Annotated in this window: 57 protein-coding genes, 2 pseudogenes and 1 riboswitch (1 of these 60 only partly in view); of the genes and pseudogenes, 31 read left to right on the top strand and 28 right to left on the bottom strand. The window is 69.3% G+C overall.

The window, feature by feature from the left end; translation table 11 throughout:
• Positions 1–436, bottom strand: the beginning of a protein-coding gene (locus RM423_RS13480) for an alpha/beta fold hydrolase (protein ID WP_311423554.1). Its footprint begins 518 nt before the window's first position; only the first 436 of its 954 coding nucleotides appear in the window; the start codon lies at positions 434–436; its stop codon lies beyond the left edge, outside the window.
• 127 nt (positions 437–563) lie between these two features.
• Here RM423_RS13480 and RM423_RS13475 point away from each other — a divergent pair, with 127 nt between their 5' ends.
• The 3 genes from RM423_RS13475 to RM423_RS13465 all read left to right on the top strand — a co-directional run bounded on the left by RM423_RS13475 (position 564) and on the right by RM423_RS13465 (position 2,403).
• Positions 564–848, top strand: coding sequence for a DUF427 domain-containing protein (locus RM423_RS13475; RefSeq protein ID WP_396327714.1), 285 nt, complete (start codon positions 564–566; stop codon positions 846–848).
• 123 nt (positions 849–971) lie between these two features.
• Positions 972–1,748 (top strand): VOC family protein, encoded by a 777-nt coding sequence (locus tag RM423_RS13470; RefSeq protein WP_311423552.1) that lies wholly within the window; start codon positions 972–974, stop codon positions 1,746–1,748.
• 82 nt (positions 1,749–1,830) lie between these two features.
• Positions 1,831–2,403: a YbaK/EbsC family protein gene (locus RM423_RS13465; RefSeq protein WP_311423551.1), complete on the top strand. Its 573-nt coding sequence runs from the start codon at positions 1,831–1,833 to the stop codon at positions 2,401–2,403.
• Positions 2,404–2,482: 79 nt separating this feature from the next.
• On the opposite strand, the gene hisN is transcribed toward RM423_RS13465, so the two are convergent.
• A complete protein-coding gene (gene hisN, locus RM423_RS13460) occupies positions 2,483–3,244 on the bottom strand; it encodes a histidinol-phosphatase (RefSeq protein WP_396327713.1) in 762 nt (253 codons plus the stop codon).
• 122 nt (positions 3,245–3,366) lie between these two features.
• Here hisN and RM423_RS13455 point away from each other — a divergent pair, with 122 nt between their 5' ends.
• The gene (locus RM423_RS13455) at positions 3,367–3,702 is read left to right on the top strand and encodes a DUF2087 domain-containing protein (RefSeq protein ID WP_311423549.1); all 336 of its coding nucleotides are present in this window, start codon (positions 3,367–3,369) and stop codon (positions 3,700–3,702) included.
• Positions 3,699–4,883 carry an aminotransferase class I/II-fold pyridoxal phosphate-dependent enzyme gene (locus RM423_RS13450; protein ID WP_311423548.1) on the top strand — a complete coding sequence of 395 codons (1,185 nt, stop codon included), beginning with the start codon at positions 3,699–3,701 and terminating at the stop codon, positions 4,881–4,883. Before RM423_RS13455 ends, RM423_RS13450 begins: the two co-directional genes overlap by 4 nt.
• Before the next feature lie 32 nt (positions 4,884–4,915).
• Here the strand turns inward: RM423_RS13450 and rsgA are convergent, their stop codons facing one another.
• A complete protein-coding gene (gene rsgA / locus RM423_RS13445; protein WP_311423547.1) occupies positions 4,916–5,938 on the bottom strand; it encodes a ribosome small subunit-dependent GTPase A in 1,023 nt (340 codons plus the stop codon).
• Positions 5,939–6,140: 202 nt separating this feature from the next.
• On the opposite strand from rsgA, the gene RM423_RS13440 reads away from it, so the two are divergent.
• Genes RM423_RS13440 through RM423_RS13430 form a run of 3 tightly spaced genes read left to right on the top strand, consistent with a single transcriptional unit; the run spans position 6,141 to position 9,424 of the window.
• Positions 6,141–6,917, top strand: a complete 777-nt coding sequence (locus RM423_RS13440) for an SOS response-associated peptidase (RefSeq protein WP_311423546.1) — start codon at positions 6,141–6,143, stop codon at positions 6,915–6,917.
• A gap of 47 nt (positions 6,918–6,964) precedes the next feature.
• Positions 6,965–7,645 carry an alpha/beta hydrolase family protein gene (locus RM423_RS13435; RefSeq protein ID WP_311423545.1) on the top strand — a complete coding sequence of 227 codons (681 nt, stop codon included), beginning with the start codon at positions 6,965–6,967 and terminating at the stop codon, positions 7,643–7,645.
• A 33-nt stretch (positions 7,646–7,678) separates the two neighbouring features.
• On the top strand, positions 7,679–9,424 hold the full coding sequence (locus RM423_RS13430; protein WP_311423544.1) for an AMP-binding protein: 1,746 nt from the start codon (positions 7,679–7,681) through the stop codon (positions 9,422–9,424).
• Here RM423_RS13430 and ybaK read toward each other — a convergent pair.
• Positions 9,417–9,893 carry a Cys-tRNA(Pro) deacylase gene (gene ybaK, locus RM423_RS13425; protein WP_311423543.1) on the bottom strand — a complete coding sequence of 159 codons (477 nt, stop codon included), beginning with the start codon at positions 9,891–9,893 and terminating at the stop codon, positions 9,417–9,419. The genes RM423_RS13430 and ybaK overlap by 8 nt on opposite strands.
• Positions 9,894–9,984: 91 nt before the next feature.
• Between ybaK and RM423_RS13420 the strand changes: the two genes are divergently transcribed.
• The 4 genes from RM423_RS13420 (at position 9,985) to RM423_RS13405 (ending at position 12,332) form a co-directional block, all read left to right on the top strand.
• Positions 9,985–10,191 (top strand): RNA-binding S4 domain-containing protein, encoded by a 207-nt coding sequence (locus RM423_RS13420; RefSeq protein WP_311423542.1) that lies wholly within the window; start codon positions 9,985–9,987, stop codon positions 10,189–10,191.
• A gap of 74 nt (positions 10,192–10,265) precedes the next feature.
• Positions 10,266–11,012 carry a sigma-70 family RNA polymerase sigma factor gene (locus RM423_RS13415; RefSeq protein ID WP_311423541.1) on the top strand — a complete coding sequence of 249 codons (747 nt, stop codon included), beginning with the start codon at positions 10,266–10,268 and terminating at the stop codon, positions 11,010–11,012.
• On the top strand, positions 11,009–11,293 hold the full coding sequence (rsrA, locus tag RM423_RS13410; RefSeq protein ID WP_311423540.1) for a mycothiol system anti-sigma-R factor: 285 nt from the start codon (positions 11,009–11,011) through the stop codon (positions 11,291–11,293). The genes RM423_RS13415 and rsrA overlap by 4 nt, the downstream gene beginning before the upstream one ends.
• Before the next feature lie 10 nt (positions 11,294–11,303).
• Positions 11,304–12,332, top strand: a complete 1,029-nt coding sequence (locus RM423_RS13405; RefSeq protein ID WP_311423539.1) for a nitronate monooxygenase — start codon at positions 11,304–11,306, stop codon at positions 12,330–12,332.
• Between the two features lie 85 nt (positions 12,333–12,417).
• Here RM423_RS13405 and mctP read toward each other — a convergent pair whose 3' ends face one another.
• The 3 genes from mctP to RM423_RS13390 all read right to left on the bottom strand — a co-directional run bounded on the left by mctP (position 12,418) and on the right by RM423_RS13390 (position 15,188).
• The gene (gene mctP / locus RM423_RS13400) at positions 12,418–14,103 is read right to left on the bottom strand and encodes a monocarboxylate uptake permease MctP (RefSeq protein WP_311423538.1); all 1,686 of its coding nucleotides are present in this window, start codon (positions 14,101–14,103) and stop codon (positions 12,418–12,420) included.
• Positions 14,100–14,336, bottom strand: a complete 237-nt coding sequence (locus tag RM423_RS13395) for a DUF3311 domain-containing protein (protein ID WP_311423537.1) — start codon at positions 14,334–14,336, stop codon at positions 14,100–14,102. The genes mctP and RM423_RS13395 overlap by 4 nt, the downstream gene beginning before the upstream one ends.
• A gap of 120 nt (positions 14,337–14,456) precedes the next feature.
• Positions 14,457–15,188 carry a GntR family transcriptional regulator gene (locus RM423_RS13390; protein ID WP_311423536.1) on the bottom strand — a complete coding sequence of 244 codons (732 nt, stop codon included), beginning with the start codon at positions 15,186–15,188 and terminating at the stop codon, positions 14,457–14,459.
• 177 nt (positions 15,189–15,365) lie between these two features.
• Between RM423_RS13390 and RM423_RS13385 the strand changes: the two genes are divergently transcribed.
• The 3 genes from RM423_RS13385 to RM423_RS13375 are packed head-to-tail and all read left to right on the top strand — an operon-like array spanning position 15,366 to position 18,862.
• A complete protein-coding gene (locus RM423_RS13385; RefSeq protein ID WP_396327712.1) occupies positions 15,366–16,406 on the top strand; it encodes an SIS domain-containing protein in 1,041 nt (346 codons plus the stop codon).
• Positions 16,403–17,332 carry an N-acetylmuramic acid 6-phosphate etherase gene (locus tag RM423_RS13380; RefSeq protein ID WP_311423534.1) on the top strand — a complete coding sequence of 310 codons (930 nt, stop codon included), beginning with the start codon at positions 16,403–16,405 and terminating at the stop codon, positions 17,330–17,332. The genes RM423_RS13385 and RM423_RS13380 overlap by 4 nt, the downstream gene beginning before the upstream one ends.
• Before the next feature lie 24 nt (positions 17,333–17,356).
• Complete coding sequence (locus RM423_RS13375; RefSeq protein ID WP_311423533.1) at positions 17,357–18,862, top strand: sensor histidine kinase; 1,506 nt, start codon at positions 17,357–17,359, stop codon at positions 18,860–18,862.
• Between the two features lie 61 nt (positions 18,863–18,923).
• Here the strand turns inward: RM423_RS13375 and RM423_RS13370 are convergent, their stop codons facing one another.
• Together RM423_RS13370 and RM423_RS13365 are read right to left on the bottom strand one after the other, a co-directional pair.
• Positions 18,924–19,175: a WhiB family transcriptional regulator gene (locus tag RM423_RS13370; protein WP_311423532.1), complete on the bottom strand. Its 252-nt coding sequence runs from the start codon at positions 19,173–19,175 to the stop codon at positions 18,924–18,926.
• A gap of 389 nt (positions 19,176–19,564) precedes the next feature.
• Positions 19,565–20,539, bottom strand: a complete 975-nt coding sequence (locus RM423_RS13365; RefSeq protein ID WP_311423531.1) for a diacylglycerol/lipid kinase family protein — start codon at positions 20,537–20,539, stop codon at positions 19,565–19,567.
• A gap of 102 nt (positions 20,540–20,641) precedes the next feature.
• Here RM423_RS13365 and RM423_RS13360 point away from each other — a divergent pair, with 102 nt between their 5' ends.
• A complete protein-coding gene (locus RM423_RS13360) occupies positions 20,642–21,073 on the top strand; it encodes a hypothetical protein (RefSeq protein WP_311423530.1) in 432 nt (143 codons plus the stop codon).
• A 98-nt stretch (positions 21,074–21,171) separates the two neighbouring features.
• Here the strand turns inward: RM423_RS13360 and RM423_RS13355 are convergent, their stop codons facing one another.
• Positions 21,172–21,861, bottom strand: a complete 690-nt coding sequence (locus tag RM423_RS13355) for a histidine phosphatase family protein (RefSeq protein ID WP_311423529.1) — start codon at positions 21,859–21,861, stop codon at positions 21,172–21,174.
• Between the two features lie 104 nt (positions 21,862–21,965).
• Complete coding sequence (sodN, locus tag RM423_RS13350; RefSeq protein WP_311423528.1) at positions 21,966–22,364, bottom strand: superoxide dismutase, Ni; 399 nt, start codon at positions 22,362–22,364, stop codon at positions 21,966–21,968.
• A gap of 100 nt (positions 22,365–22,464) precedes the next feature.
• Between sodN and RM423_RS13345 the strand changes: the two genes are divergently transcribed.
• On the top strand, positions 22,465–22,842 hold the full coding sequence (locus RM423_RS13345) for a S24 family peptidase (RefSeq protein WP_311423527.1): 378 nt from the start codon (positions 22,465–22,467) through the stop codon (positions 22,840–22,842).
• A 78-nt stretch (positions 22,843–22,920) separates the two neighbouring features.
• On the opposite strand, the gene yczR is transcribed toward RM423_RS13345, so the two are convergent.
• Positions 22,921–24,417 (bottom strand): MocR-like transcription factor YczR, encoded by a 1,497-nt coding sequence (yczR, locus tag RM423_RS13340; protein ID WP_311423526.1) that lies wholly within the window; start codon positions 24,415–24,417, stop codon positions 22,921–22,923.
• A gap of 114 nt (positions 24,418–24,531) precedes the next feature.
• On the opposite strand from yczR, the gene yczE reads away from it, so the two are divergent.
• The gene (gene yczE, locus RM423_RS13335) at positions 24,532–25,254 is read left to right on the top strand and encodes a membrane protein YczE (protein ID WP_311423525.1); all 723 of its coding nucleotides are present in this window, start codon (positions 24,532–24,534) and stop codon (positions 25,252–25,254) included.
• Between the two features lie 15 nt (positions 25,255–25,269).
• On the opposite strand, the gene RM423_RS13330 is transcribed toward yczE, so the two are convergent.
• From RM423_RS13330 to RM423_RS13300, 7 genes are all read right to left on the bottom strand, one after another.
• Positions 25,270–25,446, bottom strand: a complete 177-nt coding sequence (locus tag RM423_RS13330) for a DUF6104 family protein (protein WP_311423524.1) — start codon at positions 25,444–25,446, stop codon at positions 25,270–25,272.
• Positions 25,447–25,472: 26 nt separating this feature from the next.
• The gene (locus RM423_RS13325; RefSeq protein WP_311423523.1) at positions 25,473–26,477 is read right to left on the bottom strand and encodes a Gfo/Idh/MocA family protein; all 1,005 of its coding nucleotides are present in this window, start codon (positions 26,475–26,477) and stop codon (positions 25,473–25,475) included.
• 55 nt (positions 26,478–26,532) lie between these two features.
• Entirely contained in the window at positions 26,533–30,375 is a 3,843-nt protein-coding gene (locus tag RM423_RS13320) for a multifunctional oxoglutarate decarboxylase/oxoglutarate dehydrogenase thiamine pyrophosphate-binding subunit/dihydrolipoyllysine-residue succinyltransferase subunit (protein WP_311423522.1), read from the bottom strand.
• A gap of 178 nt (positions 30,376–30,553) precedes the next feature.
• Positions 30,554–31,315 carry a hypothetical protein gene (locus tag RM423_RS13315; RefSeq protein WP_311423521.1) on the bottom strand — a complete coding sequence of 254 codons (762 nt, stop codon included), beginning with the start codon at positions 31,313–31,315 and terminating at the stop codon, positions 30,554–30,556.
• A complete protein-coding gene (locus tag RM423_RS13310) occupies positions 31,312–32,310 on the bottom strand; it encodes an ABC transporter ATP-binding protein (RefSeq protein WP_311423520.1) in 999 nt (332 codons plus the stop codon). Before RM423_RS13310 ends, RM423_RS13315 begins: the two co-directional genes overlap by 4 nt.
• Before the next feature lie 207 nt (positions 32,311–32,517).
• Positions 32,518–33,321: a trehalose-phosphatase gene (otsB, locus tag RM423_RS13305; RefSeq protein WP_311423519.1), complete on the bottom strand. Its 804-nt coding sequence runs from the start codon at positions 33,319–33,321 to the stop codon at positions 32,518–32,520.
• Complete coding sequence (locus tag RM423_RS13300) at positions 33,311–34,405, bottom strand: ROK family protein (protein WP_311423518.1); 1,095 nt, start codon at positions 34,403–34,405, stop codon at positions 33,311–33,313. The genes otsB and RM423_RS13300 overlap by 11 nt, the downstream gene beginning before the upstream one ends.
• Positions 34,406–34,610: 205 nt before the next feature.
• Between RM423_RS13300 and RM423_RS13295 the strand changes: the two genes are divergently transcribed.
• The 5 genes from RM423_RS13295 (at position 34,611) to RM423_RS13275 (ending at position 39,076) form a co-directional block, all read left to right on the top strand.
• On the top strand, positions 34,611–35,894 hold the full coding sequence (locus RM423_RS13295) for an extracellular solute-binding protein (protein WP_311423517.1): 1,284 nt from the start codon (positions 34,611–34,613) through the stop codon (positions 35,892–35,894).
• Between the two features lie 2 nt (positions 35,895–35,896).
• Complete coding sequence (locus RM423_RS13290) at positions 35,897–36,913, top strand: carbohydrate ABC transporter permease (protein WP_311423516.1); 1,017 nt, start codon at positions 35,897–35,899, stop codon at positions 36,911–36,913.
• Complete coding sequence (locus RM423_RS13285; RefSeq protein ID WP_311423515.1) at positions 36,913–37,815, top strand: carbohydrate ABC transporter permease; 903 nt, start codon at positions 36,913–36,915, stop codon at positions 37,813–37,815. Before RM423_RS13290 ends, RM423_RS13285 begins: the two co-directional genes overlap by 1 nt.
• Positions 37,816–37,827: 12 nt before the next feature.
• Positions 37,828–38,613 carry a DeoR/GlpR family DNA-binding transcription regulator gene (locus tag RM423_RS13280; RefSeq protein WP_311423514.1) on the top strand — a complete coding sequence of 262 codons (786 nt, stop codon included), beginning with the start codon at positions 37,828–37,830 and terminating at the stop codon, positions 38,611–38,613.
• A 64-nt stretch (positions 38,614–38,677) separates the two neighbouring features.
• Positions 38,678–39,076 (top strand): pyridoxamine 5'-phosphate oxidase family protein, encoded by a 399-nt coding sequence (locus RM423_RS13275; RefSeq protein ID WP_311423513.1) that lies wholly within the window; start codon positions 38,678–38,680, stop codon positions 39,074–39,076.
• 49 nt (positions 39,077–39,125) lie between these two features.
• On the opposite strand, the gene RM423_RS13270 is transcribed toward RM423_RS13275, so the two are convergent.
• The gene (locus tag RM423_RS13270; protein ID WP_311423512.1) at positions 39,126–39,515 is read right to left on the bottom strand and encodes a rhodanese-like domain-containing protein; all 390 of its coding nucleotides are present in this window, start codon (positions 39,513–39,515) and stop codon (positions 39,126–39,128) included.
• 20 nt (positions 39,516–39,535) lie between these two features.
• Positions 39,536–40,612 (bottom strand): cobalt-precorrin-5B (C(1))-methyltransferase, encoded by a 1,077-nt coding sequence (locus RM423_RS13265; RefSeq protein WP_311423511.1) that lies wholly within the window; start codon positions 40,610–40,612, stop codon positions 39,536–39,538.
• 36 nt (positions 40,613–40,648) lie between these two features.
• On the opposite strand from RM423_RS13265, the gene RM423_RS13260 reads away from it, so the two are divergent.
• Positions 40,649–41,401, top strand: a complete 753-nt coding sequence (locus RM423_RS13260; RefSeq protein WP_311423510.1) for a cobalt-precorrin-6A reductase — start codon at positions 40,649–40,651, stop codon at positions 41,399–41,401.
• Between the two features lie 38 nt (positions 41,402–41,439).
• Here RM423_RS13260 and RM423_RS13255 read toward each other — a convergent pair whose 3' ends face one another.
• The 3 genes from RM423_RS13255 to cobG are packed head-to-tail and all read right to left on the bottom strand — an operon-like array spanning position 41,440 to position 44,914.
• Positions 41,440–43,005, bottom strand: coding sequence for a precorrin-2 C(20)-methyltransferase (locus RM423_RS13255; protein WP_311423509.1), 1,566 nt, complete (start codon positions 43,003–43,005; stop codon positions 41,440–41,442).
• Positions 43,002–43,628 (bottom strand): precorrin-8X methylmutase, encoded by a 627-nt coding sequence (locus RM423_RS13250; RefSeq protein ID WP_311423508.1) that lies wholly within the window; start codon positions 43,626–43,628, stop codon positions 43,002–43,004. Before RM423_RS13250 ends, RM423_RS13255 begins: the two co-directional genes overlap by 4 nt.
• Complete coding sequence (gene cobG / locus RM423_RS13245) at positions 43,625–44,914, bottom strand: precorrin-3B synthase (RefSeq protein WP_311423507.1); 1,290 nt, start codon at positions 44,912–44,914, stop codon at positions 43,625–43,627. Before cobG ends, RM423_RS13250 begins: the two co-directional genes overlap by 4 nt.
• A 98-nt stretch (positions 44,915–45,012) precedes the next feature.
• On the opposite strand from cobG, the gene RM423_RS13240 reads away from it, so the two are divergent.
• From RM423_RS13240 to cobN, 3 genes are all read left to right on the top strand, one after another.
• The gene (locus tag RM423_RS13240; RefSeq protein WP_311423506.1) at positions 45,013–45,126 is read left to right on the top strand and encodes a type II toxin-antitoxin system prevent-host-death family antitoxin; all 114 of its coding nucleotides are present in this window, start codon (positions 45,013–45,015) and stop codon (positions 45,124–45,126) included.
• Positions 45,120–45,284, top strand: coding sequence for a hypothetical protein (locus tag RM423_RS13235; RefSeq protein ID WP_311423505.1), 165 nt, complete (start codon positions 45,120–45,122; stop codon positions 45,282–45,284). Before RM423_RS13240 ends, RM423_RS13235 begins: the two co-directional genes overlap by 7 nt.
• A 1-nt stretch (position 45,285) precedes the next feature.
• A riboswitch (cobalamin riboswitch) is annotated at positions 45,286–45,395 on the top strand.
• Positions 45,396–45,427: 32 nt separating this feature from the next.
• Positions 45,428–49,051 (top strand): cobaltochelatase subunit CobN, encoded by a 3,624-nt coding sequence (gene cobN, locus RM423_RS13230; protein WP_311423504.1) that lies wholly within the window; start codon positions 45,428–45,430, stop codon positions 49,049–49,051.
• Here cobN and RM423_RS13225 read toward each other — a convergent pair.
• Positions 49,048–50,364, bottom strand: a complete 1,317-nt coding sequence (locus RM423_RS13225; protein WP_311423503.1) for a family 4 glycosyl hydrolase — start codon at positions 50,362–50,364, stop codon at positions 49,048–49,050. The two genes, cobN and RM423_RS13225, sit on opposite strands and share 4 nt — an antisense overlap.
• A 100-nt stretch (positions 50,365–50,464) precedes the next feature.
• Here RM423_RS13225 and RM423_RS13220 point away from each other — a divergent pair, with 100 nt between their 5' ends.
• The 4 genes and pseudogenes from RM423_RS13220 (at position 50,465) to RM423_RS25620 (ending at position 53,154) form a co-directional block, all read left to right on the top strand.
• On the top strand, positions 50,465–51,487 hold the full coding sequence (locus RM423_RS13220) for a PfkB family carbohydrate kinase (RefSeq protein ID WP_396327711.1): 1,023 nt from the start codon (positions 50,465–50,467) through the stop codon (positions 51,485–51,487).
• Positions 51,488–51,632: 145 nt separating this feature from the next.
• Entirely contained in the window at positions 51,633–51,959 is a 327-nt protein-coding gene (locus RM423_RS13215; RefSeq protein ID WP_311423501.1) for an ABC transporter substrate-binding protein, read from the top strand.
• On the top strand, positions 51,908–52,231 hold the full coding sequence (locus RM423_RS13210; protein ID WP_311423500.1) for a hypothetical protein: 324 nt from the start codon (positions 51,908–51,910) through the stop codon (positions 52,229–52,231). Before RM423_RS13215 ends, RM423_RS13210 begins: the two co-directional genes overlap by 52 nt.
• A 69-nt stretch (positions 52,232–52,300) precedes the next feature.
• A pseudogene (locus RM423_RS25620) lies at positions 52,301–53,154 on the top strand (carbohydrate ABC transporter permease).
• 183 nt (positions 53,155–53,337) lie between these two features.
• Here RM423_RS25620 and RM423_RS25615 read toward each other — a convergent pair.
• From RM423_RS25615 to RM423_RS26260, 3 genes and pseudogenes are all read right to left on the bottom strand, one after another.
• On the bottom strand, positions 53,338–53,619 hold the full coding sequence (locus RM423_RS25615; RefSeq protein ID WP_396327710.1) for a septum formation family protein: 282 nt from the start codon (positions 53,617–53,619) through the stop codon (positions 53,338–53,340).
• Positions 53,597–53,893, bottom strand: a complete 297-nt coding sequence (locus tag RM423_RS13190) for a hypothetical protein (protein WP_311423496.1) — start codon at positions 53,891–53,893, stop codon at positions 53,597–53,599. The genes RM423_RS25615 and RM423_RS13190 overlap by 23 nt, the downstream gene beginning before the upstream one ends.
• A 156-nt stretch (positions 53,894–54,049) precedes the next feature.
• A pseudogene (locus RM423_RS26260) lies at positions 54,050–54,136 on the bottom strand (SCO2583/SCO2584 N-terminal domain-containing protein); the annotation flags it as partial.
• Between the last annotated feature and the right edge of the window lie 500 nt (positions 54,137–54,636).

Raw genomic sequence — 54,636 nt, 5'->3', positions numbered from 1 at the left:
CCGGCACCAGCAGCGCGACCCGCAGCGCGGACTGGGACCCGGTCGAGTGTCCGACCAGGACGACATCGGTCCGTCCGGTGACCTGCAGCCACCGTGCGGTCGCCACGGCGACCCCGTCCAGCGACGGGGCACAGGAGCGAGCCCGGCGATGGTGCCAGCCAGGCAGGTCCAGGATCGTGGCGCGGGTCCACGCGGCGCTCTGGCGAGCCCACGGGGCCAGGTAGCCGGGGGAGCCCATGCCAGGGATGAACACCAGCTCGGGCGCGGCGGTCCGCTCCCCGGTCGACAGCGACCGCACCTCACGCCCGTCGACGTGCACCGTGGCAATCTCAAGGCCGTACGGCTCGTGGCGCAGCTGTCGGTGCTGCCGCCAGCTCAGCCGCCGCTCGGCCGAGGGTGGCTGCGGGTGCAGCATGGGCAGCGGTGGCGTGGACACCGGCAGAACCTTACGTCGGCCTGCCGACAGGACATTCCGGTCGGCCTGCCGACAGGACATTCCGGTCGGCCTGCCGGCACAGCATTCCGGTCGGCGTGCTCAGCGTGGCATTCTGGATGGTATGAGCATGCAAGCAGTGTGGAACGGGACGGTCATCGCCGAGAGTGACGACACCGTCGTGGTGGAGAACAACCATTACTTTCCGCTGGATTCGGTGCGCGAGGGCGTGCTGGTCGAGTCCGACCTGACGAGCGTCTGCCCGTGGAAGGGCACCGCGTCGTACTACTCGGTGAAGGTCGACGGCGCGGTCAACGAGGACGCGGCCTGGTATTACCCGGAACCCAAGCCGGCTGCCGCCGAGATCGCCGATCGGGTGGCGTTCTGGCGGGGTGTGGAGGTGCGCGGGAGCTGAGCTCTCTGCGGCCGAGCAGCTGGTGGCCGTTGGCTGGAACTGGGCAGAGGTTGGCTAGGACTTGTCAGTGGTGAGTGGAAGCCTGTGCGAGGTAGGCAATCCTCCTCTCGAAAGGCAGCAACCATGTCCACTCGCGACACTGCTTGGGCTCCCGGAACCCCCTGTTGGGTGGACGTCGCCGTCGGCGACGTCGACTCCGCGAGGCTCTTCTACGAGGGCCTGTTCGACTGGTCCGTGGAATCTGGGCCGCCCGAGTTCGGCGGATACTCCAACGCCTTCAAGAAGGGCCGGTACGCAGCCGGGATCACCCCGCAGATGACGGCCGGCGAGCCCGCCGCCTGGACCACCTATTTCGCCGTCGCCGACATCGACGGCGTCGCCGCGAAGGTCACCGCCAGCGGTGGGAATGTCGTGGCGGACCCGATGGACGTCGCGGACCTCGGAAAGATGGCGCTGGCCACCGATCCGGCAGGCGCGATGTTCGGGCTGTGGCAGGCCGGCAAGCACACTGGTTACACCATCGCCAACGAGCCCGGCACGGTGATCTGGACCGAGAACATGAGCACCGACTGGGTTGTCAACAAGGGGTTTTACCAGAAGGTCTTCGGCTGGGACTACGACGACATGTCCGACGAGACGTTCAAGTACGCGACGTTTCAGGTCGAGGGCCGGGTGGCCGGTGGCCTCGGCGAGATAGCGGAATCCGCTGATGCGACCGGCGCGCACTGGTCGGTCTACTTCGCCGTCGAGGACACCGACCAGGCAGTCGATCAGGCTGTCCGCCTCGGTGGCAGCGTGATCCGGCCTCCCTGGGACACCCCGCAGGGACGGATGGCCATTGTGACCGACACCCAGGGAGCCTCCTTCGCCATGATGTCGGCACCGGCGGAGGGTTACTGACTGGGTCACCACCCGGCGAGCGTTACTGAGCCGTCGTGACCGGCGGTGCCGGGCTGCCAGGCGGCCTGGCAGAGTGCGAGGCATGAGCGATGAAGCAGCGGCGTGCAGCTCTCAGCCGTCCCGGTCGGATCAGCTGTCCTGGTCGAATGCCCTATCCCGGCCGGACCTGCTAGCGGCGCCGGTCGCGCGGTTCCTCGGTTCGTGGCCGTCGGCGGCGCAGGTCAGCGTCTGCGAGATCGATCCCGACCTGGCTGACACCGCCCAGTTCTGCGAGCGGTACGGAGTCGGCATGAACGAGTCCGCCAACTGCGTCGTGCTCGCAGGCAAGCGGGACGGCCAGGTCCGCTACGCCGCCTGCGTGGTCCTGGCGACGGACCGAGCCGACGTCAACGGCGCGGTGCGGCGGATTCTCGACGTGCGCAAAGCCTCGTTCGCCGCGATGGATGACGCCGTCTCGCTGACCTCGATGGAGTACGGCGGGATCACTCCGGTCGGACTGCCCGCGGACTGGCGCATTCTCATCGCGCAGGAGGTGGTCAAGGCCGGAGCGGTGGTCGTCGGCAGCGGCGTCCGCCGGTCCAAGCTGCTGCTCGACGGCCGGCTGCTGGCCGAGCTGCCGAATGCCGAGGTCGTGCCCGACCTGACCCACCGCTGAGACGATATGGCCTGCCGCTGGCGCGATGTGACCGCCGCTGACGCAATCAGACGCGCCCATGGCTGACCTCACCGGCTCGTCAGTCGCCGATCGCCGCGAGCAGCGCCGAGTGCAGGACCCCGTTGGAGACCGCGGCGTTCCCCTGCTGCACCCCGTCCACGCCATTCAGCCCGGTGAACCGTCCACCGGCCTCGGTCACGATCGGTTCCAGCGCGGCCATGTCCCAGAGAGACAACTCTGGCTCGGCCGCCAGGTCGACCGCTCCCTCGGCGACGAGCATGTAGGACCAGAAGTCGCCGTACCCCCGGGTCCGCCACACCTGCTCGGTGAGTTGCAGAAAGGCGTCGAGGCGGCCGCGGTCGGCCCAGCCATTCAGCGAGGCGTACGACAGGCTGGCGTCGGCCAGCGTGTCGACCTGAGACACCCGCAGCGCCCGGGGCTCGCCGCCTGCCGCCTGCCCGAACGCCCCGTGCCCCCGAGCGGCCCACCAGCGGTGGCCCAGCGCCGGGGCGCTGACGACGCCGAGCACCGGCTGGTCGTCCACGAGCAGGGCGATGAGGGTCGCCCAGACCGGTACGCCCCGGACGAAGTTGCTGGTGCCATCGATGGGATCCACCACCCAGCGGCGCGGCCCCTTCCCGGTGATTCCGAACTCCTCGCCGAAGAACGCGTCACCGGGACGCTCGGCTGCCAGCCGCTCCCGGATCGCGCGCTCGACCGCCTGGTCCGCGTCGGTCACCAGCGTCAGGTCGGGCTTGCTCCCTACGACCAGGTCCCGCGCCCGGAACCGCTCTGTCGTGATGGTGTCCGACAGGCGCGCCAGCTCCAGGGCGAGGGCCAGATCAGCGGCGGGGTCGGTCGCAACGTCAGTGGCGGGGTCCGTCGCAACGTCAGTGGCCGGCTCAGAGTGCTCGGAGTGAAAAGGCTTGTCGGTGCTCACGTCCAGCACGCTATCGTCGTCGGATGGCTGATGTGCACACCGCGCAGGAGCGGGCCAAGACGCTCGCCGATCCGACATCCTTCGCGGCGGTGCCGGACCCTGCAACGCGCAAGGTGCTCACCTCCATCCTTTCGAGTGGATGGCTGCCGGTCATCCCGCGCACCGGAGTGAAGCGGAGCCTGCTGCTCGACCATCTGGTGGCGGCGTTCGAGCCGGGGGTGCGGTACTCCGAGCCAGCGATCAACGACACCGTGCGCGCCTGGAACCCCGACGTGGCGGCGTTGCGAAGGTACCTGGTCGAGGAAGGCCTGCTGGCCCGCGACCACGGCGAGTATTGGCGATGCGGAGGGTCGGTGTGAACGCCGCGATGACGCCCGCCATCAGCTCCGCGGGTGCGTCGGCGCGTTCGGCGGTGTCGCCGTTCTACGTCATGCGGGTGTTCGCGGCTGCGGAGCAACGCCGCGCCGCCGGACTGTCGGTGTACAACCTCGCGGCCGGCCAACCCGCGACGTCGGCCCCCGCGCCGGTGCGCGCCGCGGCTCAGCGGGCACTGGCCGAGGACAAGATCGGCTACACCGCGGCGCTGGGCATCCCGCCGCTTCGGGAGGCGATCGCCGAGCACACCCGGTCCTGGTACGGCATCGACGTCTCCGCCGAGAACGTGGTGGTGACCACCGGCTCGTCCAATGGCTTCCTCGCCGCGTTCCTGGCGGCCTTCGACGCTGGCGACACGGTGGCGATGGCCCGTCCCGGCTATCCCGCGTACCGCAATATCCTGGCGAGCCTCGGCTGTGTCGTGCGGGAGTTCGACTGCGGCGCGACCGACGGGTACCTGCCCACCATCGCAGGCCTCGAGGCGCTGGACCCGGTGCCGGCCGGCCTCATCGTCGGCTCGCCGGCCAACCCGACCGGGGCGATGATCGACCGCGCGCGGCTGGCCGAGATCGTCGCGTGGTGTGACGAGCGCGGGGTCCGGTTGATCTCGGACGAGCTGTACCACGGCATCACCTACACCTCGCCGGGAGCGTGCGCGTGGCAGTTCAGCCGCGCGCCCATCGTGGTGAACTCGTTCTCGAAGTACTTCTCCATGACGGGCTGGCGGCTGGGGTGGCTGCTGGTGCCGGATGACCTGGTCGAGGCGGTGGACCGGCTGGCCGGCAACTACTCCATCTGCCCGCCGGCGCTGTCGCAGTTGGCCGCCGTGTCCGCGTTCGACGCCTACGCCGAGCTGGACCTCAACGTGGCTCGCTACCGGCGTAACCGGGACCTGCTGCTGGATGCACTGCCCGCCATCGGCCTGTCCCGCTTCGCCCCCGCGGACGGGGCGTTCTACATCTATGCCGACGTCAGCGACTACACCACCGACTCGCTGAGCTGGGTGCGCACGGTGCTGGCCGACACCGGCGTCGCGCTGGCTCCCGGCATGGACTTCGACACCGCGACCGGCGGCAGCTTCGCCCGGCTGTCGTTCGCCGGAGCCACGGAGGAGATCGAGCAGGCCGTCACGGTGCTGGGGGAGTACCTCCGCCGGACCGCCTGACGGGCGGTCACAACCGAGCGGCCCAACCAACTTCAGCTCGGCGGCGTGACCGCCCCGCCGAGATCGGTCCGGCTGGACAGCAGGCGCCGGAATCCCTCCAGCCGCGCCGGGCTGGAATGCCCCTGCTCGACCCAGGCGTCCAGCCGGCAGCCGTCCGCCGCCGACAGGTGCTCGCAGCTGCCGGGGCACTGCACGGCGCCGCCCTCCAGATCCGGAAACGCCCACAGCACATCGTCGGCGCTGACGTGGGCCAGCCCGAACGACCGGACCCCCGGAGTGTCGATGACCCAGCCCCGCTGGGGCGGTGGCAACGCCAGGGCGAACACCGACGTGGAGGTGTGCCGGCCCTTGCCCATGCCGCTGACCACGCCGGTGCTGCGTAACGCCCCGGGCACCAGAGCGTTCACCAGCGTGGACTTGCCCACCCCGGAGTGCCCGACGAACACCGTGACCTTGCCGTCGAGGATGGCCCGGATGGCGTCCAGGTCCGCTCCGCGCGAGGTCACGATGGCGGGGATGTCCAGCTCGGCGTAGTTGCGCAGCACCACGTCCGGCGACGCCAGATCGGCTTTGGTGAGCAGCAGGATCGGCTCCAGGCCGGCGGTGAGCGCGGCAACCACGCACCGGTCGATCAGCCCGAACACGGGGGGCGGGTCGGCCAGCGCGGTGACGATCAGCAGCTGATCGGCGTTCGCGACGATGACCCGCTCGTACGGGTCGTTGTCGTCGGCCGTCCGGCGCAGCACGGTCCGCCGCTCGTTGACCCGGACGATCCGCGACAGCGTGTCAGGCTCGCCGGTGAGGTTGCCCACCACGCCGACCTGGTCGCCCACCGCGATGGCGGTCCGGCCCAGCTCCCGCGCGCGCATGGCGGTCAGCTGGACGCCGCTGTCGTTGAGCAGCACGGTGAACCTGCCCCGGTCGACGGTCACCACCATGCCGCTGGCGGCGTCCTCGTGCGCCGGACGCTGCTTCGTCCGGGCCCTGCTGCCGTAGCGGGTGGGGCGGTTGCGGACGTCGTCCTCGTCCAGGCGTCGGGTGTCGCGCTGAGCCATTCGTGCCTCAGCTCCTTCCGGCCGCCCGCAGGTCTGCTGAGGTGCTTCCTGTTCTCGCTGCCGCCATGCCCACAGTCTGCCGGTACCGGCGGTCCCATGTGCGCCCCGGTACGTCTCGACGAACTCCGACTCGGACGGGCTCGACGAGCTGGCGGCCGAACCCCACGAGCTGGCCGGCGATGCCGGAGCGCACACTGAGCCCATGTGCGGTCGTTACGTCAACGTCGCCTCGACCGACGACCTGGTGGACGAGTTCGATGTCGAGGAGACGCCGGACGAGGAGCTCCCGGTGTCGTGGAACGTCGCGCCGACCGATCCGGTACCGGTGGTGATGCGGCGTCACCCGACCGGCGACAGAGACGCCCGGCCCGTCCGCCAGCTGCGCACCGTCCAGTGGGGGCTCGTGCCCAGCTGGTCCAAGTCACGCACCGGTGGCGCCAGGATGATCAATGCTCGCAGCGAGACGGTGGCCAGCAAGCCGGCCTTCCGAACCGCGGCCGCGCGCAGACGTTGCCTGGCGCCGTCCCTGGGCTACTACGAATGGAAGCACGACGGCGGTCGCAAGATCCCGTACTTCCTGCACGACCCCAACGATCGGACGCTCGCGATGGCCGGTCTTTACGAGATCTGGCGGGACGACACACTGCCCGACGATGACCCGAACCGGTGGCTCTGGACCTGCACGATCATCACTCGACCGGCCACGGACCTGCTCGGCGCGATCCATGACCGCTGCCCCGTGCTCGTCCCACCCGAGTTGCGAGAGCAATGGCTCGACTGCGAGGTAGCCGATCCACTCGTTGCCCAGCGCCTGCTCGACACGATGCCCGAGCCGCATCTGGAGCCCCGGCCTGTCTCGAAAGCGGTTGGCAACGTCAAGAACAACGGTCCCGAACTGATCGAAGCTGTCGATGACGATCACGACGACGTTCTACCGCTAGCTCTTGAAGACATGACCGCACGAGAGACGCGGCCGTGAGCAGGGCGACGCCGGGATCGGCAGGCGCAAGCCATGGAACCGTTCTGGTGCGCCGGCTGATGATCGCCACGCCGGCCGGGGATGCGGGCGTGGACCTGGACCTGGCGCCGGGTGCGTCCACACTGCTGGTACTGGGTCACGGCGCGGGCGGCTCCGTCGAAGCCCCTGATCTGCTGGCCGTCCGAGATGCCTGCGTCAGCGCGGGCATCAGCGTCGCACGGGTTACCCAGCCGTATCGGGTCGCAGGCAAGAAGGCGCCTCCGGCGGCGGCCACCCTGGACATCGGGTGGGCTGCCGTGGTCGCGGCCCTGGGCAGGCGGAAGGCCCTCGCCACCCTGGCGTTCATCTTCGCCGGCCGCTCCTCCGGCGCCCGGGTGGCCTGCCGTGCCGCCGTGGACGAATCCGTGTCACCCACCGCGACGGCGGTCGTCGCGTTGGCGTTTCCGGTGCACCCACCAGGCAAACCGGAGAAGTCCCGGTTGGGCGAGCTGGACGCGGTGCGGGTGCCGGTACTGGTGGTGCAGGGTGACCGGGACCCGTTCGGCATGCCCGAGCCACGGCCCGAGGACGAGCAGCGCGCGGTCCGGCTGGTGTGCGAGGTCCCCGGCGACCACTCGTTGAAGCGGAACCCGGCGCAGATCGGCGAGCTGGTGGCCGGTTGGCTGGCCGTGCTGCCCCCGCCGCGGCCCGACGCGCCGCACGCGCTCGTGTCCGGTGGGCCTGGGTGACAAGCCCGGGCGTGCCGTGCCAGAGTTCCAGCCATGGACTCGGCCACGGACCACGCCCCGGAACTCGCCAGCTTTCTCGACGCGCGGGACCTGCTGCTCAGCTCCCGCGCCGACTACGCACAGGCCTACGAGGCGTTCCAGTGGCCGCAGCCTGAGCGGTTCAACTGGGCGCTGGACTACTTCGACGGGGTGCTGGCCGCCGAGCGGGGCGCGCAGGACGGGCTGCGCCTGATCGAGGACGACGGCACCGTCGCGGCCTACACCTTTGCGGAACTGTCCGAACGGTCGTCCCGACTGGCCGGTTGGCTCGCCGCCCGGGGCGTCACCCGCGGCATGCGGGTGCTGCTGGTGCTCGGCAACCAGGTCGAGCTGTGGGAGTCCATGCTGGCCTGCGCCAAGCTCGGCGCGGTGATCATTCCGGCGACGACCCTGCTCGCGCCCGAGGACCTCGCCGACCGGCTGGAGCGGGGCGCGGTCGGCGCGGTGATCAGCCGGTCCGACCTGACCGGCGGCTTCGGAGCTGGGGGCTCCGGAGCTGCCGGCTCGGGGTTTGACCCCGCCCCGTTCCTTCCGGTGGCCGTCGGTGAGCCGGTGCCGGGCTGGTTGGCGTACGCCGATTTCGAGGGCCATGACAGCCCGTTCATCCCCGATGCGCCGACCGCGGGAATGGACCCGCTGCTGCTGTACTTCACCTCGGGCACCACCTCGCAGCCCAAGCTGGTGGAGCACACCCACCTGAGCTACCCCGTCGGCCATCTGTCGACGATGTATTGGATCGGCCTGCAGCCGGGCGACGTCCACCTCAACGTCTCGTCACCGGGCTGGGCCAAGCACGCCTGGTCGTGCTTCTTCGCGCCGTGGAACGCCGGCGCCACCGTGGTGCTGTTCAACTACGCCCGGTTCGACGCCGCCCGGATGCTGGACGTGCTGCGCGACGCCGGGGTGACGACGTTCTGCGCGCCTCCCACCGTGTGGCGGATGCTGGTCCAGCAGGACCTCACCCGGTGGCAGCTGCCGCTGCGCGAACTCGTCGCCGCCGGCGAGCCGCTGAACCCCGAGGTCATCGATCAGGTCAAGCGGGCCTGGGGCCTGACCATCCGGGACGGCTTCGGCCAGACCGAGACGACCTGCCAGATCGGCAATCCGCCCGGCGAGCCGCTCAAGCCGGGCTCGATGGGCCGGCCGCTGCCCGGTTACCGCGTCGTCCTCGCCGATCCGGTCACCGGGGAGCGGCAGACCGGCCCCGGCGCCGAGGGCGAGATCTGCTTGGACCTGGCGGAGCGGCCGGTCGGGCTGATGGTGGGCTACCGCGACGATCCGGAGCGCAACGAGGCCGCCATGGCACACGGGCTCTACCACACCGGCGACGTCGCCTCGGTGGACGCCGACGGCTACCTCACCTACGTCGGCCGCACCGACGACGTGTTCAAGTCCAGCGACTACCGGATCAGCCCGTTCGAACTCGAGAGCGTGCTGATCGAGCACCCGGCCGTGGCGGAGGCCGCCGTCGTTCCGGCGCCGGACCCGATCCGGCTGTCCGTTCCCAAGGCCTACGTGGTGCTGGCCGCCGGGCGGGAGCCCTCGGCCGAGCTGGCCGGTGAGATCCTGGCGTTCTGCCGTGAGCACCTCGCGCCGTACAAGCGAATTCGGCGGCTGGAGTTCGCCGAGCTACCCAAGACCATCAGCGGCAAGATCCGTCGGGTGGACCTGCGCCGGTCCGAATCCGGACGGGCCGAGGAGCGCTCGCCGGCGGAGCACCGCGAAGAGGACTTCAGGTAGTCGCGACCGGGGCGGTCGTCGCGGCGGTCAGCGACACCAGATCCGCCGGCGCCAGCTCGACCTGGAGGCCGCGCTTGCCCGCGGACACGAAGACGCTCGGAAAACCCAGCGCGGACTCGTCGACGATGACCGGAATCCGGGTCTTGTGCCCCAGCGGGCTGATGCCGCCGAGCACGTAGCCGGTGGCGCGTTGGGCCTGGGCCGGTTCGGCGAGTTCTGCGCGCTTGCCGCCGACGGCCGCGGCGAGGGCCTTCGGACTCAGCATCGCCGCGACCGGGACCACGGCGCAGACCAGCTTTCCGTCCACCGTGGCGATCAGGGTCTTGAAGATCCGGCGCGGGTCGACGCCGAGCGCGGCGGCGGCCTCGTCGCCGTAGGACTGCGCGCGGGCGTCATGGGTGTAGGGATGCAGCGTGTACGCGACCTTCGCCTGGTCCAGGCGTGCGGTCGCCGGGGTGCCACCACTCATTCCAAGATCGTGCCACGCCGGCGTTGTCTCAAGAACCGGCCGCCCGCGGCCGACCCCAACGCCCCTGCGCAGATGAGCGATGATGAAGGGCATGCGCGAAGTGAGCACTCGAGAGGGAATCATCCGGCTGGGCCAGTTCCTCAAGCTCGCCGACGCGGTCGAGGTCGGCTCCGACGTCAAGCTGCTGCTCGGCGAGGGCAGCGTGCTGGTCAACGGCGAGGTCGAGAACCGGCGGGGCCGGCAGCTGATGCGCGGCGACATCGTCTCGGTGCGGGGCGAGGAGCTGCTCGTCAGCTAGAGGGAATGGATGGGGTGAGCCGCCGCGTTCTGGTATCCGAATCACGAGAACGCCGCACAGGCGAAGGAGCCACCATGCTGGTGCTGGACCATCCCGGACGGGTCACCGTACGGGCAGCCGATCGCGACGTGGCCGTTACCGCACCCGTAAGCTCGCAGGAGCCGGACCGCAATCCTGATCCGGCAGTCGAGACGAAAGGTACGACAGTGGCCGAGGAGAGTGTCGAGGAGCGTCGAGCCCGGTTCGAGCGTGACGCTCTACCATTCCTCGACCAGCTGTACGCCGCGGCAATGCGGATGACGCGCAACCCGGCTGACGCCGAGGACCTGGTGCAGGAGACGTACGTCAAGGCCTTCGCCGCGTTCCACCAGTTCCAAGAGGGCACGAACCTCAAGGCGTGGCTGTACCGCATTCTCACCAACAGCTTCATCAACACCTACCGCAAGAAGCAGCGCCAGCCGCAGCAGTCGAGTTCGGACACGATCGAGGACTGGCAGCTGCACGCGGCGGAATCCCACAGCTCGAGCGGGCTCCGGTCCGCCGAGATGGAGGCGCTGGATCACCTGCCGGACTCCGACGTCAAGGATGCCCTGCAGTCCTTGCCGGAGGATTTCCGGCTCGCTGTCTACCTCGCCGATGTCGAGGGCTTCGCTTACAAAGAGATAGCCGAGATCATGGACACGCCGATCGGCACGGTCATGTCCCGGTTGCACCGCGGCCGCAAGCAGTTGCAGGTGCAGCTCGCCGACTACGCGCGCGGCAGGGGACTGGTCAAGACAGGCTCCGCGAGCTCGGTCGATGCCGAAGGAGGCAAGTCATGACCGGCTTCGGTCCTGGCGGAATGGATTGTGACGAGGTACTCGCCGACGTATACCTGTACCTCGACGATGAGACCGATCCCGCGGTACGCCAGCGGATCCGTAGCCACCTCGACGATTGTGGGCCATGCCTGCGGCGGTTCGGCCTCGAGCAGGACGTGAAGGTGCTGGTGGCCCGAAGCTGCGGCGGCGATGTCGCCCCGGCGAGCCTCAAGTCCCGGATCCGCGTCCGGCTGACCGAGGTCGTCATCGAGACCGGTTCGGTGGAGTACCGCGCCGACTGAGGTCGGCGCCATGCCGGACCCGCTCGCATTCACTCGACTGCTTCGCACGCCGCTGATCCTCGCCCCGATGGCCGGTGGGATCAGTACTCCAGAGCTCCTGCGGGGGGCCTCGCGCGGTGGTGCTCTCGGGTTCTGGCCGGGGGGTTACCAGACTCCTGAACAGCTGGCCGACAAGCTCACCGCGCTGAAGCGGGCCGGCTCCAGCGCGTTCGGTGTCAATCTCTTCGTCCCGGCGGACGAATTCGAGCGCCGTCCCGAGGCGATTGCCGCCTATGCGCGGGCTCTCGAACCCGAGGCGCGCCGGTTGGGCGTGGAACTGGGGTCAGCGGTCCGGGTCGACGACTGGTTCACCGGCAAGGTGGCCGTCCTGACGGCCGATCCGGTTGCCGCCGTGAGCTTCACCTTCGGCCTGCCGCCCGAGGCCGCACTGGCAGCGCTACGAGCAGTGGGCAGCGTGCTGATCGCGACGGTGACCAACCCCGCCGAGGCCAGGGCGGCAACCCAGGCCGGCATGGACGCGCTCTGCGTGCAGGCCGCCGTCGCCGGCGGTCACCGCGGCACGTTCGGTAACTATCCCGGGTCCACGCTGCCGCTGGCAGAGCTGTTGGCGGCGGTGCGCGAGGTCAGCCCACTTCCGATGATCGCGGCCGGCGGCATCTCGTCGGCCGCTGAGCTGGGCGCGGCACTGCGGGCCGGTGCCGTGGCCGGCCAGGTCGGCACGGCGTTCCTCGCCTCGTCCGAGTCCGGCGCCTCGTCCGCGCACCGGGTGGCGTTGACCGCTCCGGGCGCGAGAACCGCTGTGACCCGGGCCTTCACCGGTCGGCCGGCGCGAGCGCTCGTCAACGAGTTCCTGCTGCGCTACGGGGCCGAAGCTCCGGCCGCCTATCCCGACGTGCACGCGCTGACAGCGCCGCTGCGGCGTGCCGGTGCGGCGGCCGGGGACGCCTCCGTGCTCGCAATGTGGGCCGGGACGGGACACGCGCGGGCCAGAAACAGCTCTGCTGAGCAGATCGCGTCCGATCTGCTCAGCAGAGTGTGAAGCCCGGTCCGCGCCGGCTGGTACCTACTGTCGCCGGGCTGGCGCCGGCTCGTGCCTATTGTCGCCGGTCCGCGCCGGCTCGTGCCTACTGTCGCCGGGCTGGCGCCGGCTCGGCGAGCCCGCCGTCCGTGCCTGGAACGGCCTCGGCCGGAGCGGCGGCCTCGGAGTAGTAGTCCGCCGGCACCGTGTGGTCCGTGCCCGCCGGCGCCTTGATCGCGCGCAGGATCAACGTTCCCACCACCGCGACCACCACGTTCAGCACCAGAGCCGAGATCGCGATGTACACCTTCGTGTGCGTGTACGGGAAGGTTGCGATCGAGCCGCCGAAGTGGCGCGTCGCGGCAGACTTCTGGTGATAGGCCGCGACCGTTCCGTAGACCATGCCGACGGCCCAGCCGGCGAGCAGTGCCCAGCGGTGCAGCCACCGGGTGTAGAGACCGATCACCACCGCGACCAGAGTCTGCAGGATCCACACGCCGCCCAGCAGTTGCAGGTTGATCGCGTTCTGCTTGTCCAGAGCCAGCACGAAGATCAGCGCGCCGAACTTGACGACCAGCGACGTGATCTTCGAGACCTGGGCCTCGTGCTTGGGCGAGGCCCCCTTGGCCAGGTACTCCCGGTAGATGTTGCGCGTGAACAGGTTGGCCGCGGCGATCGACATGATTGCGGCCGGCACCAGGGCGCCGATGGCAATGGCCGAGTACGCGACTCCGGCGAACCAGCTCGGGAACTCGTCGCGGAAGAAGTGCGGCACCGCCAGTTGCGGATTCGGCTTGCCGTCGCTGCCGATGATCGAGGTCTTCGACGCGATGGCGGCGTACCCGAGCAGCGCCAGCAGCCCCAGCATCAGCGAGTAGACCGGCAGGATCGAGGTGTTGCGCCGGATCACGTTGCGCGACTTGCCCGACAGCACGGCCGTCATCGAGTGCGGATAGATGAAGAGCGCGAGCGCGGACCCGAGCGCCAGCGTGGAGTACGCCCAGTAGTTGTTGGACGCGGGGATGAACACGCCGGTCGGCGCGCCGGTCTTCGTCTTGGTGGCCATCTTGGTCTCGGCGGCCTGGAACAGGTGGTGGAAGCCGACGTGCACCCCGACGTACACGGTCGCCACGGCGATGACCAGGTAGACCAGGCTGTCCTTGACGAAGGCGATGATCGCCGGCGCGCGGAGCCCGGACGAGTACGTGTACGCGGCCAGCACGGCGAAGGCGATGAGCAAGGGCAGGTCGCGGACGAAGGCGTTGCCGCGACCGCCGATGCCGATGGTGTCGATCACGGCCTGGATGCCGACAAGCTGAAGCGCGATGTAGGGCATGGTCGCGACGATCCCGGTGACCGCCACGGCCAGCGCGAGCAGCCTGGAGTCGAACCGTCCCCGGACGAAGTCCGCGGCGGTGACGTAGCCCAAGCTGTGCGAGACCGACCACATCCGGGGCATGAAGACGAAGACGATCGGATAGATCAGGATCGTGTACGCGATGGCGAAGAAGCCGGATACCGCTCCGGTCGCATACATGGCAGCCGGGACCGCGATGAACGTGTAGGCGGTGTAGAGATCGCCGCCCAGCAGGAACCAGGTGACGACGGTGCCGAAGCTGCGGCCACCCAGACCCCATTCCTCCAGCGAGGCAGGTGCGCCGGTGCGCCGCCAGTTGGCCGCCCAGAAGCCGCCGATCGTCACCAGGACGAAGAAGAACAGCAGGACGCCGAGGGCGACGCCGTCCACCTTGGTGCCGGCTGCCAGTGTCACTGCCGAGTGTGTGCCGTTCATCGGTTCACCCGCTTGCGGTCGCGGTCGACGAGCAGGTACGCGGACCCGGTGAACAGGCCGCTGAGCAGTACCCAGAGCATCTGATACCAGTAGAAGAACGGGAAGCCCCAGAGCTCGGGACCTCTTCTTGCATAGATCGGGACGATCAGCAGCGCCAGCACCGGGATGGCGAGCAGAATCCCGACAAGGACGGCGACACCGGGCGATAGCCGGGGTCGAGGGGTATCAGACATGACGGCCTTCCTAGGTAAAAGGACGGGTCAAAATCTAAACCACGCTGTGTGTTGCCGATGTTCGCCACGCACGCGCGCCAGGCGCCGGTTGTCTAGGCGTCGGTTGTACGGAAAGGGCTCTCAGGACGAGGAGCCGGGCGCGCCGAGCCGGGCGACGAAGGTGTAACGGTCACCGCGGTACCAACTGCGGACCCACTCGACGGGCACGCCCTCGGCGTCCATGCTGTGCCGCGACAGGATCAGCATCGGCGCACCGGTGTCGGTGGCGAGCAATCCCGCCTCGCGCGGCGACGCGGGAGCGGTCTCGATGGTCTCGACGGCGTCGACCGCGGTAACCCCCCACTCCTCTTTGAGCACCCGGTACAGCGAGCTGGTCTGGCGCAGGGACTTCGCCAGGCCGGGAAACCGGCGCGCTGACAGGTGCGACTGCTCCAGCGCCATCGGCGAGCCGTTGACCACGCGCAGCCGCTCGATCCGATGCACCTGCGCGCCGACTTTGAGCCGCAGCAGCTCGGCGATCTCGGCTGTGGCCGGCACCCGCTCGGCCGATACCAGGGTGGTTTCGACCTTCAGTCCCGAGGATTCCGCCTGCTCGGTGAAGCTCGACATCTGCAGCGGCCATGCCAGCTTCGGCTCGGCCACGTAGGTCCCCGAGCCCTGCCGGCGGACCAGCCGGCCCTCAGTGACGAGTTCACTCAGCGCCTGCCTGACTGTGGTACGCGAGGTGATGAGCAGCTCGGCGAGCTCACGCTCGGTCGGCACCGGGGTACCGGCGGGATACTCGGCGATCAGCTCCAGCAGGTGCCGCTTGACGAGGTAGTATTTCGGTTCTCGTCGTTGGTCTTCGATCACGGCTGTCCTTCCTGGGCGCGCTTAGGCCGGTATCCCATCTCGCCGACGCAGTGGTCTATACCATTGACTTCGAACCGATGATGAGCCACGCTACTAATTTGTCTAGTCCAATTCGAATAGTGGATAACTGACGCGCAAGGGGAGATACAGCCGGTGGATCAGCAGCCAGGCCGACTGATGAAGGCCGAGATCGCCGAGCAGCCCGCCATGCTCCGCCGGATCGTAACCGACGGAGGCGCCGACATCGCGTCGGTCGCCGCCGAAATCGGCCGGCGCCGGCACCGGTTCGTGCTGCTCGCGGCCCGCGGAACCTCGGACCACGCCGCGCTGTACGCCAAGTACCTGGTCGAGGTCCGGCTGGGCCTGCCCGCCGGTCTGGTGTCGCCCTCGTCGATGACCGTCTACGGAGCGCGGCCGCGGCTGACCGACGTCCTGTTCCTGGCCGTCAGCCAGTCCGGCGGCTCTCCCGATCTGATCGATTCGCTGACCGCCGCCCGCGAGTGCGGCGCGACCACCGTCGCGGTCACCAACAACGCCGCGTCGGCGCTCGCGCGGGCGGCCGAGTTCTCCGTCGACGTGCGGGCAGGCGCGGAGCTGGCGGTGGCCGCCACCAAGACCTACACCGCCGAATTGCTGGCGCTGTACCTGCTGCTCTCGCCACTGGCCGAATCGGGTACGGGTGCGCTCGGTGCTGAGGTGGCCGCGCTGGCGGACGCGGCCGACGCGACGCTGGCCCTGGAGCCCGGCGTGGTCGAGGCCGCGGCAAGGTATCGCTTCGCCAATCGACTGGTGACCACCGCGCGGGGGTTCTCGTACCCGACGGCCCGAGAGGCCGCGCTGAAGCTGATGGAGACGTCGTACCTGGGCGCGCAGGCGTTCTCCGGCGCGGACCTGCTGCACGGGCCGATGGCGATGATCGACGCGGAGCTGCCGGTGATTGCCGTGGTGACGCCGGGCCCGGGCGGTCAGGCGATGGTGCCGGTCCTGGAGCGGCTGCGGCAGCGCGAGGCCGACCTGCTCGTCGTCGGGGGAGTGCCCGAGAGTCAGCAGGGCATGCCGGTTCGTACCCTGCCGGTGGTGACGTCCGGTGTTCCCGAGCAGCTGCAGCCGATCCTCGAGATCCTGCCGCTGCAGTTGCTCGCGATGCACGTCGCCCTGGAGCGCGGCGGTGATCCGGACGCGCCGCGCGGCCTGTCGAAGGTGACCGAGACGTGGTGAGCGTGCCGCTCACCGACGTGCCACTCACCGACGAGCCACTGTCGGTCGTGCGGGACGCTCCGTTGCCGGGCCCACCCGATCTCGACCTGCTGGACACCGACGACGCCGTCAGCGCCGTGCTCGCCGGTCAGGAACACGTCGCCGGGGTGGTGCGCTCGGCGCAGCCGCAGATCACCCGGGCGGTGGATCTGCTCACCCGGGCTTATGAGGGCGGCGGCAGGCTGCTGCTCTTCGGCGCCGGCGCCTCCGGGCGGCTGGCCGTGCAAGAGGCGGTCGAGGTACCGGGGACGTACGGCATCCCGGCGGAGCGCATCCAGGCCCGGGTGGCCGGTGGCGGCTCCGGGCACCTGGTCGGCACCGATCAGGCCGAGGACGACACCGACCTCGCCCTGACCGACTTCGCCGAGCTGGCGGTGACCGGGCTGGATGCCGTCATCGCGGTCGCGGCGAGCGGCCGCACGCCCTACACCTGCGCCATCGCCCGCAGCGCCCGGCAGGTGGGTGCCGAGGTGGTCACGGTGACCAACGTGGCGGGTTCGCCGCTGGCCGCGCTGGCCGACGTGGCGATCGAGGTGGCGGTCGGTGCCGAGGTGGTCGCCGGTTCGACCAGGCTGGCCGCCGGGACCGCGCAGAAGCTGGTGCTCAACGCGCTGACGACCACGACGATGATCCGGCTCGGCCACGTGCACGGCCACTACATGGTCGATGTGGTGGCAGCCAACGAGAAGCTCCGGCACCGGATCAGTGGCGTGGTGGCCGACAGCACCGCGCACACCGCGGCCGAGGCGTGGGCCGCGCTGGAGCGCTGCGACTGGAATGCCCGCGCGGCCATCGTGCACCTCGCCACCGGGGCCGACCCCGCTACCGCCGCGCGGCAGGCCGGCCGGTCTCGCACCGTCCGGGAGGCCGTTGCGGCGCTGCGGTAAGGGTTGTGGCACTCTCAGGCCACCATGTCAGCTCTGTCAGACCTTCTTGCCAGCGAGACCACGCTCGACGACGACCAGACGGCGCACCTGCAACAGCTCGTCGCGGAGTGGCAGCTGCTGTCGGACATGTCGTTCGCGGATCTATTGCTGTGGGTTCCGACCGCGACCGACGGCGAGTTCCTCTGTGCCGCCCAGTGCCGGCCGACGACGGGGGCGACCGCCTACCAGCATGATCGGGTGCACGAACGGCTCAGTGGCACGCGGGCGGCGGCGCTGCGGATAGCGGTCACCGAGTCGCGGATCTTCCGGGAGTCCGATCCCGACTGGGAGGGCGACACCCCGATCCGGCGGGAGGCGATTCCGATCGTCCACCGCGACACCACCATCGCGGTGCTGGGACGCGACAGCAACCTGACGAGCGTGCGCAGCCCCAGTCAACTCGAACTGGCGTACCTGCAGAGCGCGGCGGACCTCGCGACGATGGTGGCGACGGGCAAGTTCCCCGGACCGGCGAGTGAGCGTGAAGAGGGCGCGGCGCCCCGGGTCGGTGACGGCATGGTCCGGGTGGACAGCGACGGCAAGGTGCTCTACGCCAGCCCGAACGGCTCGTCCGCGCTACGGCGGCTGGGCTTCAACGCCAACCTGCTGGGGGAGTCCTTCGCCGAGGCGGTCGGCGCCCTGGCCCGTGACCCGTTCAAGGCAGCAGACCTGGCGGAGATGATGGCCCACGCGCTGCGCGGCGTGCACCCGATCTCACGCGAGATCGACGGTGGCGGGGCCATCGTCCGGTTCCGGGCCATTCCGCTCTACCCGCGAGGCGACTCACTCGGCGCGCTGGTGTTACTGCAGGACGTGACCGAGCTGCGCCGCCGCGACCGTCAGCTGCTGAGCAAGGATGCGACGATCCGAGAGATCCACCACCGGGTGAAGAACAACCTGCAGACAGTGGCGGCGTTGCTCCGGTTGCAGTCCCGCCGGGTCGCGAACCCCGAGGCGCGGGTGGCGCTGGAGGAGTCGATGCGGCGGGTGTCCTCCATCGCGCTGGTGCACGAGACCCTCTCGTCGGCGATCGACGAGGAGGTGGCGTTCGACGAGGTCGTCGACCGGCTGCTCGCGATGCTGGCCGATGTCACCGGCGCGGGCGGCCGCGTCCAGGTGCGCCGCACCGGCAGCTTCGGTGAGCTGTCCGCGGAACTCGCGACGCCGCTGGTGATGACGCTGACGGAGCTCGTCGGCAACGCCGTGGAACATGGTTTTCCGGATGGTAAAGCCGGCTCCGTGACGGTCACCGGTCAACGCGCGCGAGGCGTGCTGACCGTCCAGGTGACCGATGACGGAGCCGGCTTGCCGGATACGTTCTCGTTGGACCGTACCGATCGGCTTGGACTACAGATCGTTCGAACCCTTGTCGACGCGGAACTCGGCGCTGCCCTCGACATCAGTCGCCGTGGAGCCGGCCAGGCAGGCACAGAGGTGTCTCTGCGGATTCCGCTGAGCCGCACTGACCGCGGATCGCTGGCCGGTTCGTAGCTGTTCCGGCGTGGGATTCGGTGTGCCCGGGTCGGTGACGGGTGCGACCCGATGAGGGCGCCTAGGACATTCGAGCGCGAGCGCGGGCGTTGCGACGCTTGAGCGCGCGGCGTTCGTCCTCGCTGAGGCCGCCCCACACTCCCGCATCCTGGCCGCTCTCGAGAGCCCAGGCAAGGCACTCTGACATTACGGGACAGCGACGGCACACGGCCTTCGCTTCTTCGATCTGCATCAATGCCGGACCGGTGTTACCGATCGGAAAGAACAGTTCCGGGTCCTCGTCGCGGCATACCGCGCGGTGACGCCAGTCCATTGGGTGGATCTCCTAACTTGGCTGAATCTGCGAGTTGGCCAGCATGGAGCCGTCCGAGCAGTGCTTGTGAATTCTTTCACGAGCAGCCAATTTGTTCAAGGGCTTACACCTGTGTGACCGCCACTGTCACCTGTGGTGATGCCTCAAGGCTGCTCCCACTGCTTGGAGCGCAGGCGGCCTGGAGGTCGTCCCTTCCAGGCCTCCCTTCCAGCTTGCCTCCTCCAGCGTCGCGGACGGAACGGCAACGAGCAAGCCCTAACCCGTGCTCACGTGCTGAGCGTTCACTATACACAGCCTATTCACAGCTGGGATGGGTATTTCAACAAGTCCGGCAAGCTGCCTGCTGCCGTGACCCACTGCCTATCGGAGCGCCGACCTCGGAGCCCTGACTAGGAGTAGACCCGCAGCGCCTTCGGCACGCTGCGGAAGTGGATGGACTCCCGCTCGTCGAGGGAGTCCCCATCGACCTGGAAGGGGAGCGGACGCGACGCCCGCAGTACGAAGTCGTGCGCGTCGTGCGCGACGTAGCCGCCCAATACCCGGAGCGCCCGCCGGGCCCGGGCCGCCGCGCTGACCGGACCCGCCGCGCTGCTGGCCGACGCCTGACGTGACCGGACCATCGATGCCGCCGACAGCAGGATACCCGGCGCTCCCATTCGGGTCCGGGCGTAGACATCGAGCCCGGTGTCGAAGGACGCGTCCGGAGTCGGCGAGACGGGACGGTTGCCGAGGAACGTCCACGGGTCGCTGTTGGTCACCAGAGCCATGTGCAGCTTGCTCACCGTTGGTCCGCCGGCGATCTCGAGGGTGAGCGCGGGCGAGTGACGCTGCTGCTGGAAGAAGGTCTTGACGGCCGTGCGCACGTACAGCGGATGGGTAGAGGTCTTGCCACGCCGGCGGTGCGCCTCGACGGCCGCTACCACCGCGGCGTCGTAGCCGAAGCCGGCAGTGAAGGCGAACCAGCGGTCATCAGCCAGGCCCAGGCCGATCTCGCGTCGCCGGCCGCCGGCGAGTGCCGCCATCAGGATGGACGTCGCCTCGACCGGGTCGTTGGGCAGGCCGAGGGCGCGCGCGAAAACATTGGTCGAACCGCCGGGAACGACGGCCAGCGCGGGGACGCCCGGATGCACCCCGTCGGTGAGCAGGCCGTTGATGACCTCGTTGACGGTCCCGTCACCGCCCAGGGCAACCACCACGTCCACGCCGTTCCGCATCGCCCGGCAGGCCAGGGCAGCGGCGTGGCCGCGGTTGGCTGTCTCTTCGACCTTGAGCTTGACGTCGGTGGCGAGTGCGTGCACGACGACGTCACGCTGGCGAACGGTGGTCGCGGTCGCTCGGGGGTTCGACACCACAAGGACGCGCACCTGATGGACTCTACCCGCCGGTAGCGGCCCCAGCCGCCGGCGATCAGGATGGCGATCGAGGCGGCACGCGGGCTCGGTGACCGCCTGCAATACCCTGCTGTCGTGGCTGATCCCGAAGGCAAGACGACTCCGACGGTGCCTGATCCGATGCCTGGTCCGGTGCCTCGTCCGGTCCGGCTCGCGGCGATCCTGGTTTTCGTCGAGGCGGCGGCGCTGGCGGTGACCGCGGTCGCGCTGCTGGTGCTGGCGTTCGTCCACACCTCGACCCGGCTGTGGGCGGCGCTCACGGTGGCGGGCTTCGCCCTGCTGGGCGCCGTGGTGCTGGCCCTGTGCGCGCGGGGCCTGGCGCGGCTGCGCCCGAGCGCCCGGTCGCCGATCGTGGTGGTGCAGATCATCGCGCTGCCGGTCGGATATTCACTCGGCTTCCAGAACGGCCGGTTCCTGCTCGCCGTGCCGATGCTGATCCTCGCCGTGGCGGTGTTGGTGCTGCTGCTCAGCAAGCCGTCCCGGGAGGCGCTGGACCGCGTCCTCTGAGACGGTCCGCCACGCGGCGGTTGAACCGATCCCGGTCACGCTCAGCTGATGCGGCCGACGTCCGACCAGCGCCGCGCCAAGCCGGAGGTCGGAGTTGCTCACGTCGTCGCCCGGCCCGCGGCGACGATGGAGCTGTCGACATTCCAGCGCAGCAGCACCGGCCGCTCGTGCTCGTACCCGAGGCTCGAAACCGCACCGGTGGACATCCAGTAGTGCCTGCCCGCGGTCACCGGCTCACCGAGCCAGCGCGCGGCCAGGCACCTGCTGGTGTGGCCGTGAGTGAAGACCAGCACGGGCCCGGACGGCCGGCTCGCAGCGATGCGGTTCAGCAGGCCGTCCAGCCGGGCCGTGATCGCGGCCTCGTCCTCGCCGCCGGGAATTGGTCCGGACCAGATCGACCAGTCGGGATAGTCCTGCTGGATTTCGGGCGTGGTGAGGCCCTCCAGTTGCCCGTAGTCCCACTCGGCGGCCTCGACGGTTCGCTCGTCCGGCGGGAAGCCGGCAAGCTCAGCGGTCCGCCACGCGCGCTGCAGATTCGAGCTCACCACCAGCGCGGGGATGCTCGATCCCAGAACGGCGCGGACCAGTTCGCCGGACGTCCGAGCCTGGTCTTCGCCCGTCTCGGTAAGCGGAATGTCGGTGCGCCCGGTGTGCTGGCCACTGCGGCTCCACTCGGTTTCGCCGTGCCGGACAAGCACCAGCGCAGGAGCGGTATTCTTCGCCGGCCAGCCGCCGTACGTGCTCGGGGCGGGGGAGTGTGCGGAGTGTTCGCCAGCTGACCGGAGCATTTTTCGAGGCTAACAGTTGGCCGCCGCGGCGGCGGGTCTCCTGGACCCGCTGCGGAACAGGCAGTGTGAGGCCCCGCAATTCAACGGATTGCGGGGCCTCATCCTCATGCCGCCTTCTTGGTCTCCCAGAAGATGGTGTCGATCTCGGCAATCATGTCGAGCAGCTTCTGGCCCTCGGCCGGATCCACCGAGCTCTTGCCACCGGAGGCACCGGCCTGCTTGGTGGCCTTGTTGAACAGCTCGTGCAGCTGCGGGTATTTCTCGAAGTGCGCAGGCTTGAAGTAGTCCGTCCACAGCACCCAGAGATGGTGCTTCACCAGATCGGCGCGCTGCTCCTTGATGAGCAAGGCGCGGGTCCGGAAGATCGGGTCCTCGTTGGCCTGGTACTTCTCCTGGATCGCCTTGACGGACTCTGCCTCGATGCGGGCCTGGGCCGGGTCATAGACACCGCAGGGCAGGTCGCAGTGCGCCGAAGCGGTGATCTGACGACGTATCAAGCGCATGACATCTCCTTGGATCGTGACATGATGCGCGCCCCTTCGCAGGACGCCCTGGCCGACCCTACTCCCACGCGACTGCCCGAATCAGGCAGCATCCATGGTTATGGACACGCTGATTCCGTGGCAGCGAGTGCGGGTGGACGGGTATTCGATGACTCCCACGCTCGCACCCGGAGACCTCGTGCTGGTGCGCCACGGCGCCGGGGTACGGCCTGGCGCGATCGTGCTGGGCCGCTTCCGGGTGCTGCCCGGAGTGCCGGTGCTCAAGCGTGCCGTCTCACCGCGTGACGGTGGCTGGCTGCTCACCAGCGACAACGCCCGGGCCGGTTCGGATTCCCGGCAGCACGGGGTGGCTGACGTCCAGGCCCGAGCGGTGTGGATCTGGCATCGGCGGCTCGGAGGAGTTCGCGGTACGCGGTGGTCGGCGATCCGGCGGTGGGTGGGAGAGCCCGCGCGGGTACGTCCAGCCCTCGACCTGTAGCGGCTGCCACCGTCCAGGCAACTGACCTGTTGTCGGGTTGCTATAGCGATCGCAGGGCAGGTCAATCTGACGAGGGGCTCAGGCCGGCACCAGCGCGCCGCTGGGGCGGCGCACCTGGCGGGGGCCCAGATCGGCCCATGCCTGTGCCATCCGCTCGACCGCCGTCGCGAGCTGCGCGGGGGGCAGCGCGAACGGAATGCGCAGGTAGCGCTCCAGCGTGCCGTCGACGGCGAAGCGCGATCCGGGCGTGAGCAGCACGCCGCGTTGCTCCAGCAGGTGCGTCAGCGGCGTGGCGCCGGGCGCATCGAGGGTCACCCAGGTGGACAGCCCGCCGGCCGGATAGCTCGGCTGCCAGGCGGGCAGGCGCGCGCCGAGTTCGGACAGCAGCGCGTCACGCTTGACGATCAGCTCCGCCCGGCGGCGGGCCGCAATGGAATCCATGTCGGCCAGCGCCTCATCGGCAACCAGCTGGTCCAGCACCGAGCCGCCCATGTCCGAGCGCGCGCGGATCATGGCCAGTCGTGACACGGTGTCGGGGTCGGTGCGGATCCAGCCGATCCGCAGGCCACCCCAGATCGGCTTGGAGAGCGAGCCGATGCTCACCACCCCGTCGTCGATGGCCGCCATCGGCATCGGCCGCTCGATCGGGGTACCGGTGCTGTCGGCAGCTCCGCTGCCCCTGGGGTTGTGCTCGCGGAGGTCCAGGTCGATGAACGACTCGTCGGCAATCACGGTCGTTCCCGAGCCCCGAGCGGCCGCCAGCAGCTCGTGCCGCTGGTCGTCGCCGATCAGGGCCCCGGTGGGATTGTTGAAGTCCGGTATGAGAAAAGCCAATCGCGGGGACGTCTGGAGCAGGGCATTGCGCAGCGCGGCGGCGTCCCAGCGGCCGTCCGGGCCGAACGGGACGGCGACCACCCGGCCACCGTGCGAGCGGATCGCGTCCAGCGCGCCGGGGTACGTCGGAAGCTCGGTCACGACGCGGTCGCCGGGGTGCAGCTGCAGTCGCAGCAACAGGTCCAGAGCGTGCTGGGCGCCGTTGGTCACCAGGATCTGGTCCGCGTCCGTGCACACTCCGCGATCGGTGTAGCGGCGGGCGACGCGCTCCCGGAGTGCGCTGATGCCGTACGGCTGGTAACCGATGTCGCCGGTGTGCTGGCTCAGTTGCCGCAGCGCCCGGGTGGCAGCTGCTTCCAGCACCCCCGGCAGCGTCGGCATCGCGGCGATCGACAGGTCCAGCACGTTGACGCCCTCGTCCTGGCGGTTCAGCCGACCGCCCGGGCCGGACACCCGGGAACCGACCGGCAGGCGCAGATAGCTGCCCGAGCCGCGGCGGCGGACGAGCAGGCCGTCCTCGGTCAGCTGCTGGTAAGCGGCGGTCGCGGTGGAGCGGCTCAGCTGGAGGACGGCCGCGAGGTCCCGCTCGGACGGCAGCCGGACGCCGGGCGCGACGCGGCCGTCGAGCAGCAGGGTGGCTACCGCGGTGCTGAGGGCGCGGTAGCGGGGACCGGGGAGCTGGCCGAGGTCGGGAAGCAACGCGGCGAGAGCGCGTGCTCCGATGCTTCGAGGGCTGTCCACCCGGCCAGTGTGGGTCAAGTGGCCTGGTTCTCCTAGTGGTCAGCGCGATTTCCAGGCCACTTTGTCGGCAGTGGTCCTGGCTGGAGGCAGCGATGGACCGGAATGCTGGGAAGTATGGGAATCTCCGCCCGTCCGGGCCCGCTGGTTGAGCATGACGTCGCTCGGTGGGCCCGGCGGTTGACGCAGCTGTACGTGGGCCTGGTGCTCTTCGGCGTGTCGGCGGGGATGCAGGTCCGCGCCGGCCTGGGCCTGGACCCGTGGGACGTGCTGCACCAGGGCATTGCCCAGCGGGTGCACCACGCGATCGGTACGGTCGCGATCGTGCTCGGCGCCTTGGTGCTGCTGCTGTGGTGGCCGCTGCGGCAGCGACCGGGCGTGGGAACCGTCAGCAACGTCGTGGTTGTCGGGCTGGCACTGAACGCCACGCTCGTGGCGCTGCCGCCCCAGCACGGCTACCCGGCGAAGATCGCGATGCTGCTCGGCGCGATCGTGCTCTGCGGGCTGGCCAGCGGCATGTACATTTCCGCCGGTCTGGGCCCCGGTCCGCGCGACGGCCTGATGACCGGTCTGGCGCGCCGCACGGGGTTGTCCGTCCGGATCGTCCGCACCGGCATCGAGTTGACCGTGCTCGCCTGCGGGTGGCTGCTGGGCGGCTCGGTCGGCGTCGGCACCGTCCTGTTCGCGTTGGCCATAGGCCCGATCACCCAGCAATTCATGACCGTGTTGCGGATACCGGGGGTCCCGCAGGGGCACGAGGGCAAGCGGCCACGGACCGGCCCGCAGCCGCCCGGCGGCCGCGACCTTGCGTGCTGCTCGGACAGCAATGGTCCGGCCTAGTCGTCCTCGTCCGGCCTAGTCGTCCTCGTCGTCGGCGCGGGCCAGCCAGGTCGCGAAGCGCTCCACCGGAATCTCGAACTCGGGATGGACGTCCACGAACGTCTGCAGCCGCTCGGCAACCCAGGCCAGGGTGACTTGCTCGTCGCCGCGCCGGGTCTCGAGTTCCTCGATGCCGCGATCAGTGAAATACACGCTGCCCCCTCAGGTTGGCCGGGCGGTCACTCGCCCGGATAGCGGACGCCGAGTTCGGCGCGCGCGTCGTCGAGCAGCCCCAGGATGGCGATGGTGTCGGCGTGCGGGATCACCGGGCTCTCGACCAGGCCGGCCCGCAGGCAGCGGGCCACCTCGGCCACCTCGGGGCCGTAGCCGGCGGACTCCGGGCCGATCGGGTCCGGCAGCTCGGTCTGCTCGCCGTCGCTCAGCACCGTCAGGCCGGTCGGACGGTAGAAACGCCCCTGGGTCTGGACCCAGCCCCTGGTGCCCAGGATCAACCCCCGGTTGGGCATGGCGTGCGGCGCCGAGCAGGACAGCTGGGCGTCCCGGCCGTCGGAGTAGCCCCACTGCATCGCGACGGAGGCGTCACTGCCGGTCGGCGCCAGCGAGCCCATGGTGGACACGGTGTCGGGGCGTCCCAGGAACAGCCAGCCGAACGTCACGGGGTAGATGCCGAGGTCGAGCAGCGCGCCACCGCCGTTGGCCATGTCGTAGAGCCGGTGCGTCGGATCGAATGACCGCCCCAGCCCCAGCTCGGCGCGGACTGCCACCACGTCACCGATCGCGCCGTCGGCGATCAGCCGCTGGGCCGTGCCGATCAGCGGATTCGTACGCATCCACATGGCTTCCATCGCGAAGACGTCAGCGGCCCGGGCGGCGTCGAACACCGCGGTGGCCTGCGCGGCGTTCAGGCACACCGGCTTCTCGATCAGCACGGCCTTGCCTGCCTGGACCGCCATCAGGGCCTGGTCGTGGTGGGACGGGTGCGTCGTCGCCACGTAGATGACGTCCAACTCCGGATCGTCCACCAGTTGCTGGTAATTCCCGTACGAGCGAGGGATGGCGAACCGGGACGCGAAGTCCGCCGCCCGCTCGGCGCTGCGCGCGCCCACCGCGGCGAGGATGTTGCCCTCGGCGCGCGCGATGTCGGCGGCGACCTTGGACGCGATGCCGCCCGCGCCGAGAATGCCCCAGCGGATCGGACGGTCCTGCGGAATGGGTGCTGGCATGAGTCCTGAATCTAGTGCACGCCCAGCCGGCACCCGTCCGGGCAAGTGCGCCGGGCTAGCCGAGCGCCGTCGCGACGACCTCGCGCTGCTGGCTCTCGTGCACGCTGGACGAGCCGACCGCCGGCGAGGCCGAGGCCTTGCGCGAGGCGCGGTAGATCGGCCGGTTGTCGCCCTTGGCCGCCAGCCGTTCGGGCAGGTTGAGGGCGATGAACGGGTACGGTCCCTGGTTCGCCGGCTCCTCCTGGGCCCAGACGAGCTGTGCTTTCGGGTACTTCGCCAGCTCGTCGGCAAGCTGGTCAGCCGGCAGCGGGTAGACCTGCTCCACCCGGACGATGGCGACGTCCTCGCGGTCGGCCTCTTTGCGAGCGGCCGCCAGGTCGTAATAGACCTTTCCGCTGCACAGCACCACGCGCGTCACGTCGGCCGGGTTCACCGTGTCGTCGCCGATCACCGGCCGGAAGGTACCGGTGGTGAACTCGTCCAGCTGGCTCACCGCGGCCTTCAGGCGCAGCAGCGACTTCGGGGTGAAGGCGATCAGCGGGCGGCGAATCGTGGACATGGCCTGGCGCCGCAGCAGGTGGAAGTAGTTCGCCGGCGCCGAGCACATCGTGATGGTCATGTTGTTCTCGGCCGCCATCTGCAGGAATCGCTCGGGCCGGCCGGACGAGTGGTCCGGCCCCTGGCCCTCGTAGCCGTGCGGCAGCAGCAGCGCCACCGAGGAACGCTGGCCCCACTTGGCCTCACCGGAGGCGATGAACTCGTCGATGATGATCTGAGCGCCGTCGGCGAAGTCACCGAACTGGGCCTCCCACGCCACCAGCGAATCCTCGTTGGCCACCGAGTAGCCGTACTCGAAGCCCATCGCGGCGTACTCCGACAGCAGCGAGTCGTATGCCCGGAAGGGCGCCTTCGCGCCGGGGATGTGCCGCAAGGGGGTGTACTCGTCGCCATTCATCCGGTCGATGAGCACGGCGTGGCGCTGGGTGAACGTGCCGCGACGGGAGTCCTGGCCGGCCAGGCGCACCGGGTGCCCGTCGACGGTCAGCGAGCCGAAGGCCAGCAGCTCCGCGGTCGCCCAGTCCACGTCGCCGGCCGTGGTCTGGGCGACGCGCCGGTCGATCTGCGGCTTGAGCCGCGGGTGCACGGTGAAGCCGGTCGGATGGTTGGCGTACAGGTCGCCGATCGTCTTGATGAGCTCCGCCGAGATCGCGGTGGACTCCGGGTGCTGGTGCGGGGTCTCATCCATCACCGGCTCGGGACGCGGCTTGCCGCTGGCGCCCCGGGTCTCGAGAAAGACCTTCTCCAGTTGCGCCTGGAAGTCCTTGAGCGCCTCTTCGGCGTCCTCGATCGTGATGTCGCCACGGCCGATCAACGCCTCGGTGTAGAGCTTTCGCACGCTGCGCTTGTTGTCGATGATGTCGTACATCAGCGGCTGCGTGAACGAGGGGTTGTCGGCCTCGTTGTGACCGCGGCGCCGGTAGCACACCATGTCGATCACGACGTCCTTCTTGAACCGCAGCCGGTACTCCACGGCCAGCTTGGCGACCCGGACGCAGGCCTCGGGGTCATCGCCGTTGACGTGGAAGATCGGTGCCGAGATCATCCGGGCGACGTCGGTGCAATACAGGCTGGAGCGCGACTGCGCGGGCGAGGTGGTGAAGCCCACTTGGTTGTTCACCACGACGTGCACCGTGCCGCCGGTGCGGTAGCCCCGCAGCTGCGACAGGTTCAGCGTCTCGGCCACGACACCCTGGCCGGCGAAGGCCGCGTCACCGTGCATGAGTAGCGGCAGGACGGTGAAGCCGTCCTCGCCCTTGTCGAGAATGTCCTGCTTGGCGCGGACGATTCCCTCCAGCACCGGGTTGACCGCCTCGAGGTGCGACGGGTTCGCGGTCAGCTCGACGGCGATCTGCGAGCCGTCGGCGCCGGTGTACGTGCCGTGCGCGCCGAGGTGGTACTTCACATCACCCGAGCCCTGCGCGGTGCCCGGGTCGATGTTGCCCTCGAACTCGTTGAAGATCTTGGCGTACGGCTTGCCGACGATGTTGGCCAGCACGTTGAGCCGGCCCCGGTGCGGCATGCCGATGACGACCTCGTCCAGGCCCTGGCTGGCCGAGGACGCCAGCACGGCGTCGAGCAGCGCGATCACCGTCTCGCCACCTTCGAGGCTGAAGCGCTTCTGGCCGACGTACTTCGTTTGCAGGAAGGTCTCGAACGCCTCCGCCACGTTGAGCCGGGACAGGATGTGCTTCTGCTCGGCCCGGGTCGGCGCGTCGTTCGGAACCTCGATGTTCTGCTGGATCCAGGCGCGCTCTTCGGGATCGATGATGTGCATGTACTCGACGCCGACCCGGCGGCAGTACGCGTCGCGCAGCACTCCGAGGATGTCGCGCAGTTTCATCAGTTTCTGGCCGGCGAAGCCGCCCACCGGGAACTCGCGGTCCAGGTCCCACAGGGTCAGCCCGTGCTTGGTGATGTCGAGGTCCGGGTGCGTCCGGATCTTGAACTCGAGCGGGTCGGTGTCGGCCATCAGGTGGCCCGAGGTCCGGTAGGCGTTGATCAGTTCGATGACCCGGGCGGCCTTGTCGATCTGGCCCTCGTGGCTGAACTCCCGATCGGTCAGCCAGATGGCCGGCTCGTACGGGATGCGCAGCGCGGCGAAGATGTCGTAGTAGAAGTTGTCCTCGCCGAGCAGCAGCTGGTGGACCCGCCGCAGGAAGTCACCGGACTGGGCGCCCTGGATGATGCGGTGATCATAGGTCGAGGTCAGCGTCATCGTCTTGGAAATACCCATGTCAGAAAGGGCATCCGGGTGCATTCCACTGAATTCGGCGGGGTATTCCATCGAGCCGACTCCGACGATGGTTCCCTGGCCCTGCATCAGACGGGGCACCGAGTGGTTCGTTCCGATGGTGCCCGGGTTGGTGAGGCTGATCGTGGAGCCGGCGAAGTCGTCGGCGGTCAGCTTTCCCGCGCGCGCCCGCCGGATGATATCCTCATAGGCAGCCCAGAATTGGGCGAAGTCCATCTGCTCGGCGCCCTTGATGGCGGCGACCACCAGCGAGCGGCCACCGTCCTTGCCCGGCAGGTCGATCGCCAGGCCGAAGTTCACATGCTCCGGGACGACCACCGCGGGCTTGCCCTCGGGCGTCAGGGCGAACGAGTTGTTCATCTCGGGAAGGTCGTGCAGCGCGCGTACGACGGCATACCCGATCAGATGCGTGAAGCTGACCTTGCCGCCGCGAGCCCGGCGCAGGTGGTTGTTGATGATGATGCGGTTGTCGGCGATGAGCTTGGCGGGGACGGCGCGCACGCTGGTCGCGGTCGGAATCTCCAGCGATGCCTGCATGTTGGTGACGACCTTGGCCGGCGCCCCGCGCAGCACCGTCACATGGTTCGAGCCGTTCACCGTCGGGGCGACGGTGGGGTTGGTCCACGCCGGCCGGTCGGCTGTACTGCTGGTGGCGGACCCGCTGCTGGTTGTACTGCCCTTGGTCGTGCTGCCATTGCTGGCGCTGCTGTTGGGGGTGCTGACCGACTTCGCCGCCACGCTGCTGGCCAGACCGGCGCCGTCGCTGGCCTGGGCGGCCACCGTCACGGCCGGAGCCGCCTGAGCGGGCGCGCTCGCGGCCTCGGTTCGCGCGGCCTCGGTTCGCGGGGCCTCGGTCTTCGGCTCGTCGGGCAGTTCTGGCTGCTCGGCCGGGGACTGCTTGGCCGAGGACTGCGCTACCGGACCGACTGCGGGCCGGTAGTCGGCGAAGAAGTCGTGCCAGGCTGCGTCCACCGAGTTCGGGTTGGCCAGGTAACGCTCGTACATCTCCTCGACGAGCCACTCGTTCGCGCCGAAGTCCAGGCGAGATGCGGATGATTCACTGCCGGTCGAGGACTGCGCGGTCACGTTGTCGGCCACCTTCTCAGTGCGTGCGTAAGCCTGCGTGGGGGACGCGCCGAACCACGTGGGCGAAAAACGCGAGCTAGGGCGCAACCCAAGGATCGAGACTACCCGCGATGCCGTCCTGAGGGCATGACGAACAAGCACTGGTCGCGGCACCGCTCCGTGCGGTTGCTCACAGACCTCAGCTGATGTCGCGGTGCAGGCTCAATTGTCCGCCGCCGACCAGCAGTGCCAATGCCCAGACCAGGAAGACCAGCCCCCCGACCGCGGGTGCGAGCAGGTGCACGTCCGACGGACCGTTGTCGAGGTGGCCGTTGGACGTGAAGGCGGTCATGGCACCACCCGGTGTGTAGGCGTAGCCCTTGCGCACCAGCGGCAGGAAATGCAGCAGATTGTCCAGCAGGAAGAAGTACACGATGCCGAACACCATTGCCGCGGCCTGATTGCGGATCAGGGCGCCGAGCCCAAGACCGAACATGCCGGTGAGCACGAGCGACAGGAACGCCTTGAACACGCCGCCGGCCACGCCATGGCCGTACTCGAGCGGAATCGACTGCGCGGACAGCCAGACGATGACCATGGCGAAGTTGAGCACGATGCAGATAACCGCGTAGAGCACCGCGAAAATGGCATACGAGGCCGCCTTGCCGGCGAGCAGCAACCACCGGTTCGGCGTTGCCAGCAGCGTGGGGGTGATCGTCTTGTGCCGGAACTCGGTGGTGAGCCCGAGCAGTCCCAGCACCAGCAGCGCGACGCCGGCGCCCTGGGACTGGGTGAACAGGCCGTAGTAGTCGACCGGGTTGCCGTTGCGGTGATCGTCGATGGCGGTCACGATGGGGCCGATGGTGCCCAGCGCGGTGAAGGCGACCGCCAGCACCACCATCCAGAACCACACCTGGGTGCTGCGGATCTTCAGTACCTCGGACTTGATCAGGCCGATCATCGCTGGACGCTCCCGTACGGCTGGTTCTGTGGGTTCTGCTGGTTCTGGCCGCTCGGTGGCAGCATCGGCCCGCGCGGCGGGCCACCGTGCACCATGCCGGGCGCGTCCAAGTTCGCGCCGCGGTGTTCACCCTCCGTCAGCGTGAAGAACAGCTGTTCCAGGTCGAACCGCTCCAGGCTGAGCTCGTACAGCTCGACATTGTTGACGAACGCCAGGTGCCCGATGCGGTTCAGCTCGTCGGCGTGCACCCGCAGCGAGCCGTCGGCCTCGGCGGTGCCGCTCATCCCCGCACCGGCCAGCGCCTGCTGCAGCGGGCCCAGGTTCGGCCCGCGGACCACCGCGGTCGCGGATCCCGCCGAGAGCTCGTCGAGCGTTCCGGCGCGCACCAGCTTGCCTCGGTTGAGGATCACCGCACGGTCAGCGACCTCCTGCACCTCGGCGAGCTGGTGGCTGGATACCAGCACCGTACGGCCCTCGCCGGCCAGGTGCCGGAAGAAGCCCCGGAGCCAGCGGATGCCCTCGGGGTCCAGACCGTTCGCGGGCTCGTCCAGGATCAGCACCCGCGGGTCGCCGAGCAGCGTGCCGGCCAGGCCGAGGCGCTGGCGCATGCCCATCGAGTAGCCCTTGGTCTTCTTCTTCGCCGCATCCGTCAGGCCGACCAGGTCGAGCATCTCGTCGGCTCGGCGCGCCGGCAGTCCGGCTGCGGCGCAGTAGATCCGCAGGTGCTGGCGGCCGGTGTGCGCGGGGTGGAAGCTCGACGCTTCGAGCGCCGCCCCGACCGTCTGCAGCGGGTGGCTGAGCGACTCGTAGGTCTGGCCGTTGATGGTCGCGACACCGGACGTCGGGCGCACCAGGCCGAGCAGCATGCGGAGGGTGGTCGTCTTTCCCGCGCCGTTGGGGCCGAGGAAGCCGGTGACCGAGCCGGGCTCGACGGTGAAGCTCAGTTGATCCACCGCTCGCTGGGTGCCGAACACCTTCGTCAGATTGTCGACCACGATCCGGCCTTCGCGCCGGTCCGCAGCGGAACTCTGGGCCGCGGGACTATCGGCGTTGGGGCTCACTCGTTGTCCGACTGGGTCATGCGGCTATCCAAACATCATCGCTTGCCAGGTGCAGGCACTTTTCACATTCCGCTCTCAGACTCCTGCCAGCAAGGCGACCGACCGCTGCTGAGAGCCGATCCGCGACCCGGGCCTTGATCTTCAGTCCCGGAGCAGTCCCGCGAGCAGCCGCGCCAGTTCGGCCGGTGAGCCTACGACCAGGTCGACGCGCGAGTGCAGTTCGCTGATCTCGCCGACAGCGACGGTGAGTCCGGGACGTCCGGTGTCAACCGCCCACCGGGTGACCGCCGCTATCGCGGGCAGATCACCGAGGTCATCGCCTGCGTAGAACGCGGCGGTGGTGTCCGGGGTCAGCAGCTCTCGCAGCGCGGTGGCCTTGGACAGCCCCGGCGGCCGGATCTCCAACACCTGCTTGCCGGGATGGGTTTCGAGCCCCTGCTGAGCCACCAGGTCCGGAACGAAGGTGTTCAGCTGATCGAGCGCGGAGTTCGGGTCAGCGGCCTGGCGGGTGTGCAGGACGAGTGAGAGCCGCTTGTCCTCCAGCCAGACTCCCTCGGGCAGCAGCGGCGGCAGTTGGGTACGCAGGACGTCGATGCCGGGCGCTTCCTCGATCGAGCGCAGCTCGCCGTCCCGCCACGTCTGCGATCCGTGCACACCGCTGATCACCAGCCCCGGAATGGCGTCCAGGCCGCCGAGCTCCAGCACGGTGAGCGCGTCGCGGCCGGTGACCACCGCGATCTGGGCGCCGGCCCGGGCCAGTGCGATCAGCGTGTCGATGACGCCGTCCACCGGGCGGGACTGGCTGGGGTCTCGCACGATCGGGGCCAGGGTGCCGTCGAAGTCCACCGCGATCAGCGCGCCGGTGAGGTGAGACCCGACCCCGGCGAGCTGATCCGGCGCGAGCCGCTCTGGGGACGGTGTGTGGTCGAGCTGTTCAGACTGCATGCCGCTGACGGTAGCTGCCCCCGGCGTCCGTGCTCACCTCCTGGTTTCGACGCACCGCCTGCCAGCCGACCAGTGCCGCACCGACCCGCCCGGCGTCGGAGCCGAAGCGGGCCGCCACGATGGCCGGCGCGTCCCGCCACACCAGCCCACGCTGGACGGCCTCGGCGAGCGGGTCGAGCAGCGCCGACCCGGCGCGCACCATGCCACCGCCGATCACGATGACGGAGGGGTCCATCAGCATCGTGTACGTGACCAGGGCACGCCCGAGCGCGGTGAGAGCCTCGTCGAACACGGTGCGGGCGAGCGGATCGCCGGCCGCGGCGAGGGCTAGGACGTCCTCCGCGCGCAGGGGCTGAGCGGCCGCCGCCGCTGGTGCCTGCTGAGCGGCTGCCGCCGCTGGTGCCTGCTGAGCGGCTGCCGCCGCGGCGTACCGGCGGGGGAGGGCCGAGGCGCTGGCATAGGTCTCGGTGCAGCCGCGCTGGCCACAGGCGCACAATTCCCCGTCCGGACAGACCGGGATGTGGCCGATCTCGCCGGCCATCTGCCGGGCACCGGTGACCACCGCGCCGCCGCTGATGACCGCGCCCGCAATGCCGGTTCCGATCGGGACGAACAGCGCCTCACGCGCGCCCCGGGCCGCTCCCAGCGTCAACTCCGCCAGGCCGCCGGCGCGCACGTCATGGTCGATCGCCACCGGCAGCCCGACCCGCTCGCTCACCAGGTCCCGCAGCGGCAGGTCGCGCCAGCCGATGTTGACCGAGTAGCGCGCCATGCCGGCGGCCGCCTCGACCACGCCGGGAAAGATCAGGCCGACTCCACGAACCGGAGTGGCGGGACCGGTGCGGGACCGCAGCTCCTGGACCAGATCCACAATGGCGGTGACCACGGCCGGCACCCCGTCGCCGACCGGGGTGGGCCGTTGCAGCCGGAGCAGCTCCGCGCCGGTGCTGTCGTAGACGCTGCCCTTGAGGTCGGTGCCGCCCACGTCGATGCCAATAACGGCGCCCGCGTTTCGGGCGGCGTCCAGTGTTCCTGCGGAGCCGGGCTCGGTGGTGCCGTCCGCGATGTCGTTCTCAACCACCACAGCGCAGCCACTCGGTCATAATTCGGCCTCTTTTCCGCATCACTCGCACCCTGCGTCGGAGCGTCCCGTGCGCGATCGGCGCCACTGTCCTAAATTGTCGAGACAATACCCGGGGCAGAATGGTCTACACCATTGCCAGGTGCTGGGGAGATGGCGCAGACTCGTGCCAACTCAGCCGACCGGTCAACCGAACAGGGAGCACTTGATGGGAAGAAGAAGGAGCACACTGCTCGCCGGCATCAGCGCGGCGGCGGTGCTCGCGCTGGCGGCGTGCGGTGGTGGCACCGGAAGCGGCAGCACCGGTGGAGGTACGGCGACCAACGCGGGCGGCAAGAAGGTCAGCTCGATCAAGCTGGTCGCGGCTGAGTATTCCCAGGAGCACACCAAGGCCTTCTGGGACCAGTTCGCCGCGGCGTACAAGAAGAAGTACGGCATCGCCCTCGACGTCCAGATCGTCAGCTGGAACGACATCGCCCAGCAGAGCAGCACCATGGTTCAGAACGGCAACCCGCCGGACATCCTGAACATCAACTACTACTCCAGCTACGCCAAGGACAACCTGCTGTACTCGGCCGACGATGTGCTGCCGTCCTCGGTGCAGTCCGACCTGCTGGACGCGTTCAAGGCCAGCGGCACCTTCAACGGCAAGCTGTACGGCTTCCCGGACCTGTCCTCGGCGCGCGCCCTGTTCTACAACAAGACGCTCTTCTCCAAGGCCGGCATCAGCAAGCCACCGACGACCTGGGACGAGTTCGAGTCCGATGCCAAGAAGGTGCAGGCGCTGGGCAACGGCGTCGTGGGCTACGTCGAACCGCTCGGGCCGGAAGAGGCACAGGCCGAGTTCTCGATCTGGGCATTCAACAACGGTGGCGACTGGAAGGACGCCAGCGGCAAGTGGACCATCGACTCCGACAAGAACGTCGAGACGCTGGCCTTCCTGAAGAAGCTGGCCGTCGATGACAAGGTCAGCCAGAACAACCCCGGCAAGACCAACCGCACCGACGGGGCCTTCCCGCTGTTCAGTACCGGCAAGGCCGGCATGATCGTGGGCTTCGGTCCCCTCGCCGCGACGCTGGACAAGGACAAGAAGGTGGACTACGGCATCGCCCCGATGCCGACCAAGGGCGCGACCGAGCCGCAGACGTACGGCGTCACCGACTACCTCAACGCCTTCAAGAAGGGCGGCAACCAGGAGGCCGTCAAGGACTTCTACGAGCTGTACTACCAGCCCGACCAGGTGAACCAGTTCATCAAGGCCGAGGGCTTCCTGCCGGTGACGAAGTCCGGTCTGGACGTCTTCAAGTCCATCCCGGCGCTGAAGGTCTACATCGACACGCTGCCCAACATCCACCTGACTCCCAACCAGGACCCGACCTGGGACAAGGTCCTGCTGGCTGTTCAGCAGCAGATCGGGAGCGGCGTCGCCGCGAACGGCGATCCGAAGAAGGTGCTCGAGAAGCTGCAGAAGACCGCTGAGGCGGGCGGCTGATCGTGAGCGACACGCTTGACTCCGCACCAGCCGCGGCCGGTACGCCGGCCGCGGCCGGTCGCGGGCCGCTCGACGGGAGCACTGCCGCCGGCACTGCGGGTGCGACAGCGTCGCCTGCGCGCCGCCGACGTGGCGCGCGGCGGGGCCGGGCCTCCATCTGGACGGCGCTGCTGTGGCTGGGGCCGGCGCTGGTGCTGATCGCGGCGGTGGTGATCTACCCCGCGATCGAGCTAGTGAAGGCCTCGATGGGGCAGTACTCGATCACCGGCCTGCGCACCGGCTCCGCGGCCTCGAAGAACTTCACCAACGTCCTGCACCACCCCGACTTCGGCACGGTCCTGAAGAACACCGTGGTGTGGGTCGTCGCCGTGGTAGCCCTGACCATCGTGATCAGCCTCGGCTTGGCGCAACTGCTGTCCAAGGAGTTCTTCGGCCGTCGGGCGGTCCGCTGGGCGATCATCGTGCCGTGGGCCGCGTCGCTGGTCATCACCGCACGGCTGTTCACCCTGCTGCTGGACTACTACCACGGCCTGCTCAACCGGTTGCTGGTGTCACTGCACGTACTCAGCCGGCCGGTGGACTTCCTGGGCGATGACCGCTGGACGATGCCGGCGATGGTGCTGGTCGGCGTGTTCGTCTCGCTGCCGTTCACCATCTACGTCTTCCTCGCCGGGTTGAGCGCGATCCCCGGTGACGTCTACGAGGCCGCCCGGATCGACGGCGCCCGGCCGTGGCAGCTGTACTGGCAGGTCACCCTGCCGCTGCTGCGCCCGGCGATGATGGTCGCCAGCGTCCTCAACATCATCTATGTCTTCAACTCGTTCCCGATCGTGTACACCCTCAACGACCGCAACCCCGGCTACACCCATGACACGTCTATCACCTTCATGTACAAGCTCGCGTTCAAGAGTTCGGAGCACAGCATCGGCATGTCCGCCGCCGCCGGCGTCTGCAACGTGTTGCTCATCCTCGCCGTCGTGATGGTGTACCTGCGCCTGGTCAAATGGCAGGAGGCCTGATGACGGCGACCATTCGGCCGAGCGGAGCGGTGCGTCCGAGCGATGCGGCCGCGGCCGTCCGGACCCGCCGTCCGAAGGGGTGGGCCTCGGTCCGCCGGTTCGTGTTGCCGCTGGCCGGGCTGGCCGTCGCGATCGTGTTCCTGGCGCCCTACCTGGTCATGGTGCTCGACGCGTTGCGGCCGAGCACGGACGTGCTCGCGTCACCGCCCACGCTCTTTCCCCGGCACTGGCAGTTGAGCACGTTCGGGACGGTGCTGTCGGACGACCGGTTCCTGAGCTGGCTCAAGACCTCGCTGCTGGTGGCCGCCTGCTCGACTCTGATCGTGCTGGTGGTGTCGGTGCCGGCCGCGTACTTCACCGCGCGCTTCCGGTTCCCTGGCCGAACCGCGTTCCTGCTGCTGGTGCTGATCACGCAGATGTTCTCCCCGACGTCCCTGGTCGTCGGCATCTACCGGGAGTTCTTCGAGGCGAACCTGGTCAACACCTACCTGGCCATCATCCTGACCAACTCGGCGTTCAACCTGGCGTTCTCGGTGTGGATCCTGCAGGGCTTCTTCTCCTCCATTCCGCAGGAGGTCGAAGAGGCCGCCAACCTCGACGGGTGCGGGCGGATGGGCACGCTGTGGCGGATCATGCTGCCGCTCACGCGCCCCGGCCTGGTCACCGCCGTGGTGTTCACGTTCATCGCCGCCTGGAACGAGTACGTCGTCGCGCTGACCCTGATGCAGGACGATGCTAAGAAACCACTCACAGTCGGGATAAACTCCTACGTAACGGGGTATGAGCAACACTGGGATCAATTGTTCGCTGCGTCCATAATTGCCATCGTCCCGGTCGTTATCCTCTTTGCCATCATCGAGAAGCATCTTGTCGGCGGACTGACAGCAGGTTCGGTCAAGTAGCGGGAGCATCCTTTGTCGAAGTACGAACGCCTGAACCGGCTGCTCGAAGTGCTGGCTGCCGACGGCCATGTCAGTGTCGAGGACGCCGCCGTCCGGCTGGACGTCTCGCCGGCCACCGTCCGCCGTGACCTCGACGCGCTCGCGCTTCAGCAGTTGCTCACCCGCACCCACGGCGGTGCGGTCAGCAACAGCACCGCCTACGACCTGCCACTGCGGTACAAGACCGCCCGCAACGCGGAAGAGAAGGTGCGCATCGCCCGCGCCGCGGCTGAGCTGGCGCCGCTCGGGTCGGTGGTGGGGCTCAACGGCGGTACCACCACGACCGAGGTGGCTCGGGCGCTGGCAACCCGGGCCGACCTGCACTCGTCGAACGAGGCGTCGTCGATCACGGTGGTCACCAACGCGCTCAACATCGCCAATGAGCTGACCGTGCGCAGTCACGTCAAGATCGTCGTGGTGGGTGGCGTGCTGCGGCCGCAGTCATATGAGTTGAGCGGGCCGCTGGCCAATCCCATGCTCAGCCAGCTCACCCTGGATCTCGCCATCCTGGGGGTGGATGCGTTCGGCACCGAGCGCGGCGCCAGCGCCCACAACGAGGCCGAGGCGGAGATCAACGCCCGGCTCGGCCGGCAGGCCCGGCGGGTCGTCGTGGTGGCAGACTCCTCCAAGCTGGGCCGGGCGGCGTTCGCGCAGATCCTGCCGCTGTCGGAGGTCGACGTGCTGGTCACCGACTCAGGGGCTGACCCCGAGCTGCTCAAAGAACTGATCAAGGCCGACGTCGAGGTCATCGAGGCCTGAGCCTTACCCCGAGAACCGAGCCTTACCCGAGAGAACGGGTCTTACCCGAGAGAACCGAGGCGCCGTGCCGCTGGCAGACCGGGCAACACCGGAGTTCGAGGCCTTCTGGCAGGAGCGGCACCTGGCGACGCTGACGACCATCCGCCCGGACGGAACCCCGCATGTGGTGCCGGTCGGCGTGACCGTCGACGTGGCAGCAGGCGTTGCCCGGGTGATCACCTCGGGAACGTCACACAAGGTGCAACACATCCTGGCCGTCGGACCGGACGGGGCTCCTGCTGCGGTGTGTCAAGTGGACGGCCGCCGCTGGTCGAGCCTGGAGGGCCGGGCGGTCGTGTGTGACGAGCCTGCGGCGGTGGCCGATGCCGAGCGCCGCTATGCCGAGCGCTACCGGGTGCCGCGGGTCAATCCGAAGCGCGTCGTGATCGAGATCAGTGTGACGCGGGTGCTCGGTAACGTCTGAGCGCAACCAGGATCGGCGCCTTCGACAGCTCTTGCCCTTCGGTAGCGGCTCAGATCACGTCGCCGGACGCGCCGGAGTCCGTCACCACCGGCAGGCCCGCCGCCTGCCACGCGGCCATGCCGCCGGAGAGGTTCACCGCGTCGAAACCAGCCCGGTTCAACGCCGCCGAGACCGCCGCGGAGCGCCCGCCCAGATGGCAGACGCAGATGATCTGGGTGTCCTGGGGCAGTTCGGTGACCCGTTCGGAGAGCTGGGACATCGGCAGTGAACGCGCCTGCGGGGCGTGGCCGGCGTCCCACTCCTCCGGCTCGCGCACATCGAGCAGGATGACGGTGGCTGGAGTCGCGTTGCTGGCTGGAGTGGTGGCGCTGGCTGGAGTGGTGGCGAGCAGCTGGGCGGCCTCGTTGGCCGAAAGCTCAGGGGCGGAATTGGGGCGCATGCTGCAAACGGTAGTGCACGTCAGGCGCGGCCCACGATGACGCCGGCCCGGTCGATCACGACGATGTCGACGCTGACCGGGGCGCCGCCGAGGACCCCCTCGGCGGTCGTCCGGGCTCGGGCCGCGATCAGGTCGCCCAGCGGCAGGCCGGCGTCCTGGCAGATGCGCAGGGCGTCCAGCGCGGTGTTCGCACCCCGTACCCGACCGATCAGCTCGGCGTCGCCGCCGGCGGTACGGACGGTGTCGGCCAGTGCGCCGAAGTCGACCTGGGAGCGACCGGAGTGCAGATCGAGGTGACCGTCTGCCAGCTTGGACAGCTTGCCGATTCCACCGGCGATGGTCAGCCTGGCCACCGGATGCTGTTTCAAGTACTTCAGCACCGCTCCGGCGAAGTCGCCCATGTCCAGCAGCGCGTCCTCGGGCAGCCCGTACAGCTGGGCGGCGACCTTCTCCGACGTGCTTCCGGTGCAACCGGCGACGTGCTGGTGGCCGGCGGCCCTGGCCACGTCGATACCTCGGCGGATGCTGTCGATCCAGGCCGCGCACGAGTACGGAACCACAACCCCCGTGGTGCCCAGGATCGAGATTCCGCCCAGGATGCCGAGCCGCGGGTTCCAGGTATGGGTCGCGATCTCTGCGCCGTCGGCCACCGAGATCTCGATCACCACGTCCGTCCCCCCGCCGTGCGCGTGCGCCACCTCAGCGACCGCCGCGCGCATCAGCTGCCTGGGCACCGGATTGATGGCCGGCTCGCCGACCGCCAGCGGCAGCCCGGGCTTGGTCACCGTCCCGACCCCCTCACCGGCGACGAAGCGAACCCCGCTGCCCGGTGGGCCGGCCGACACGGTCGCCGAGATGAGCGCCCCGTGCGTGACGTCGGGGTCATCGCCTGCGTCCTTGACGATCGAGGCCCGCGCCCAACCGTCGCCGGCCGCTTCGCGGGCCAGGGCGAAGGCAGGCTGCTGGCCCTTGGGCAGCGTGATCCGCACCGGGTCTGGAAAGCTGCCGGTGAGCAGCGCGGTGTAGGCGGCCGTGGTCGCTGCGGTGGCGCAGGCACCGGTGGTCCAGCCGTACCGCAGGCCGGTGGGTGTCGTCATCGCAACACAGCATGCCCCAAAACGAGAGAGGCGACGGTGGCGCGGGTCCTGATTCTGGGCGGAACGTCTGAGGCGCGAGCCCTGGCGGCACTGCTGGTGGCGCTGCCTGGCGTCGAGCCGGTGTCCTCGCTGGCCGGTCGGGTGGCTGATCCTGCCCTGCCCGAGGGCGACGTGCGGATCGGTGGTTTCGGCGGTGCGACCGGGCTGCAGCGGTGGCTGGCGGCGCAGTCCATTGCCGCCGTGGTCGACGCGACCCATCCCTTCGCCGCCACCATCAGCCGGTCCGCGGCCGTCGCTACGAGCGCCCTCGGCCTGCCGCTGCTGGTGCTGAGCAGGCCCGGCTGGACGGAGCGTGACGGCGACGACTGGCGCCGGGTGCCGTCCCTGACCGCCGCCGCGCAGCTGCTGAGCCATGACCACGCCCCGGCGGAGCGGGTGTTTCTGACCACCGGGCGCAAGGAGCTGGCGCCGTTCGCGTCACTGCCGCAGTGGTTTCTCATTCGCAGCATCGACCCACCGGACGAGCCGCTGCCACCGCGGCACCAGGTGTTGCTGGCGCGCGGGCCGTTCGCCGTGGACGGTGAGTTCGCCCTCATGCGCGAGTACCGGATCGACGTGCTGGTGACCAAGGACAGCGGTGGTTCACTGACCGAGGCCAAGCTGACCGCGGCCAGGCGGCTGGAACTGCCCGTGGTGGTGGTCGACCGGCCGCCGGTTCCGGACGTGCCGGTCGTGGAGACGGTGGCCGCCGCCGCCGAGTGGGTGGCGTCGGTGCTCGGCGCGGGTTAGCGGTTGAGCCGGTATAGCGGCTCAGCAGCACAGCAAGCTCAGCCGGGATAGCGACGGGGTGTGAAGACCACGGGGGTTCCGTCGGGCCGTTCGGTCAGCCGAGTCTGGGACGAGCCGATGATCAGCAGGCACCGCATGTCGATCTCGGCGGCCTCCAGATCGGCCAGCCGGACGACCCGCACCATCTCTTCCGGTCCGCCGACGTCGCGGCCGATGATCACCGGCGTGTCGGGGGAGCGGTGCTCCAGCAGCAGGTTGCGGGCCTTCTCAACCTGCCAGGTCCGCGACTTCGACGCCGGGTTGTAGATGGCCAGCACCAGGTCGGCGCGGGCGACCGCCGCCAACCGCTCCGCGATGACCTCCCACGGCTTGAGGCGATCCGACAGCGAGAGCACGCAGAAGTCGTGCCCGAGCGGGGCGCCGGCGCGGCTGGCCACGGCCTGGGCGGCGGTGAGGCCGGGACACACCCGCACCTCGACGTCCTGCCATTGTTTCTCGGCGGCCATTTCGAGCACCGCGCTGGCCATGGCGAAGACGCCGGGGTCACCTGATGAGACCACGACGACCCGGCTGCCGCGCTTGGCCAGGTCCAGGGCGAAGGCCGCGCGCTCGGACTCGACCTTGTTGTCGGAGGCGTGCCTGCGCTGGCGGGGATTGGCGGGAACCCTCGCCAGATACGTGGTGTAACCGACCAGCTCGTCCGCCGCCGCCAGCTCGGCCTGGACCTCCGGCGTCAGCCAGTCGCGGCCGGCCGGGCCGAGTCCCACCACCACCACCTCGCCACGACGCGACGGACCGACATCCGCGCTGTCTGCCGCCGCTGCCGCCGTAACGGCGATGGCCGCCGGTGCGGGAATGGCGGCACCACTGCGGCTCGGCAGCAGCGCGAGCGAGAAGTACGGCACGTCCGCGGCGTCGACCTCCGCTAGCGGAAGCATGCGCTGCTGGGCGGTGCTGGCGCGCTCGACGTACCAGGCCTCGTCCAGCCGGCCGGCGTCGGCAAACGCTTGACGCACCTTGGTAAACGTCCGTCCCAGCTTCATCACCACCACCGAGTCCGCCCGGACCAGCCGCTCGGTCAATGCTTCGGCCGGCAGGGTGCCCGGCAGCACGGTGAGGGTTTCCTCGTACTCGACGAGCGGTCGCCCCAGTGCTGCCGACGCGCCGCTGATCGAGGTCACGCCGGGTACGACCTCGCAGTCGTAGCGGTGCGCGAGCCGCTTGTGCAGGTGCATGTACGAGCCGTAGAAGAGCGGGTCCCCCTCGGCGATGACCACCACATTGCGGCCGGCGTCCAGGTGGGCGGCCAGCCGCTCGGCGGCCCCGGTGTAGAAGTCGAGCATCGCCCCCGCGTACCCGCCGGGATGCTCGGTCGTCTCGATGGTGACCGGATAGATCAGCGGCTCCTCGATCTGGTCGGCGCGCAGGTACGGTTCGGCGACCGACCTCGCGATGCTGCGGCCGTGCCGGGCGCTGTGATAGGCGATCACGTCAGCCGCGCCGATGAGCCGGGCGGCCTTGACGGTGACCAGTTCGGGATCTCCGGGGCCCAGGCCGACTCCGGCGAGGTGGCCCCTGGCAGGTGTGCTGGTCAGCTCGCTCACTCTTCCTCGCTGGCGATCGCGTTGATCGCGGCGGCCGTGACGGCGGAACCGCCGCGACGCCCGCGCACGATCAGGTACTCCAGGCCCTTGCCGTGCTCTGCGAGGGCCTGCTTGGACTCGGCGGCACCGATGAAGCCCACCGGGATGCCGATGATGGCGGCCGGACGACCCGCGCCGGCATCGATCATGTCCAACAGGTGGAACAGCGCGGTCGGCGCGTTACCGATCGCGACCACCGAGCCTTCCAGCCGGTCGCGCCACAACTCGAGGGCTGCGGCGCTGCGGGTGTTGCCCAGCTGTGCGGCCAGGTCCGGAACGGCTGGGTCGCGCAGGCTGCAGATCACCTCGTTGCCGGCGGGCAACCGGCCGCGGGTGATGCCCGAGGCGACCATCTGCGCGTCGCAGAGGATCGGCGCGCCGCTGAGCAACGCGGCCCGGGCGGACTTCACCACCGCGTCGGAGTAGCCGATGTCCTCGACGAGGTCGGTCATGCCGCAGGCGTGGATCATCCGGACCGCGACCCGGGCGACGTCCTCGGGGAGCCGGGAGAGGTCGGTCTCGGCACGGATGGTGGCGAAGGACTGCCGGTAGATCTCGGTGCCGTCGGAGAGGTAGTCGGTCACCGAATAGCCTGCAATTCGTCGAGGATCGTGCTTGCGGTATGGGTGCTCCACGTGCTTGCGCTGGCGCTCTCGACGGTGCCCGTTGCGCCGTCCAGTCGGTATCCGGAGGCAGTGGCGACGATGGTGAGGACGTTGCCGGCGGGCGTGCCGCAACGGCGCTCACAGCCGACCCAGTGCACCGCCGGCCCGGCACCCGTTTCGCGTACGCCGGCTGAGCCGGTGCCGTGGACGAGGGTGGCGTCGGCGTGCACATCGGCCAGCGCCTTCGCGCAGCCGGGACGGCCGGTGCAGGCGGTAACGCCGAGCCAGGGGGAGGAACGGTCCACGATCAACCCCACCGCGCCGGCCGACGCGCTGAGCATCGCTGCTTCGGCCCCGGACAGGTCCGGCACCACGATGCTGCGCCAGGGCGTGAGGACGAGGTCGTGGCCGCTCAGTGAAGCGGCCTGCCCCGGCAAGAGCCGGCCGAGCGGGATGCCCACCACCAGAGCGGTCGACCCGTCGCGCTGGCTGATCAGGCCGATCGGACAGGGGGCTGCCGACGGGTCCGCCGGCACGCCGGGGGCCGGAGCCTCCGGGCCGACCCCCGCACCAGGTCCGGACCCCACCAGGGCGGTGGCGATCCGGGCGGGACCGTCGTCGAGTTCGGCAACCCGCCAGGCGTTGGAGCCCTCCACCGCACGCAGCCGCAGAAAAGCCTCGGCGCTCGCCAGCATGGTGGTCACCGCGTCGCTGAGGGACACCGACCGAACGGGAATCCCGGCCAGGGACAGCGTCGCGGTGTGGGCGCCGGTGGCAATCAGGGTGATGTCCGCACCGAGGCCGGCGACATCGCCGCGGCCGTCGTCGAGGGCGAACAGGAAACGTCCGGACAGCTCCGCCAGCACCGGCCGCTCGCACAGTGCCCGGTCGAGTTCACCGATGAGCGGCCGGATGTCTGCCAAGCCCACCCGGTCGCGGCCGGTGAGCGGTGAGGCGAGCAGGTTGCGTACCCGCTCGTGCGTCAGCGAGGGCAGCAGGTCCGCCGAGGCCAGTCGGGTGGCGAGTGCCGTCTCCGCGTCCGGACGGAGGCCGCGCAGCTGGACGTTGCCCCGCGAGGTCAGGTCGAGGTTGCCGCCGCCCAGCTCGGCCGAGGCCGCGATCAGGGCCTGCCATTGCCCCGCGGTCAGCACACCGGCCGGCACCCGCACCCGGGCCAGGCCGCCATCAGCTGCCTGGTGCACCTGCAGCGCTCCGGGGCAGGAGTCCTGGGCGCTGGCACGTTCGGTCAGGGGCTGGGACGACACCTGACAGATGGTACGGCCGGGCCAGGTGTGCAACTTCATCTGATCCCGGTGGACGCCTTGGTCGACGACAGCATCGAAGTGCGCCACAATTGTGGACCATGACGACTGAGTCCTTGCGGACGGTCCGGGACCACCTGAGCGAAATCGTGGACCGGGTCGAGCAGCATCATGAGCGACTGGTGGTGACCAGGAACGGCCGGCGGCGGTGCTGATCAGCCCCGAGGATCTGGCGCAGCTCGAAGAGACGATCGCCGTGTTGAGCGATGCCGATGCGCTGGCTGACATTCGCGAGGCAGACGCCGCCTACGCCCGCGAAGTGATCGTGCTCCGGATCGAGCACCGGCGAGACGCCTACCGGCAGCTACAGTGAGGGCTCCACCAGCGGCGAGAGCTGGAGGAAGCCGGTGCAATTCCGGCGCGGTCCCGCCACTGTGTACCCCGTCCGGGGAAGCCAGACACTCCTTCTCGCCGCTACCTACACGCCAGGGGCGCGGACCCCCGGGGAGGATTCCTGTGATCTTGCTGCTGTCGACGTCTGACACCGATCTGTTGAGTGCCCGGGCCAGCGGTGCCGACTACCGGCTCGGCAACCCCGCCCGCACCGAGCCAGACGACCTACCCCGTCTGCTCGACGGGATCGAGCTCGTGGTCGTCCGCATCCTCGGCGGGTACCGCTCCTGGGAGGCCGGCATCGACGCCCTGCTCGCCAGCGGCCGTCCGGTGATCGTGCTCGGTGGCGAGCAGCAGCCTGACGCCGAGCTGATGAAGCTCTCGTCCGCTCCGTACGGCGTGTCGGCCGAGGCGCACGCCTACCTCGCGCAGGGCGGCGCGGACAACCTGGGCGAGCTGTGGAAGTTCCTGTCCGACACGGTGCTGCTGACCGGCCACGGCTTCGAGCCGCCCGCCGAGACCCCGGTCTGGGGGGTGCTCGATCGGGATGCGAAGTCGGACGAGGGCCGCCCGACCGTGGCGGTGCTGTACTACCGGGCACATCACGTCGCGGGCAATACCACCTTCGTGCACGCGCTCTGCGATGCCATCGAGGCCAAGGGTGCCAACCCGCTGCCGGTGTTCTGCGCCTCGCTGCGGGCCGCGGAGCCCGCCCTGCTCGCGACGCTCGCCGAGGCGGATGCCCTGATCGTCACGGTGCTGGCCGCGGGCGGCACGAAGCCCGCCACGGCCTCCGCCGGTGGTGAGGACGAAGCCTGGGATGTCGGCGACCTGGCGGCCCTGGACGTCTCGATCCTGCAAGGCCTGTGCCTGACGAGCTCACGCGAGAGCTGGCTGGCCAACGGCGACGGCCTCTCGCCCCTCGACGCCGCCACCCAGGTCGCGATTCCGGAGTTCGACGGCCGGCTGATCACGGTTCCGTTCTCGTTCAAAGAGATCGACGCCGACGGACTCACCGTCTACGTCCCCGATCCGGAGCGGGCCCTGCGCGTCGCCGGCATCGCGGTCCGGCACGCGATGCTGCGCCACATCCCGCCGAGGAAGCGCAAGATCGCCGTGATGCTGTCGGCCTATCCCACCAAGCACTCCCGGATCGGCAACGCCGTCGGTCTGGACACACCGGCCAGCGTCGTACGGCTGCTGACCGCACTGCGGGAGCAGGGTTATGACGTCGGTCCGATCGACGGCCCGGACGCCCTGCCCGGGGTGGCCGCGCTCGACGGTGACGTGCTGATCCACGCGCTGATCGCCGCCGGCGGCCAGGATCAGGACTGGCTGACCGCCGAGCAACTGTCGGGCAACCCGGTGCGGATCGGCGCCGCCGACTACCGCCGTTGGTACGACACGCTTCCCGAGGATCTGCGCACCGGCATCGAGCAGCACTGGGGCACCGCTCCGGGAAACCTGTTCGTCGACTTCAGCCATAACGCCGAGGGTGAAATCGTGCTGGCGGCGCTCCGGGCGGGCAACGTCGTAGTGATGGTGCAACCGCCGCGCGGCTTCGGCGAGAACCCGGTCGCCATCTATCACGACCCGGATCTGCCGCCGAGCCACCACTACTTCGCCGCCTATCGCTGGCTGGCCGAGGACTTCGGCGCGAACGCGATCGTGCACGTCGGCAAGCACGGCAACCTGGAATGGCTGCCCGGCAAGGGCGCGGGGATGTCGGCCTCGTGCGCGACCGATGCCGCCCTCGGCGAGATTCCGCTGATCTATCCATTCCTCGTCAACGACCCTGGCGAGGGCACCCAGGCCAAGCGCCGGGCGCACGCCACCCTGGTCGATCATCTGATCCCGCCGATGGCCCGGGCCGAGAGCTACGGCGAGATCACCCAACTGGAACAACTCCTCGACGAGCACGCCATGATCGTCGCGATGGACCCGGCGAAGCTGCCGGCAATCCGTGCTCAGATCTGGACGCTGATCCAGGCCGCCAAGCTCGATCACGACCTCGGCCTGGCGGACCGTCCGCACGACGCGGAGTTCGACGAGTTCGTTCTGCACGTCGACGGCTGGCTCTGTGAGATCAAGGACGTCCAGATCCGCGACGGTCTGCACATCCTCGGCCAGGCTCCGACCGGCGAGGCCCGCGTCAACCTGGTGCTGGCCATGCTGCGGGCGAAGCAGATCTGGGGCGGCCAAGCGGCGGCGCTGCCCGGGCTGCGCGAGGCGCTTGGCCTTTCCGAACAAGGCGATGCGGTGCGTACCGACGTGGACGAGGCCGAGGACGTGGCGCACCGGCTGGTGGCCGCCATGGAGGCCGGCGACTGGCGGGTCGAGGCCGCGGCCGAGGTCGTCGCCGAACTGGTACCCGACCTGCCTGCCGACCAGGCGCTGACCGTCACCAAGGTGCTGAGCTTCGCGGCGTCCGAGGTGGTGCCCCGGCTCGCGCGCACCACCGACGAGCTGACCAACCTGCTGCATGCCCTGGACGGCGGCTACGTGCCGGCCGGCCCGAGCGGTTCACCCTTGCGCGGACTGATCAATGTGCTTCCCACCGGCCGAAACTTCTACTCCGTCGATCCCAAGGCGATCCCCAGCCGGCTGGCGTGGGAGACGGGGCAGGCGATGGCCGAGTCACTGCTCGCGCGCTATCGCCAGGACACCGGCGACTGGCCGAGGTCGGTCGGGCTGTCGGCCTGGGGGACGTCGGCCATGCGCACCGCCGGCGACGACGTGGCCGAGGTCTTCGCGCTGCTCGGGGTCCGTCCGACCTGGGACGAGGCCTCCCGCAGGGTCAACGGTCTCGAGGTCATCGAACTGAGCGAGCTCGGCCGGCCGCGGATCGACGTCACCATCCGCATCTCGGGCTTCTTCCGCGACGCCTTTCCGCACGTGGTGGCGCTGCTCGACGATGCCGTCCAGCTCGCCGCGGCGCAGGACGAGCCGGCCGAGCAGAACTTCGTCCGGGCCCACGTGCAGTCCGATACCGCCAGCCATGGTGACAGTCGCCGCGCGACGCTGCGGGTCTTCGGCTCCAAGCCTGGTGCGTACGGTGCAGGACTTCTGCCTTTGTTCGACAGCCGAAACTGGCGCGATGATGCCGACCTGGCTGAGGTGTACGCAGCCTGGGGCGGGTTCGCCTATGGCCGCGGGGTGGACGGCATCGCGGCGCGGGGCGACATGGAGTCGGCGTACCGGCGGATAAACGTCGCCGCCAAGAACGTCGACAGCCGCGAGCACGACATCGCCGACTCCGATGACTACTTCCAGTACCACGGCGGCATGGTCGCCACCGTCCGCGCGCTGACCGGTACCGCCCCGGCTGCCTACATCGGTGACAGCACCAACCCGGACGCCGTCCGGACCCGGACGCTGTCGGAGGAGACGTCGCGCATCTTCCGCGCCAGGGTGGTGAACCCACGCTGGCTCATCGCCATGCAGCGGCACGGGTACAAGGGTGCCTTCGAGCTGGCCGCCACGGTGGACTACCTGTTCGGCTACGACGCCACCGCAGGCGTGGTCGCCGACTGGATGTATGAGAAGTTGGCCGAGGCCTACGTCCTGGACCCGCAGATGAAGAAGTTCTTCGCCGAGTCGAATCCCTGGGCGCTGCATGGCATTGCCGAACGCCTGCTGGAGGCAGCGGAGCGCACCATGTGGGAGCATCCCGACCCCGAGGTGCTGGCGGCCCTGCAGCAGACCTATCTCGAGACCGAGGGCGACCTGGAAGGCGCCGGCAGCTAGTTCAGCACCGCCGCAAGTCGAGGGTCGGCCAGAAGCAGATCGTCCAGCAGCGCATGGGCGATCCGCTCCGAGCCGACCAGCGGATGAATGGCGAACGAGCGCAGCGCCGCCTGCCGTGACGAGCCGGTGACCGCCTCGATGGCGCCGCGCTCGGCGGCCCGGACGGCGGCGACCAGCCCGAGCTGATGCAGTGTCAGGGGCGCCACCGGTAGCGGCCGCGCGCCCGAGGCGTCCACCGTGCACGCCGTCTCGATCACCAGGTCGGCGGGAAGCTGCGGCAGCGTCGCGCCATTGGCCACGTTGACGATCAAGCGGCTGGGCTGCCCACCGGACAGGGCCGTCATCAGGTCGAGCGCGACCTCTTCGTAGCCACCACCGGACAGGTCCTGCTCATCGCGGGGCTGGTCGTCTCCGCGTGCCTCGGCGAGGTAGGACTCCTCGCGGCGGCGACGCGTCGCCTCCCAGAGCTCCGGCGCCCGCGGTGGGTCCGCGGCGGCTGCGGCGTAGAAGCCGGCCTGCTTGTCGCGCAGGAACTCGCCACGAGTCCGGCCCTCGCGCAGCGCCGTCAGCACCTCGGCGTTCTGGTAGTAGTAATAAAGGTATTCGTTCGGAATGGAGCCCAGCGCACGCAGCAGGTCAGCCCCGAACAGCCTGCCTTCCTCGAACGAATCAAGTGTCCGATCGTCGGCGAGCAGCCGGGGGAGCACGTCCTGACCGGAGTGGTTCAGCGAGCGCAGCCAACCCAGGTGGTTGATGCCCACGTAGTCGGCCTCGGCGTCGGATTCGGACAGCCCCACCGCACGGCAGGCCCGGCGTACCAGGCCCACCGGCGAGTCGCAGATGCCGATGACGCGATCGCCGAGGACGGTGCGGCTGGCCTCGGTGATCATGCCGGCCGGGTTGGTGAAGTTGATCAGCCACGCGTCCGGCGCGAGTTCGGCAATGGCACGTGCGACGGCCAGGGCCACCGGCAAGGTCCGCATCCCGTAGGCCAGCCCACCGGCGCCTACCGTCTCTTGCCCGAGCACCCCCACGCCGAGCGCGCGCCGCTCGTCACGCACCCGTCCCTCGGCGCCGCCCACCCGGATCGCCGAGAAGACGAAGTCCGCACCGGGCAGTGCGTCGGCCAGCGAGGTGGTTGCCCGGATCCGAACCTCCGGTGCAGGTTGCAGCACGTCGGCGATGGCGGCCAGCCTGCGGGCGTCGACGTCGTGCAGCACCACCTCGTCGACGCCCAGCCCGGCTCTGCGGGTCAACGCGCGGTGGACCAGCGGCACCCGGAAGCCCCCGCCACCCAGAATCACCAGTCGCATCCCGTTCTCCATCCAGAAATCGCCGGGCGGCCGAATCACCACGCGCAACCCTACGAGTGGCACCCTCAGAGGGGTGAACGCACCGGACTTCGATGTCATCATGCAGGGCACGGTCTTCTTCGACGTCGTGCTCACCGGCCTGCCCGCGCTGCCGACCCAGGGTACGGAGCTCCCTGCCGAGGGAATGGGATCGTGCCCGGGCGGGATCGCCAACCTCGCCGTCGCCGCGAGCCGGCTGGGACTTCGGACCGGTCTTGCGGCCGTGTTCGGCGACGACGTCTACGGCGACTTTCTGTGGCGCACACTGGACGAGCAGGAGGGCGTGAACCTGTCGCATTCGCGACGAGTGGCGGACTGGCACTCACCGGTGACGGTGTCCCTCGCGGTGCACCGGGACCGCGCGATGATCACCCACAGCCATCCCTCACCGATTCCGGCGAGCACGCTGCTGGCCGATCCGCCCTCTGCTCACGCCGGTGTGGTACACCTCGGGGAGGAGCCCGAGCCCTGGGTCAGCACTGCCAGCGGGCGCGGCATGCTCCTGTTCGGCGACGTCGGCTGGGACCCCAGCCAGCAATGGTCCGGCGCCGTGCTGGAACAACTGGGCCAACTGCACGCGTTTCTGCCCAACAGCACCGAGGCGATGGCATACACCCGGACGGACGACCCCCGGGCAGCCCTGCTTCAACTGGCCGACTCGGTGCCGGTGGTGGTGGTGACCTGCGGCGGCCAGGGATCCATCGCGATCGACTCGATCAGCGGCGAAGAGGAGTGGGTGCCGTCGCTGCCGGTCAACGCCGTGGATGCCACCGGCGCCGGTGACGTGTTCGCGGCGGCGTTCGTGCTTGGCACGCTGCGCACGTGGCCGCTGCGCAACCGGCTGGCGTTCGCCAACCTCTGCGCGGCCCTGTCGGTGCAGCAGGTCGGCGGTTCGCTCGCCGCGCCCGGCTGGGGAGATATCGCGGACTGGTTGGACGCGGTGCAGCTGCAGGCGGCGGCCGGCTCACGCGCCGCGGGCGTGCTGGCACACAGCTACGCATTTCTGGCAGGCTGCATTCCGGCCGGCCGGGCACCCGCCGTCCGCCGGGCGAGCGCAACGATCGCTCGGACGTCGGATGCGTGAGCTGCCGCCGTACGCGAGCTGAGGGTTCGGGGGATCGAACGCGGCGAAGGCGACGCTGGCCCAGTGGTATCACCAGTACGGCGAGGCCGGTACCCAGCAGGCCGTCCAGCGCTACGCCAAGGCCTATCCGAACGCCAACGTCTCGGTGCAGTGGACGCCCGGTGACTACGACAAGAAGGTTGCCGCGGCGCTGCTCAGGAGCTCCGGACCGGACGTCTTCGAGGCCGGCAACGGTCCGAGCATCGACCAGATCCAGAGCGGCCAGGTGGTTTCGCTGGACGGCGTGCTGGGCGATGCCGCCAGTGACTTCAACCCCTCGCTGATCAAGCGGATGACCTACCAGGGCAAGCTGTACGGCGTTCCGCAGGTCATCGACACCCAGCTGCTGCTCTACCGCAAGAGCATGCTCGACAAGGCCGGGTGCAGCCGCCGCAGACCTTCGACGAGCTGGTCACCGCGGCGAAGAAGCTGACCACCAAGGACGTCAAGGGCCTGTTCGTCGGCAACGACGGTGGCGGTGGCGTACTGGCGGGTCCGGTCCTGTGGTCGGTCGGCGCGCTGGACTTCGCCCAGAGCTACGGCTTCCACATTCCTGCGCGGCAGAGCCTGGCGGCCAAGGCCGACAAGCTGAAATCCGGGACGGCAGCGGAGGCGGTCGACATCGTGAACAAGCACGGCCGGGCCCAGACCCCGCTGCTGTGGACGCCCGCCGCGGGCACCGCGCTCAGCGATGCGGTCACCTAGGCTTCGGCAAGAAGGCGGTATCCAGTGACTGACACGCAGGTTCCGACGGTCTCTGCATCGGCCCCCGTCATTCGGCGCAGGCGTCGTCGTCAGCCGGCTGAGCGGGTCGGGTCGGGTTTGCGGTACCTGGTGCTCGGCGTCCTGGCTGCGGTGTTCCTCATCCCGTTCTACCTGCTCGCGCGCAATGCGCTGTCCACCAACGCCGGCATCACCTCACCGCACTGGCAGTTCTTTCCCGGCAGCTGCAATGGTCCAACGTGCGTGAGCTGTTCGACGACCCGTCCGTGCCGATGCTGCACAGCATGATCAACTCGGTCGTGATCGCGGTGGTGCAGACAGCGGGCGTGCTCGTGCTTGCGTCGCTGGCGGGTTACGGGCTGGCCCGGATTCCGTACCGGCATGCGAACGGGGTGTTCCTGGCGATCCTGTTGACGCTGATGGTCCCGGCGGCGGTCACCTTCGTCCCGACGTTCGTGCTGGTGTCGACGCTGGGCTGGGTGAGCACGCTGCGCGGCCTGATCGTGCCGGGGCTGTTCCAGGCGTTCGCCGCGTTCCTGTTCCGGCAGTACTTCCTGAACTTTCCGAGGGAGCTGGAAGAGGCGGCGAGGATCGACGGGCTGGAACTACTGGGGGACGTTCTGGCGGATCGTCGTGCCGAACTCGCGGGGCTTCTTCGCCGCCATCGCGACGATCACGTTTATCTCGACCTGGAACTCGTTTCTGTGGCCGCTGGTCATCGGGCAGGACGAGCGGTCCTGGACGGTGCAGATCGCGGTGTCGACGTTCCTGACGTCGCAGACGGTGAACCTGCACGAGCTGTCGATGGCGGCGGTGTTCGCGATCCTGCCGCTGTTGCTGGTGTTTTTCTCGGCCTGCAGCGTTACATCGTGCAGGGCGTGGAACAGACCGGCATCAACGGCTGAGCCGTCAAACTTTCACCGTCAACGCCCTCAGAACAGACGTATCTTGACGCCACGGTAACTTCGGCCCACGATGATCGCCGCTGCCCACCACTTGCTTCACTAGTAATTGAGGGCGGCGACGATACACCCGCTGATTGCCACTGCCGCGTAACCGTATGGCCGGGTACAACCTTCACTGCGGTCCTAACGCCGAACCGTTCCCACCTGTGGACTGCTGGAGTGCACCACGCAGTAGACGGTGCGATCGCCGAATGACCAGCCAGACCGGGTCGGCCGGAAGAGGGTGACCTCTCGTCCGCCCACCGTGCCGTCGTCGGTGCCCGGTCGGGCGTAACCCCGCAGATCCTGCTGACAGGCTCGCATCACGGTCGTCTGCCAATATGCAGCGGCCGGATAGCTTGTGGACAAGCCGGTCGCCTGATCGATGCTAATCAGTTCGAAGTCATGCGGCGCGGCGCACCTCATCGAGGTCCAGGTCCATCCGCCCCTGCGTGCTGTGGCTGGCAGTGAAACAGGAGCCCATGGGTGTCGTCGGAAAGATTCCGTGTACCTCGTCCTGGTCGGGGTCCGGTCTGGTGGACTGGCTGGCGCTTCCGGTGGCTGCGGCCGCTTGACCGATGGTCCGTGCTGGCTGGGCGTGGGTCGGCAGCTCAATGCGGCGTCCGGGGCCAGCCACGCCGTGGGTGAGCAACTGCAGCCCACCGACGACGCCGACGACGCCGACAAGTCCGGTGATCAACCAGCGATTCCTCCGGGCGCAGCGAGGTGATCGCCTTGAGCCGCTGTGGAAATCGAGCGATCGCTCACCGGCGCCTGCGTGTCGGCTTGGCTTGTCAGCTCCGGCAGGCGTGCCGGGCTGGCGCCAACTGGTCTGCTGACCGCCGTGTCGGGCGATTGCCGCACGGGTGCGCGCCGATGGTTCGTGTGGTCCCGAGCGCACGAAGTCGTCGTCGAAAGACCAACCGTTGAATTCGTCCGCCACGGCACCAATCCCATTCTCAGCCAGCTATAGCCGACGGTCTCGGCTTGTCCTTCTCATCGGTCCAAATCGGCAATAACTAAGACGAACGCCTCGCTCCCGGGTCTCGGCTTCGGAGGCGTGCGCGAAGGCACTCTGTGATTCCAGGGCGTATCGCAGTCTGATGTCGACAGCCACGCCGTTAGGGGCGTCTACTGGCCCTGGATACTTTGGCGAATCTGCGAAATGCGATCTTGTCGTTGCTCGGGTCGAAGCCGCAAGGAGCCTGCCGAGATGTCGACGACCTTCAGCGGATCATCCGATGCGTATTGCGGGTAGACGTGGCAATGCAGGTGGGGGCACCGGTGACCCATTACCAGGCTGTCTATCTTCACGGTGTCGACGGCGCTCCAAAGCTGGTCGGTTCCGGCGCTTGAAAAGTGAGCGGTTGTGGGCAGTCTAGGTCTCGGTTTGGTCGGTGGTGGTGCGGATGCTGGGGAGGCTGTCGATGCCTCGTCCGCGGA

The sequence above is a fragment of the Jatrophihabitans lederbergiae genome (assembly GCF_031845305.1).
In the GTDB taxonomy this organism is placed as follows: Bacteria; Actinomycetota; Actinomycetes; order Mycobacteriales; family Jatrophihabitantaceae; genus Jatrophihabitans_A; species Jatrophihabitans_A lederbergiae.
This window is presented reverse-complemented; position numbering and strand designations above follow the sequence as displayed.

What these genes read in the sequence shown, in the direction of transcription:
- RM423_RS13475 (WP_396327714.1), top strand. Translation starts at nt 564, where the DNA reads ATGCAAGCAGTGTGGAACGGGACGGTCATCGCCGAGAGTGACGACACC.
- RM423_RS13470 (WP_311423552.1), top strand. Translation starts at nt 972, where the DNA reads ATGTCCACTCGCGACACTGCTTGGGCTCCCGGAACCCCCTGTTGGGTG.
- RM423_RS13465 (WP_311423551.1), top strand. Translation starts at nt 1,831, where the DNA reads ATGAGCGATGAAGCAGCGGCGTGCAGCTCTCAGCCGTCCCGGTCGGAT.
- RM423_RS13455 (WP_311423549.1), top strand. Translation starts at nt 3,367, where the DNA reads ATGGCTGATGTGCACACCGCGCAGGAGCGGGCCAAGACGCTCGCCGAT.
- rsgA (WP_311423547.1), bottom strand. Translation starts at nt 5,938, where the DNA reads ATGGCTCAGCGCGACACCCGACGCCTGGACGAGGACGACGTCCGCAAC.
- RM423_RS13440 (WP_311423546.1), top strand. Translation starts at nt 6,141, where the DNA reads ATGTGCGGTCGTTACGTCAACGTCGCCTCGACCGACGACCTGGTGGAC.
- RM423_RS13430 (WP_311423544.1), top strand. Translation starts at nt 7,679, where the DNA reads ATGGACTCGGCCACGGACCACGCCCCGGAACTCGCCAGCTTTCTCGAC.
- ybaK (WP_311423543.1), bottom strand. Translation starts at nt 9,893, where the DNA reads ATGAGTGGTGGCACCCCGGCGACCGCACGCCTGGACCAGGCGAAGGTC.
- RM423_RS13420 (WP_311423542.1), top strand. Translation starts at nt 9,985, where the DNA reads ATGCGCGAAGTGAGCACTCGAGAGGGAATCATCCGGCTGGGCCAGTTC.
- RM423_RS13415 (WP_311423541.1), top strand. Translation starts at nt 10,266, where the DNA reads ATGCTGGTGCTGGACCATCCCGGACGGGTCACCGTACGGGCAGCCGAT.
- rsrA (WP_311423540.1), top strand. Translation starts at nt 11,009, where the DNA reads ATGACCGGCTTCGGTCCTGGCGGAATGGATTGTGACGAGGTACTCGCC.
- RM423_RS13405 (WP_311423539.1), top strand. Translation starts at nt 11,304, where the DNA reads ATGCCGGACCCGCTCGCATTCACTCGACTGCTTCGCACGCCGCTGATC.
- mctP (WP_311423538.1), bottom strand. Translation starts at nt 14,103, where the DNA reads ATGAACGGCACACACTCGGCAGTGACACTGGCAGCCGGCACCAAGGTG.
- RM423_RS13395 (WP_311423537.1), bottom strand. Translation starts at nt 14,336, where the DNA reads ATGTCTGATACCCCTCGACCCCGGCTATCGCCCGGTGTCGCCGTCCTT.
- RM423_RS13385 (WP_396327712.1), top strand. Translation starts at nt 15,366, where the DNA reads ATGAAGGCCGAGATCGCCGAGCAGCCCGCCATGCTCCGCCGGATCGTA.
- RM423_RS13375 (WP_311423533.1), top strand. Translation starts at nt 17,357, where the DNA reads ATGTCAGCTCTGTCAGACCTTCTTGCCAGCGAGACCACGCTCGACGAC.
- RM423_RS13370 (WP_311423532.1), bottom strand. Translation starts at nt 19,175, where the DNA reads ATGGACTGGCGTCACCGCGCGGTATGCCGCGACGAGGACCCGGAACTG.
- RM423_RS13355 (WP_311423529.1), bottom strand. Translation starts at nt 21,861, where the DNA reads ATGCTCCGGTCAGCTGGCGAACACTCCGCACACTCCCCCGCCCCGAGC.
- sodN (WP_311423528.1), bottom strand. Translation starts at nt 22,364, where the DNA reads ATGCGCTTGATACGTCGTCAGATCACCGCTTCGGCGCACTGCGACCTG.
- RM423_RS13345 (WP_311423527.1), top strand. Translation starts at nt 22,465, where the DNA reads ATGGACACGCTGATTCCGTGGCAGCGAGTGCGGGTGGACGGGTATTCG.
- yczE (WP_311423525.1), top strand. Translation starts at nt 24,532, where the DNA reads ATGGGAATCTCCGCCCGTCCGGGCCCGCTGGTTGAGCATGACGTCGCT.
- RM423_RS13325 (WP_311423523.1), bottom strand. Translation starts at nt 26,477, where the DNA reads ATGCCAGCACCCATTCCGCAGGACCGTCCGATCCGCTGGGGCATTCTC.
- RM423_RS13315 (WP_311423521.1), bottom strand. Translation starts at nt 31,315, where the DNA reads ATGATCGGCCTGATCAAGTCCGAGGTACTGAAGATCCGCAGCACCCAG.
- otsB (WP_311423519.1), bottom strand. Translation starts at nt 33,321, where the DNA reads ATGCAGTCTGAACAGCTCGACCACACACCGTCCCCAGAGCGGCTCGCG.
- RM423_RS13295 (WP_311423517.1), top strand. Translation starts at nt 34,611, where the DNA reads ATGGGAAGAAGAAGGAGCACACTGCTCGCCGGCATCAGCGCGGCGGCG.
- RM423_RS13285 (WP_311423515.1), top strand. Translation starts at nt 36,913, where the DNA reads ATGACGGCGACCATTCGGCCGAGCGGAGCGGTGCGTCCGAGCGATGCG.
- RM423_RS13270 (WP_311423512.1), bottom strand. Translation starts at nt 39,515, where the DNA reads ATGCGCCCCAATTCCGCCCCTGAGCTTTCGGCCAACGAGGCCGCCCAG.
- RM423_RS13265 (WP_311423511.1), bottom strand. Translation starts at nt 40,612, where the DNA reads ATGACGACACCCACCGGCCTGCGGTACGGCTGGACCACCGGTGCCTGC.
- RM423_RS13240 (WP_311423506.1), top strand. Translation starts at nt 45,013, where the DNA reads ATGACGACTGAGTCCTTGCGGACGGTCCGGGACCACCTGAGCGAAATC.
- RM423_RS13225 (WP_311423503.1), bottom strand. Translation starts at nt 50,364, where the DNA reads ATGCGACTGGTGATTCTGGGTGGCGGGGGCTTCCGGGTGCCGCTGGTC.
- RM423_RS13220 (WP_396327711.1), top strand. Translation starts at nt 50,465, where the DNA reads ATGCAGGGCACGGTCTTCTTCGACGTCGTGCTCACCGGCCTGCCCGCG.
- RM423_RS25615 (WP_396327710.1), bottom strand. Translation starts at nt 53,619, where the DNA reads ATGAGGTGCGCCGCGCCGCATGACTTCGAACTGATTAGCATCGATCAG.